Origin of the sequence: Helicobacter sp. MIT 21-1697, assembly GCF_026241255.1 — a bacterium.
Lineage (GTDB): Bacteria > Campylobacterota > Campylobacteria > Campylobacterales > Helicobacteraceae > Helicobacter_C.
Genome location: NZ_JAPHNC010000010.1, coordinates 1 through 57,671, shown reverse-complemented (window position 1 = coordinate 57,671; position 57,671 = coordinate 1). Strand labels below are relative to the sequence as shown.

Below are 57,671 nucleotides of genomic sequence, written 5' to 3'. Positions count from 1 at the left end.
TACTTTACAAATGCCCCAAAATCAATTTTTTCATTTGCACTACTCAATGTCTTTACTCCTCTTATTTGGATTTGCGCAAATAATCAATATCAAAAAACAAATTAGGATAACGCTTTTTAATGTCTTTAGCAAGAGTAGTTGTATTAACCTCTGGCAAATTTCCATCATTTAAGCGCAAAGATTCTAAAGCATTTTTTGCCACTGCCATTGCATCATCAAAGTCAATAGGCATTTGTGAGACAATATCTTTTTCTAATCTCATCACAAGCTTTTCTTCTTGGATATTTTTGATATGTGAGAGGAGCTGAACAAATAATTTTTGAGGAAATACGACATATTCTTCACCCTGCTCATCTTGCAAAAACCACAAATCCTCCTTTGAAAACCCTCCACTTTCCATAGCTAGAAGCATTGTGTTATCCTCAAGTTTGCGCAAAATACCAAGATTCTCGCCTGATTGCCATTTTTCTTGTTCTGATATTTTCATATTTACTCCACACTCATAAGCGGAATCTGATTTATACGCGCAAGATAAAGCATAATACCTTTTTGCGCGTGAAGACGATTCTGGGCTTCTTGGAATACTCTACTTTGTGCGCCCTCAAGCACGGCTTCACTCACCTCTTGTCCTCTATATGCAGGAAGACAATGCAAAAAAATAGCATCTTTTTGCGCATAACTCATCATAGATTCATCTACACAAAAGTGGGCAAAAGCATACTTGCGCTCTTCTTTTTGCTCTTCTTGTCCCATTGATGCCCAAGTATCAGTAACTACGACATTTGCACCACTTACTGCCTCCTGTGCATTATCTGTAAGTGTAATCACGCCTCCGCTTTGGGCGCATATATGCTGTGCTTTTGTGATAATATCTGCCTTTGGCGCATATTGTGCAGGTGAAGCAATATGCAATTCAAAACCAAGAATTGCCGCAAGATTAATCCACGAATGCGCCATATTATTGCCATCGCCAATGTAAGCTACAATAGGCTTTCTACCCTCTTGTCCTCCTTGAGGATAAAGAGGATTGCTATGCTGAAGATAAATACCACATTCCACCATTGTAAGATAATCCGCAATAAGCTGCACAGGGTGAAAATCATCGCTTAAACCATTAATAACAGGCACAGATGAATACTCTGCAAACTCTTCTAATCTACTATGCTCGCCTGTCCTCATCATTATCATATCCACCATTGAGCTAATCACTCGTGCAGTATCTTTGATAGGTTCGCCACGCCCAAGCTGTATGTCCTTATGAGAGAGAAATATGCCCTGTCCGCCTAATTGAAATATCCCACTCTCAAAGCTTACTCGTGTGCGCGTAGAACTTTTTTCAAAAATCATCGCCAAAACTTTACCCTTAAGATAGGGTTTGTTACCAATATGCAAAGATTCATATTTAAGTTCTAGGGCAACATCAATCATTGCTAGAAGTTCATCTCTGTTAAAATCATTCAGAGTGAGAAAATGTTTCATCTGCTTACCTTGTGCGATTTGAGTAAAACCGCGATTATACCCAAAAAATAGCAAAGATTGCTTTAATGCATTATGGATTTTGAGGGATATAATCTTCAACGCCTATAGTGATATTCAGTGTAATATTTTTAAAAAGCACTTTGTTTTTACTTCGTTCATAATAAAATTCTTGTCCGCCGCGCACAAACCATTGCACAAATGCACCATTGTTGCCCACGCGCTTTCCATCGCCATCAAAAATATCTCGTGCGCTTACAATATCACTAAATAAATTAGGGTAACTCACTTCACCAAATAATGCACGTGCTGCTATCCATTTAGAAGTGCATTCTTTGCCCATACATACTTCTTTTTTTGTGATAACAATCTTCCCAACAGGCTTACCAAGCTTATAAAGCTCAATCGTAAGATCCTTATTTGATTTATTATATTTCAATGAAGCAAAATCATAAAACTTTACACGTGGAGTATCAATAAGAAGAATTTTAAACTTTGTGGGTTCTAAAACCGGTGGTTCATTGGGATTAATATCAGGATTTTGCAAACCCTCAAACCACGCACAAGAAGCGAGGAAAAGAGGGAGCAGCACAAGAGAAGTGCCTAAAAGTATTCGCTTAAAAATGCCAAATATCACGCTCATTATGTGCCTTAGCATTTATATATACTAGGCTCGTGCGTTAGAAAGAATCCTGTGCCAGATTCTACCATCAAGCTTTAACTCCATATTGACTTGACACAAGCCATCTTTATACACGGTTTCAAGCACTTCAGCGTTCCGAATAAGAGCTTGCACTTTTGTTTTTATCGTTGAACTTTGGAGCATCATATCACGCACCGTATCCTGTGCATTCACTCTAATACCATACATTTTTTCACCAATTTGACGATACGCATCTACAATCGCTGCTCTTTTTGCCATAGCAAAAGCTTGTGAGGGAGAGAGAGAGTTTTCAGGAGAGACGCCTATCCCAACCGCACTCAAAGTAATTTCATTCTCTGGTGTAAGCATTGGAGAGTTGGGAATATTATTGCTCCCTCCTCTTCCGATGTATTCGTCATCTCTATCAAATTTTGGCTCAAGATTACCTTTGTTGAGACCGGGCACTTCAACCTTTTCTACTACAAGAGTGTTGATTTTAGGATTTTTAGAAAGTAGGTTAGGATTAGTATTATATCCGGGCATTGGTGGATAAGTAGGTGCTTGGATAGGCGAATATGCAGGCTGATTGCTTGCACTTGGCGGGATTAATCCATTATTCGCTCCACCTGATCCATCGCCAACATTAAACAAATCTCCGCATCCACTCAATGCAAACACAGCAAAACTTGCAATGATTGAACCTTTAAGCAAATTACTTTTCATATTCAGTCCTTTGAATTAAATTTTACAGACTAGAAGCAAGTAGTGTTCCATTATTATTTATATGTGATTTGAGCTCAAAGATTCTAACCATTGTTTGAATGCAAGGCGACATCTTTTGGGAAATCCATAAATTCTAGGAAAATGATAACAAATACGATATTTTCCTTTTATGTAGGGCAAAAATGGTGCTAAATCTTGCTTATTAAAGCCTAGCTCTTGCGTGTAGCCTACAAATTGCAAAGATCGCATTAACCTTTTAGCTATATCTAGGCAAGTACGATGATAATACTCCCTCAATACATCATCACTACTCTCCAACAAAGCTTGCTTAAAAAAGTCCAAAGTAATAAAGTAGCTATATGTAATTTTTATCCATTTATCTCTTTGTAATTGCCCACGCATAGTGGAATTGGGAGAAAATACATAATTATATATCTGCTTGTGGCTTATATACAGAGTTTTACATCGTAATACTGCTTGCGTGCAAAAAGCGATGTCCTCATAGATAATGTGCGGGATAAAAGAAAGATTGTTTTCAAATGCCACAGAGGCTTTGCAGACAAACCCTCCTATTGTCGTTATAATACGATACCCTCCAAGTGCTACAATCAAATCTTTTGGAGTATATAAACCTGCAAGATTGAGGGGAAATATTGTGTAATCAAATTTTACACGCGCATAAGTATCAGACTTTCTAGCGGCAATAACACTATACACTAGCACATCAACGCTCTCTTGCCTCAATATATCATAACTATGCGCCAAAGCATCAGATTCTAAATAATCATCAGAATCTAAAAAGACAATATAATGCGCTAGATGAGAATCTTTTAAGCCAAGTGGGGGGGGGGTAGAGTAGAGATAAGTTCTCTTACACATTCTAATCCCCTATTGCGCGCTACTGCTTGCCCTTGATTGTCTTGAGATAAAAGAGTAAAGCGATTATCACTTTTTGCATATTCATTAATGATAGCATTGCTTGAATCCGTGCTACCATCATTGATTAAAATTGCTCTCCATTGCGTATAGCTCTGCGCAAGGAGTGAATCTAGGCATTTTCTTAAGTAATGCTCTACATTAAAAATAGGCACGATGATATAAAACATTATTTCACTTCCCACCTAATACCTCCTCCCACAAGGGCATAATGGCTTGCTTACTCAATCTTTGTGTTACTCTTATCTTTGCTGCCTCACCTAGAGTTTTGCGCTTAGATTCATCACTCATTAATTCTATGAGTTTATCTGCAAAACCTTGTAAATCATTATCTTGCACAAGAAAGCCGGTTTTAGAATCTTCTATAATCTCACTTGGACCTGTTTTAATATCAAAGGCAATAGGGCATAATCCAAAGGAACAAGATTCCAAAAGCACCATAGGAAATCCCTCATAATGACTGCTCATTGCATAAATACTTGCATTGAGGTATTCAGATTCTATATTTTGAGTGAAGGGTTTTAAAAGTATAGAATCTTGTAGATTCTTTTCTTTAATTTTAGATTCTATTTGTGTTTTCATCTCGCCTTCACCCACAATGATAAGCTGCCAAGAATGTAATGGGGGGGGGGGCATAGATGATTGCAGTCTCTTTTGCGCTAAAGCCCAAATATCAATGAGGCGCAAGAAGCCCTTTTGGTCGCCCCTATCCATTCGCCCAACTGATAAGATTCTCTTTTGTGTAGTATCTGTGCTTTTGGTAGGGAGAGCAGGTAAAAAATTAGGAATGACTTTGACATTATTGCGATAGCTCTGCCATAGAGAAAGTTCTTTGGCAGAGAGGATAATGAGGGTGTGAAAAAAATTATTTCGTCTATTATATACGCCAAAATTTAAATGAATAAGCCTTATATATCGCGCCCATTTGTGTTTGATAAAAGGTATATAAGTGCTATCATTTGCAATAATGCTATCAAAGTGTGCGTAAGTGCGATATACCCGCAAGCTAAGCATAAATTTATAGGCATTTTTATAATAAATTTTGGAGAGCTTATTGCGGCACATTTGCTCTCGCAAGGTAGATTCTGAAATATTATGCCAAAAGTGAAGTTTTATATTTTCATCTATGTGATAAGGCAAAGTCTCATTTGTCTGATAAAAACTTAGAATCTCAACATTGTGTCCTTTTTCACTTAAAGCATTAGCAAGATTCACAACAACTCGTTCAGCCCCACCTGTAATGCTTATATCACCGATTGTGAGTAGGATTTTCTTCATATATATACCTATATATACCTATGAACAAGAGCTAAATATAGGGCGAAAAATAAGAAAAAGGTTTTACCAATAGAGCCACCTATTCCATAGAATATGATACCAGCACAAAATAAGCTCAATGTAATTTCTTGATTATAAGTTTTTATAAGATTTATTAAGCGCAAAGTTGCTCCTTTATAGCATATATTTAAGAAGTATAGATTAAGTTCAAAGATAAGAGTAGATTCTAGCATATATGAAATTAAGAGTCTTTTAATATTAATTAATTCTTATCACAAGTATTGATTATCGTGCAAAAGCGGATTATAAATTCGTAAGGTAAAAGAAGTGTTCCCTATCCCTGCATTGACCTACATTCCCACACCTGAAAGATGCAGTATCATCGGCGAAGAGAAGCTTAACTGCCAGGTTCGGAATGGAGCTGGGTGTTGCCTCCTCTCTATAAACACAAGAAAAAGGGAAATAAAGACAAGACAATTTGTCCTTATTTCCATTTTTCTATTATGTTGTTATTGCCAAAGCCTTTAATAGCAATTTATAGAATCTTAAATGCTTGTAAAGATTCTATCCTACAATCACACTTTATTCTTATTGAATCTTTGCTTAAAGCAAAAGTGCTATACACTCAATAAGGCAGTATCTTAAAAGAAAAGCCAAGCGGTCTATTAGTAGTAGTCAGCTAAACACATTACTATGCTTACACATCTACCCTATCAAGCAGCTAGTCTTGCTGCGACCTTCAGGGAAAGTTTATCTTGGAGTTGGCTTCCCGCTTAGATGCTTTCAGCGGTTATCACATCCACGCGTAGCTACCCAGCGATGCTCTTGGCAGAACAACTGGTACACCAGTGGCGTGTCCATCCCGGTCCTCTCGTACTAGGGACAGCTCTCCTCAACTTTCCTACGCCCACGGCAGATAGGGACCGAACTGTCTCACGACGTTCTGAACCCAGCTCGCGTACCGCTTTAAATGGCGAACAGCCATACCCTTGGGACCTGCTCCAGCCCCAGGATGCGATGAGCCGACATCGAGGTGCCAAACCTCCCCGTCGATGTGAGCTCTTGGGGGAGATCAGCCTGTTATCCCCGGGGTACCTTTTATCCTTTGAGCGATGACCCTTCCACACAGAATCACCGGATCACTATGACCGACTTTCGTCTCTGCTTGACTTGTTTGTCTTACAGTCAGGCTGGCTTATGCCATTACACTCTTCTTGCGATTTCCAACCGCAATGAGCCAACCTTTGCAAGCCTCCGTTACTTTTTAGGAGGCGACCGCCCCAGTCAAACTACCCACCAGGCATTGTCCTACTTGAGGATAACTCAAGCTAGTTAGCAGACAGAAACATTAAGGGTGGTATCTCAACGATGGCTCCATCTCCACCAGAGTGAAGACTTCAAAGCCTCCCACCTATCCTGCGCATAATGCTCCCATCGGCAGTGCCAAGCTGTAGTAAAGGTCCACGGGGTCTTTCCGTCTTGCCGCGGGTAGGAGGAATTTTCACCTCCACTACAATTTCACTGAATCCCTGGTTGAGACAGCTCCCATCTCGTTACGCCATTCATGCAGGTCGGTATTTAACCGACAAGGAATTTCGCTACCTTAGGACCGTTATAGTTACGGCCGCCGTTTACTCGGGCTTCAATTCAAAGCTTCGCCTTGCGGCTAACTAATCCTCTTAACCTTCGAGCACCGGGCAGGCGTCACACCTTATACTTCCTCTTACGAGTTTGCAAAGTGCTGTGTTTTTGGTAAACAGTCGGGAGGGACTCTTTGCTGAGACCACATTGCTGTGGCACACCTTATTGCGAACTTACGGTGCTAGTTTGCAGAGTTCCTTAACCAGAGTTCTTTCACGCGCCTTAGAATACTCATCTCATCTACCTGTGTCGGTTTGCGGTACGGGCAACATAAGCTAAACTTAGAGGCTTTTCTTGGCACGACGGCATCAATGGCACTCCAATTAAGCCGAAGCTCGCTTGAAGCTATTGGAGTTTCGAATACAGAGGCGGATTTTCCATTCCTCCAATCTACGCTCTTAAATTAGCATTTCCATCAGCTAACGCCATTTAGCCCTATGCGTCCCCCCATCGCGCACTTATGTTGGTATGGGAATATTAACCCATTTTCCATCGACTACCCCTTTCGGACTTGTCTTAGGACCCGACTAACCCTACGATGACGAGCATCGCGTAGGAAACCTTAGACTTTCGGCGAAGTGGATTCTCACCACTTTTATCGCTACTCATTCCTGCATGCTCACTTCGCATCGCTCCAGCACTCCTTGCCGGTATGCCTTCAACGCTGATACGAACGCTCTTCTACCACTGTGCATCAGCACAATCTACAACTTCGGTGTCTATCTTAGCCCCGTTATATTTTCTGCGCAAAATCACTAGACCAGTGAGCTGTTACGCTTTCTTTAAAGGATGGCTGCTTCTAAGCCAACCTCCTGGTTGTCTAAGTAACTTCACATCATTTTCCACTTAGAATAGAACTTTGGGACCTTAGTTGGTAGTCTGGGTTGTTCCCCTTTTGACGATTGATTTTATCACCCACCGCCTGACTCCCAAGATACGGCAATAGGTATTCGTAGTTTGACAGGGGTTGGTACCGCGGTGAGCAGCCCTAGCCCAATCAGAGCTCTACCCCCTATTACTATCACTTGAGGCTATACCTAAATATATTTCGAAGAGAACCAGCTATCACCAAGTTTGTTTGGCCTTTCACCCCTATCCACAGCTCATCCCAACCCGTTTCAATGGGTACGAGTTCAGTCCTCCACGAGCTATTACACTCGCTTCAACTTGGCCATGGATAGATCACTTGGCTTCGGGTCTGCAGCATCTGACTAAACGCCCTTTCAGACTCGCTTTCGCTACGGCTTCGCGTTTGCTTAACCTTGCCAGATACCACAACTCGCAGGATCATTATGCAAAAGGCAGTCCATCACCCTGATAAATCATAGGGCTCTGAATGATTGTAGGCAGATGGTTTCAGGTTCTATTTCACTCCGCTCACTGCGGTTCTTTTCACCTTTCCCTCACGGTACTTGTTCGCTATCGGTGTGATAGTAGTATTTAGGGTTGGAGAGTGGTCTCCCCTGCTTCAGTCCGGGTTTCACGTGCCCTGACCTACTCTGGATACTGCTACCTATGAATAACCTTCGCATACGGGATTATCACCCTCTGTGATGTATTTTTCCAAATACTTCTGCTCAATTATTCAAGTGGATATTGCAGTCCTCAACCCCAGTAGCAAGCTACTGGTTTGCCCTCTTCCCCGTTCGCTCGCCGCTACTAGGAGAATCTCGTTTGATTTCTTTTCCTCTAGCTACTGAGATGTTTCACTTCGCTAGGTTCGCTCCATTAAAAGGTAATACCTATCTCTAGGTATTGGGTTGCCCCATTCGGAAATCTATGGGTCAAAGCTTCTTGACAGCTCTCCATAGCTTATCGCAGTCTAGTACGTCCTTCATCGCCTCTATCACCCAAGGCATCCACCATCTGCCCTTAAAAGCTTTTACTTCTAAGGATACTGCCTTATTGAATGTATTATATTCAATAAAACAATATATCGCGTAATTGTAGTTAATTACTATTTAGGCTATTAACAATAAATTTTCAAATAACATTTAGACTAAAAGTCTAATGCAAAGATATAAGACTATAAGCCTTGCATTAAACTTTTATTCAGTGGTGGAGAATAGCGGGATCGAACCGCTGACCTCCTGCGTGCAAAGCAGGCGCTCTCCCAGCTGAGCTAATTCCCCTTAAGATGATATTGAATTATAGAATCTATTTTCTATAATTAATTCAATAACTTGATAATTTTAAACGCAATTATTTTTTAATTATTTTGGAAGCTGTTAAAAAGTTTTTGAAAGGAGTTACCTAAAGGTAATAACCGAAAAAACTTTGAAAACTCTTTCAAAAGAATAAAAAAGAATTTCGTTTGGTGGGCTTAGGAGGACTTGAACCTCCGACCTCACCCTTATCAGGGGTGCGCTCTAACCACCTGAGCTATAAGCCCCTAAAGCCTGCTATTTCAAGCGATACTATTTGGAGATCTCTGAAAACTAAGCAAGTCCATTAAGTTTATCTTTTCTATTCATATAAGCTGTGGTTTAAGATAAATAAATATCTTAAACGCATCTCTAGAAAGGAGGTGATCCAACCGCAGGTTCACCTACGGTTACCTTGTTACGACTTCACCCCAGTCGCTGCATCCGCCGTGGGCGGTAACCAATTTAGTATCCCGACTTAAGGCGAATACAACTCCCATGGTGTGACGGGCGGTGAGTACAAGACCCGGGAACGTATTCACCGCAACATTGCTGATTTGCGATTACTAGCGATTCCAGCTTTATGTAGTCGAGTTGCAGACTACAATCCGAACTGAGAGACGTTTTTGAGATTTGCTCCACCTCGCGATATTGCTCCTCTTTGTGCGCCCCATTGTAGCACGTGTGTAGCCCTAGGCGTAAGGGCCATGATGACTTGACGTCGTCCTCACCTTCCTCCTCCTTACGAAGGCAGTCTCCTTAGAGTGCTCAGCCGAACTGCTAGCAACTAAGGACGAGGGTTGCGCTCGTTGCGGGACTTAACCCAACATCTCACGACACGAGCTGACGACAGCCGTGCAGCACCTGTTTTCAAGCTCCCCGAAGGGCACTCCACTATCTCTAGTAGATTCTATCAATGTCAAGCCTAGGTAAGGTTCTTCGCGTATCTTCGAATTAAACCACATGCTCCACCGCTTGTGCGGGTCCCCGTCTATTCCTTTGAGTTTTAATCTTGCGACCGTACTCCCCAGGCGGGATGCTTAATGCGTTAGCTGCATTACTGCCCTGACTAGCAAGGCAACAACTAGCATCCATCGTTTAGGGCGTGGACTACCAGGGTATCTAATCCTGTTTGCTCCCCACGCTTTCGTGCATCAGCGTCAGTAATGTTCCAGCAGGTCGCCTTCGCAATGAGTATTCCTCTTGATCTCTACGGATTTTACCCCTACACCAAGAATTCCACCTACCTCTCCCACACTCCAGAGTAACAGTTTCAAATGCAGTTCTGTAGTTAAGCTACAGGATTTCACATCTGACTTATTACCCCGCCTACGCACTCTTTACGCCCAGTGATTCCGAGTAACGCTTGCACCCTCCGTATTACCGCGGCTGCTGGCACGGAGTTAGCCGGTGCTTATTCGTTAGATACCGTCATAATCTTCTCTAACAAAAGGAGTTTACAATCCTAAAACCTTCATCCTCCACGCGGCGTTGCTGCTTCAGGGTTTCCCCCATTGAGCAATATTCCCTACTGCTGCCTCCCGTAGGAGTCTGGACCGTGTCTCAGTTCCAGTGTGTCCGATCACCCTCTCAGGCCGGATACCCGTCATAGCCTTGGTGAGCCATTACCTCACCAACAAGCTGATAGGACATAGGCTGATCCTTTAGCGAAAAACTTTCCCCCGTAGGGAGTATCCAGTATTAATCACCGTTTCCAGTGGCTATCCCAGACTAAAGGGCACATAACCTATGCATTACTCACCCGTGCGCCACTAATCCACTTCTAGCAAGCTAGAAGATTCATCGTTCGACTTGCATGTATTAGGCACGCCGCCAGCGTTCACTCTGAGCCAGGATCAAACTCTCCATAAAAGTAAGGAGTTTGAGCCAAGATAAAAAATGACCCAAACTCTCCATAAAATGAAATAATGAAAGCCTGTGTCAAAGGAAACCAATGCCACAATCTCCATTAAGAAGTTTGTCCTTATCTCTTAGTGTTATTATCACAAAATCACAAAGACTAGATTGCACAGATTCTATGATTATCATAAAATCTCTGTGTCTCAAAGTCATAAATGAGTTGTATAAAAATGAACTAAGAAACTTAAGTCTGTTTTATATTTTTATATAAGAACATAAAAGCATCACTTAACTTTCTTGCTTAGATGTCAAAGATCATACCAAATACAAATCAATCAAAATAACTTTAAGCTTGATACCTTAAAAGCTAAATTATGATTATATTGATAAAGAACAACCATTTTGTAGAAAATCTTATCGCAGCTTTGTTGAGGCACTACCCTATGGATTTTAGATTCACAAAAAAACTAAAACTAAAACAGAGTGAAAAAACCTACCGAAGACAGAGACTAGAAGCTCAATCAAATGGGAGTGAGATATTACAAAATTAAAGCTTAAAATGGGCTGAAGAATTATAAATTTCTTTATAAGCTGATTTCCAACGTTTATGAAACCAAAACCAATCTTGCGGCTTAGCCCTGATTGCCGCTTCAATGACATTGGCTTGAGCTTGTGTAGCTTGGAGTATATCCGCCGAACTATCCTCGCTTTTTGCGCAATAAATTGGTGGATAGTATCGGACTTCAAAATTTTTATACCCCTCTCCTATGCTAATCATTATAGGCACGATACCCACACCAAAGCGCCGAGAGAGCACTGAAGCAATGGTTGTATGTGTCGCCCTCTTGCCAAAAAATTCCACCCATATACCCTCATCTTCAGAGATATTTTGATCCACCAAAATCCCTGCAAGCGGATTCTCTTTGCTATACAATTTCAACAAATGCTTGAATGCGCCTTTTTTGTCAATGAATTTTGCATTTTGGAGCTCGCGGCGCTCAATTATCATTTGATTGATAGAATCAAAAGCTGTCAATCTCCCTAAAGAAGCCATATTGCACCAAGGATAACGCGGCACTAACACATTTGCTATGGCTTCCCAATACCCATAATGCGCTGAAATCGCCACTGCACCCTTATCGTTGTGCAAAGTATCTAAAAGATAATGTTCATCAATAAAACGAAATCGCTGCGTGTGCTGCTCTAAAGGAATAAATGATACGCGTATCGTCTCTAAAAGCACAAAGGCAAAATTTTCATAGCAAGTTTTAATGATTGCGCGCTTTTGTTCCTCGCTCATCTGTGCGCCATATACAAAATCCAAATTCGCCCTAGCGTCCCTAAAGCGTCTCCTATCACAGATTCTCATTATCAATGCCAATGCTTTAATATGCCCCACAAAAAGCCAATGGGGCATTTTTGCCAAATAATAGCCCATACAATTTGCTATTACTTTTATCACGCCTTGAACAATCTTTGCTCTTAAACTCATTGTATATCCTTAATGTAACGAGTGAGAATGCACATTATTTTGTGCAATAAGCCGCTGCAAAAATCTCCTCTACACAAGCACAAATAGTGCTTGGCTGAATATTTGCAATAGAAAAATCATTTTTTGCATAGGAGGGATTCTCACTTCCACTTAAAAATCGGTTATTTTTTCCTTCAAGTGCAAAACGAGCTGCTGGTGTATTGCCATAAAGCGTTAAAGAATCTTTTTGCATAGCCCACGCCAAATGTGTTATGCCCGTATCTCCTCCAATAAGTAAATCTATTTTTTGTATTAATGCTTTAATCTCTCCTATATGAAGATGTGGAAGCACTATTACATTTTTTTGTGAAGCAAAATGCTCTTTAATCTTTTGTGCCTTGTTTGTGCTATGCCATAGTAAAAACACATTAAAATGTGGATTTGTCTCCAAAAGTTGTTGAATCACTTGAATAAATAAATGCAAGGGGTAAGTTTTAGCCTCCAAAGAGGATTCAAGCACGAGTAAAATATTCTTAGAATCTTTGTCAGTTTGCAATGTTCTAAAAATTTCTAACACACGCTCATTATCTACCTCACTCACACCAAAAGCTTGAGCGCGATTATGATAATACATACGATTTGTTTCATCTATATCTTTAGCCCCTAGTGCAGTGCAAACAAGTTTTAAATTACGCTCTAAGATATGCTGCTCATAAGGAATATGCACTTTATGCGTATAAATAAGACTTGCTAAAGGTTCTTTTATAGAATCCCACGCAAATCCCCAATATTGCTTACTCTTTAGCACACTTCCACATAATGCTGATTTGATTAATCCTTGCATATCAATGAGTATATCATAAGCAGGAAGTGCCTTTAGATTCTTAATGATAGTAGGCAAAGCATTTATACCGCCTTTTTTAAGATTGATTTCAATGAGATGATGAATACAAGGACTATGGCGCAACACTTCACCAAAAGTGCTATCTACAATCCAATCAATCTCCACGCCTTGAGGATAGGTTTCCTCTAAATGTTTTTTTACAAAAGGCAATACACTTGCGCCCACAATCACATCGCCAAGGCTAGAAAGTCGCACGATTGCTATTTTCATTTTCGCACCCACGCTTGAGAATCCTTAACTATACTTTAATAAATTCAATTTGCAATGGCTCTGGCTTATGGAGCTTATTGATATTTTCTTTGGCAAGATACAAATCAGCTATGGTGTAGATTCGTAAAGTTTTGGGCTTCACATATTCATAGCGGATTTGCATATTACCCTCGCTACGACAGAGATTTTCAGCAAGTGCGAGCATAAAACTCAACCACTGCAAACTCAAAAGCTTAGGCATCATATCGCTTATATGCCTAATGCTCTCATCTTGGGGAATCTTCTTGCCACTATATTCTACAAGCAAACAAATACTCATTCGCTCTGTGTGTGAAAATCCATACTCTAGGGCATTAAGCAAAAAATATGAGCCGTGATATTCTGCATTATAAAAATTAAGAATCCGCCCAATGCTTGAAAGATACGAGGCAATATGAAGCAATTTCTTACACTGCTCATCAAGCTTATGCAAGGGAAAAAGTGCATCAAAAATTTTTAAAGATTCTCTGCGCGTCATTTCGGCATATTTTTTATCAAGCATAAATCTATCTTCAATGCAGTTAATAGAGGGATTAATCCCTTTGGGGAAGCTATTTTTATGTCCTCGTAACAAATCACTTAAAAACACGCCCTCTCTCACTCCTACACCGCTTGTAACAATCTCCTTAGCGCCAAAAAATGTCAAAAACATTTGGAGTATCAACGAACCACTGCGAATATTATCAATCCTATCTTGTGGCACACCCATAGAATCTAACTTATCTTCAGAAGCTTGGGAAATTTTCTCAAAAAATTTGATATTTTGCTCCACATTCACTTCATAGCCGTGCACTTCTTGGATAGGATACCTTTTGTATTTCATTATCATTTTAGAAAGTGCGCGTATCGTTCCGCCCACACCAAAAACACGATGATGTCTAAAATGTGAGGGCACATTTGCAAGCTGCGCTTGTATAAATGCTCTTGCTCCCTCAATATTATTTTTTTTATCAAAAAATAATTCTTTAAGGCGAATTGTGCCAATATCAAGCGAAATCAAGTCAATAATTTTGCCATCTTGTATCAAGGCGCACTCTGTGCTTCCTCCTCCTATATCCATTGTGATTCCATCTTTATAGTGAGAGAGATTGGCACACGCTATGCCACCATAAAGTGCCTCCTTTTTGCCATCAATGACTTTAATAGAGACGCCACATTCCTTTTTTGCCCTATCAAGTAACACCTTTGCATTCGGCGCATCACGCAAAGCAGAAGTTGCTACACAAAAAATCTTGCGAGATTTATGCGCTTTAGCAATTTGCACAAACTCTTTGAGCGCATAAATTGCCCTATCCATAGGGATTTGCCCCAAAACACCGCCAGATTCATAACAGCCCTCTGAAATTCTCACTTTGCTTTTGGTTTCATAAATCAAATGAAAAGCAAAGCGCGAAGTGCGGCGATAAATCGCCATTCTCGCAGAGTTTGAACCAATATCAATGACGGTTGTAATTTTTGCCATCACTCTCCCTTTTGGAGCATTTCAAACTTATATTTGAGCTCTTCCATATTCTCTATGTTATCAGGGTCCGGCATAATCGCATCAACAGGACACACACTCAAACAACTTGGTTCATCATAGCTCCCTACACATTCTGTGCATATATCAGGATCAATGCTATAAATAGGGTCGCCCTCTTCAATCGCACCATTAGGACACTCTTCTGCACACGCATCACACGCAATACATTCATTATTAATCATCAAAGCCATACAAAACCCCCGAAAGATAAATTTATGAAATTAAAAAAGCAAACTTTTTATCTAAAGATTCCTTAAAAAATTATTTAACTTAAACATTTTCTGATTGAATCCACATATCCACTCCATATTCATCAGGATAATCTGTGGCAATTACCTGCGTATTTGGCACAAGGCTTAAAAGCTCTACAAAAGCATCTTGTGGGATAAAAAGCATACTTGCTCCACTAAAAATTGCCATTTTGAGCTCATCTTTATTGCGCACCCCAATAAATGGCTCAAAGCTAAGCCGCCTTGCAAAGACAAGCAATTTACTCAAACTCTTAGCCGATAAAGGTTGGGCAGGGATAAGAAGTGTATCTGCCCCAAAAAGAGCAGATTCTAAAATCTGATATTCATCTAAAAAAATATCGCTATGAATAATCGGAAGCCTGCTGTGGCGGCGCAAAAGAGCAATAGATTCCAAAGGCGAGGATAAAGTATGAGAATCTCCCATAACTTCACACAAATCAAGCATATAGGCTTGAAAATGCCCGAGTATCTCCATTTGCTCCTCAAGTGTATAAGCTCTCTGAATGGGCTCAAGCGCGTCAATAGAAAAACTTGTAGATTCTATATATACTCTTTGGGCGATTTTTGGAGGTTTCCCGCTTTCGCGCACAAAGAATGAACGCTCTATACGAGGCATAAAAGGACTATATGCCAATGTCCGCCCCAAGGTATCAAAATCTATGAGTGCTTTACGCGCCTTTAAACTTTGCAAAGCACATTCAATAGCAGTCGCCGAAAAAGCGGAGGATAAAGGCATATAAGCTCCTTAAAGAGAGTTTAAAGTGTGTGTTTCATAATTATACATTTATAAAGTTTGATTTCTTATGAAATAAGCATTAAGTAAATATTTAGCGGGGGGGGGGATAATAATAATCTTAAAATTTTATAGTTGGACTTGAGGCATTATTTTGGATATAAAAAGTTGGAGGGCTTTATGCGCAAGGAAACTAAAGAACGTATTTTGTTAATATTAGCTGTGATTCTCATCTGTACTATGGGCTTTGTTGGGATTTTGATGCAAGATGATTCTATTATTTATATTCTCGCTCCTGTGCCTCTGATAGTAACATTGATAATGTATCTTTATACCAAACAAAAAACTCTGTGTCAAAATTGTGGTAAAAGCTTTGGGCAAAAATTAGTAGAAACAGATACGCGCTCTAAATACACCGTTTCGTGGCAAAAAAAAGATTCTAGTGGGATATTGCACACAGAGGTATTTCAAATCGGAGAGGAAAAAGACTACTTCCTTTGCAAACATTGTGGTTTTATCAGCTTTAAAACAAAGCGATACAAAACAAGAATTGATTAAAAAGCTGAAGATTCTTAAATATTATAAACATTTTACTACAATACACTTTTGTATGCTTTAAATTGATAAAGGGATTCAATGCCTATAAAATGTGCCATTATCGGCTATGGATATTGGGGACGCAATGTCGCAAAAGCAATCGTGCAATGCTCTAATTTTGAGCTTATCACTATCTATGATGAGGAGCATAATGCGCTCAATGAAGCGCACAAATCCTATGACTTTAGCCCATATCCTAGCTATGAGGCAATTCTATCAGATACACAAATCCAAGCAGTTTTTATTATCACACCTCCTCATACACACTTCAGCCTCGCTAAACGCGCTTTAGAATCTGCTAAGCATACCTTTGTAGAAAAACCTCTCACAACTAACTCCGCTCAAGCTCAAATCCTTTATGATGTGGCAGATTCTAAAAATGTGAGACTCTATTGCGACCATATTTTTTTGCATTCTCCTGCGATAAACTATCTTAAAGAACATATTGCAAGTTTTGGGGAGATTGTTTATATCAATGCTCGGCGCATTAATCTCGGACTATTTCAAAGCAATGTTGATGTGATTTGGGATTTAGCAATTCACGATTTGAGCATTATTGATTATCTCGTGGGACTTCATATCAAAGAGGTTTCCACCTTTGCAACGACATATCTCTGCTATCCTAATGATGCTTTGGCAAATATCAATATGAAGCTTGAAAATGGTATTATCATCACGCTTAATCTCTCGTGGCTTAGCCCTATTAAAGTGCGTGAGATGATAATTGGTGGGAGCAAAAAAACAGCAATTTATGATGAAACAAAACACAATAAAATCACACTTTTTAACACAGGCGTGGTGATAAAAGATGAATTTGACAAAACAAGCCTCTATCAAAAAATGGTAGAATACAAATTAAGCAAAGAGATTATACCAAAACTCCCTAAAACTATGGCACTTGATAATTCTATTGCCCATTTTAGTGAATATATCCTCAATCAAGATTGTATAGAAAAATCAAAATGTGATAAAGAGCATATACTGCGTGTTATTAAGGCTATTGAGATGATTCAGGAAGCGCGGATTGCTCCACCACACTAAAACTCATCTGTAAAATTTCTTTATGCGATTTGATATAGGCATTGAGTTCCTCAAGTGTAAGCGTTTTAATCAATTCTAGCTCTTTTTTATGATTATCTAGGGGCAAATCTCTAAAATAATTGACAAATTTTGCACCAAGTCGTTGAGAGAGGCTCTCTTCGCGAAGTGGCTCACTACCAAGCAAAAATGCCTTGGCAGCAGCAAGCTCTTGCTCACTTGCCCCTTGTGCAATAAAGTCATTCACCACCTCTTTCACCACCTCTATTGCCTTATCTTTATTTTCAAGCTTTGTTTGTAAATATCCACTTGCATAATCCACTGCCCCACCAACACTTATTTTCATATATGCGGAATACGCAAGTCCTCTTTTCACGCGCACTTCTTCCATCATACGCGAACCAAAGCCCGAACCACCAAGTATGAAGCTCATCACACGCGCCATATAATTTTGATGAGAATCTTTAACATCAAAAGGTGAGCCAAAATATATAAAAGCTTGTTGTGTAGGTTTTTGCACATTTATAGAATCTGCATTGTGCGAGGCTTTAAAGTGTAGCTTTTCCTTACTCTCCCCCACAGGCAATACACCAAGAGCGGAGGCGAGCTTTGTCTTTAATTGCTCCTCTTGCATATCACCCCCTGCAATGATAATAAGCCGCTTTAACACAAGATTGCGTTTTAAAAACACCTCCACATCTTCAAGCGTGATAGATTCTATACTCTGCTTATCTCCAAGTAATGGCACTGCCATAGGTGTGTCTTTAAAAAGCATTGTATTGAGATTCCTCTGTGCTACATTATCAAAATCATCTTCTTGGCTGACAAGTCTGCTAAGAATCAGAGATTTCACTTTCTCAAATGCGGTAAGCGTAAGATTTGGGTCATAAAGAAGCTCTTGCAAAAGTGAAAAACTCTCATCTTCAAACTCTTTGAGATAAGAGAGTTCAAAGCTTAAAGTTTGCAATCCTACGCTTGCATATAAACCTATGGCTTTTTGTTCTAGTTTTCGCGCAAAATCCACACTTCCAAGCGTTTTTGTGCCTTCATTGAGCATTTTAGCACTTAAAGCACCAAGTCCGGCTTTTTGTGCATCAGCTCTGCCACCGATAAATACTAACTGCACATCACCCACAGGCAGATTCTTGCTTTGCTCAAATATCAGCGGCACACTTACGCCATTTATTTCCACTGCACTCACCCTTGCCTCTTGCGCATTCATACTACCTCCTAAACACATACATATTATAAAAATAATGTTCCATTTTTTCATCAAAATCGCTCCAAAATCTCATACGCTGTGTTGCGTTTGGCTGGAGATTCACCAATATCCCTAATAAGCTCAATCATCTCTTGAGCATTCATAGAATTACACACACCCGCAGAGGAAACCACATTCTCCTCCATCATTGTGCTGCCTAAATCATTTGCGCCAAAAAGCAAAGCAAGCTGCCCAATATATGAGCCTTGCGTTACCCAAGAGCTTTGGATATTGACAAAATTATCAAGATAGATTCTACTACACGCTAAAAGGCGCAGATACCTATTTGATGAGGCTTTATGAATATGTGGAAATTCTTTTTGCAAAGGCGTATTATCAGGCTGAAAACTCCACATAATAAACGCTCTAAATCCACCAAACTCATCTTGAAGTTGCCTTAGGCAATCCCAATGCGCTACAATATCCTCATCATTCTCCACGCTACCAAACATCATTGTAGCTGTGGTTTTCATACCTATACGATGGGCTTCTCTATGCACTTCAAGCCATTCTTGTGTATCAAGCTTTTTTGGCGCTATTTTATCGCGCACCCTATCACTTAAGATTTCAGCACCCGCTCCGGGAATAGAAGACAATCCTGCTTTTTGGAGTCGCAAAAGCACCTCTGGGATAGAGATTTTAGAGACCTTAGCAATATAATTTATCTCAATAGCAGAAAATCCGTGAATAGTAATCATAGGATATTTTTGCGCGATATGACTCACAAGCTCTTCATACCACTCAATTTTAAGCTTTGGATGTACGCCGCCTTGAAAGAGAATCTGTGTGCCACCAATGGCTAAAAGCTCATCAATTTTTTTATCAATCTCTTCAAAACTTAAAATATATACGCCCTCCTCGCCTAATCTACGCTTAAACGCACAAAACTTGCAATCTACCCAACAAATATTCGTATAGTTAATGTTCCTATCCACAACAAAGGTTGTAGTCTTGCTCGGGTGGAGAATAGACTTAATTTCACTTGCCCTCGCCCCTAACTCGCGCAAAGATGCATTGCGCATTAAATCCAAAATTTCTGCATTACTCACGCGTTTTATAGTATTTACATCTTTAGAATCTTTGAGGGAATGCTCTACTACATCTGTCATCACTGCTCCTTTTGTGCAAAATTAGAATCTCGTGCCCATAGTAAATTCAAATGATGATGTTCTATCACCGGGTTGAGGATTAATGGGTTGAGGGAATACAATTACAATGGGTCCAAAAGGACTTATCCATTCTACTGCTGCGCCCCACGAAGCACGTGTCGTTTCATTCAAACTCTGTGTGCCTATCATACCATAATCAGCAAAAAAAGCTAAACGCATTTGGGCTTTTTCCAAAATACCATAGCTTAACTCCACAGAATGCGTCATCATATAATTTCCACCAATACGAATTTGCCCGGTGGCATCTCTAGGTGTGAGTGAGCTGACTTGGTATCCTCTCACACTTGAAATACCGCCCATATAAAACTTTGAAGTAATGGGCACATAACCATTGTCTATAATTGCTCCTGCTTGGGTTTTATATCGTGCAATCAAATCAATTCCCATAAGCGATTTAAGATGATAATAAAGTGCCATTTTGCCATATAATTTCGTATATTCCTCATCTCCACCAAGTCCTGCATATTCCACATACGCCGAAATTATTGCCCCATTTTTAGGGAAATAATAATCATCAGTGTTGTCAAAGTAAAGACTTGGGCTAATAGCAGATTTGAGCGGTCTATCAACTTTAAGATATGGCTTATAAAGCTCTGCATAATCTGCATTGTAAAAATCACGAATCCTTGTCGTAGAAAGCGTATATCCAAGCGAAGCACGCAAAGTATTTGTGAGCAATCGCCCACCTGTAATTGATGCTCCTGTGGTTTGCTCCCTATAATCCCAATTCCAATACAAAGAATGAAATACACTAAAAGAAGTGCTGTATTTAGAATCAAGCACACGAGGATTGCTTAGGGTGAGATTAACAAGTTGTCGGCGATAGCTCCAATCTGCATACAACTGCCCACTCTGCCCTGTTCCAAAGAGATTTCGCTCCCTTATGGAAGCATTCACCATTAATTTATCATAACTTCCATAGCCTAATCCAAACATAAGCTCACCTGTGCGCGCTTCCTCAACGCTCACAAGCAAATCTACAGAATCCTCACTCACCCTGCGTTCATCAATTTTAACCTTACCAAAATAGCCTAATCTTTTGAGTGCATTTTCAGATTCTTTTAAATCTGAAAGACTATAAGTATCGCCGGGTGCTAGAAGAATCTCACGTCGTATGATTCTATCTGCCGTGCGAGAATTGCCAGAAATGAGCACATCATTAATTTTTACCTTTTGTCCTATCTGTATCAAATAAAGCACCTTTACTTCAGCATTCTGTGGGTCTTTATCCAAATCCGGATTTACACGCGCAAAAGCATAGCCTAAATCTGCAATCTTTTGTCGGATACTCTCCACATCTGCGCGCACTTCTTCAATATTAAAATACGCGCCCTTTTTAACTTTAAGAACTTTGCGCAATTGCTTTTCTTCAATCACAGGCACGTGTAAAATAATCTTAATCTCTGATACTTTATAACGTTCCCCCTCTTTGATTTTATAATATAAATTTGCACTATAATCATTAAAATTTGCATCTAAAAAAGCTTGAGAGACATTTGCATCTAAAAACCCTTTGCGCATATAGGCATCTTGGATTCTTGGACTATCATATTCTAAGTCTGCAAGCTTAAGTTTCCCATCATTGCGTCCCCAAAGCCACCCCATAAACTGCTTTGCCCTATTCGCACTTAGTTCTTCAACCTCACTTACCTTGAGTTTCTCTCTACCATCATATTGTGCTTTTTTAATAATAATATTTTCACCTTGATTTACATTAAAGGTAATCGCATATGCTTTATCATCGCCTATTTGCTTTATGTCTGCCTCTACCACCGTGCCATAATAGCCTTGATATTCTAAAATTGTGCGTATAACAAGTTTAGCACGATTGAGCTTAGTCTCATCATAGCTATCACCCTTTTTTATGCCAATTTGCGAATACAATGTCTCTTTTTCCTGTTCGCTTCCATAACCTTTTATTTCAACACTCGCAATCTTGGGCTTTTGTTTAAAGTGAAAAGTAAGGATTCCACCATTAAAATCTGCGTAAATATCCTCAAAATATCCTTGTGAATAAAGTGAGACTATTGCTTTATCTACTTTTGCGACATTTAAGCTTTCGCCTACTTTGATACCTACGATTTCATCAGCCAACACATTTGAAATTGAACTCAAACCTTCATATTTAATTGCACTAATATCCTTAGCATACATAACATTGCAAAACAAAAGAATACAAGCGCAACAAATTTTTTTCATTTAAGTCCCATTGCTAAAAATAAAATTGTGATTATATTGAAATTTCCTAACAAGCCCATAGAATCACAGGAATTTCTGCAATGTATTTGCTTGTGCCATAAATAATTCTAAACCTTCCCAATCTTCACGCTCAAGGAGTTCTTTTGCTTCATTAAACTTCGCTTGAAAATGCGCCATTGCTTCTAGGACATTGTCTTTATTTTGTTTAAATACATCTTTCCACATCAATGGAGAACTCTTTGAGATTCTGCTCATTGAACGAAACCCACCGCCAACTAATGCAAGAATGGTTTGAGGGTCTTCTTGAGCGAGTGTAGCATTTGCTAAAGCATAGCTAAGAATATGAGGCATATGCGAAATAAGTGCTATATGCTTATCGTGCGAATGAGCGTCCATTTTGAGAATCTTCATACCAATGCTAATAAAAATATCTTTTGCTATTTCAGCTTGATATGCCCCACTTTGCTCTAAATCAGTAAGGATTACAATGTTGTTTTTATACAACTCCCCAAAAGCAGCCTTTGGTCCAAAAAACTCTGTCCCACACATAGGGTGCGCGCCCACAAAGTGATGCCTTAGCCACGAGGGAATATGGGAGAGAATCTGCACTTTTGCCCCACCAACATCAATGATTGTAGTATTCTCATTTATATCTTTAGGCTTAATACTTGAGACAAGCTCCACTATCCCATCAACGGGCACACTTAAAAATATCACATCACATCGCCAAATCTCATTGAGTGCCACACATTCATCAACTAACCCTAAATTGAGTGCTTGTTGGGAATGTAGGGCATTTTTATCATATCCTAAGATTCTATTAATATGCTTATCTTGTATATGCTCCACTTCTTTAAGGGCTAACCCCATAGAACCGCCCATTAGCCCTAATCCAATAATGCCTATATTCATCATTTCCCCTTTTTCAATACTTCATTCCTTGTGCTCCACACTTTAGCTATGCTCGCAATAAATACACTTGCACTCTCACTTTTTAAGATAAGTGTATCATTTAAAGTTATAATTTTTGCAAATCTTTGCCTTTCTTTTTGACTAAAGCCTCCTTCAGCCCCAACCATTACTCGCACAAGATACTCCTCTTTGTTCCTTTGGAGGTGATTTTCACAAGGTGTAAAGTTACATATATCTGTGCCACCAAAATCAAAAGCATAAAAATCCGTATATGCCTCACAGATACTATCAAAGTCTTTATACAGCTCAAGTTTCATCAAATCACTTCTCCCACATTGTTGGCAAGATTGAATCAGAATCTTCTCCATACGCGGTAGAGAAAGCTTAAAATGCCCTTGTGAAAACGCCGCATAAAAAAAGCTAATACGCGATACACCCAGCTCATTGAGCATAGGAAGCGTTTTTTCAATAATCTTTGGTTCAATAATTGCCCATAATAAATGCAAATGACTTTTTATATCACTCGGTACTTTTTTGCTTGATTGTAAGCGCAGAGTGAGTGTCCTTTTGCCCACTTCACTTAATTCATACACATACAGATTCTCATCATTCAGATTGCGCAATGCGAGATTCTCTCCAAGTTGAGTGCGCCGCACTTTTATCAGATAATTTACATTTTCATCATTCACGCTTACAATGGGATTCCCAGCATCTTTATGATATAAAAACTGCATTTATGCCAGCCAAAAAAGCAGAATAAAAAAGAATAAATCCATTATATAGAGTATTTTGCAAAACTTCACATAGCCCTTCATCGCTTCAAGGTTTGTCCGCCGCGCAACTTTAAGAATCTTCACCCGATAAATCTCACCTATCAAAACAAAAATGCAAAAAGTCATCATCGCAATAATGTTAAGTGAAAGCTCAAGATTCCCAAATATCCAAATATTTATACCACTCAAAACACTTACAGAAAGTAAGAAAAAAATAATAGGAGCGATAAACCAAATCTTTTTATTCATAGCCACAAGGTTTTTAGAGCCAAAAAATAATACTAAAAGATTCAATACAAAAGGAAGTGCGAAAAAACCAGCAAAAATCTTATGATAAAGCACTAAATCCATAAAAGTATCGTGTAAGGCAAGAGAATCAAATTCCTGCATATTTCCTCCTTGTAATTAACTTTAATTAACTTTTGTAGTTTATTATCACTTAAAATCTTTAACCTCACTATTAAAAAAGGATTTTCCATCAAATCGCAGGCTGTTGTTTTACTCAATATGGGCTCACCAAATAGCCTTTTTGAGGTAGAAAGTTTTTTAAAAAATATGTTTAATGACCCTTTGATTTTGGGGATAAAAAATGCCTTTATGCGCAAAATGCTGGCAAGTTTCATTACACATAATCGCGTTGAAGAAGCTAAAAAAAATTATCAAGCCATTGGTGGTAAATCCCCTCTTATTACTCATACTTTGAATCTCACAAATAAACTCAATGAGCTTGATTGCAAACGATTTTATACCTATGCTATGCGCTATACACCACCCTTTGCGTATCAGGTATTAGAGGATATAAAAAGACAAGGTATAGAATCTGTGGTGCTTTTTAGCCTTTATCCACAATTTTCTTATTCTACTATTCACTCTTCACTCATTGATGCCAAAGCAGCACTACAAAAACTTTCCTTTATGCCCGCCCTTTATGAAATCTCCTCTTATCACGCTCACCCTGATTACATAGGTTGCATTATAGAGCGTATTAAAGCATCTTTAGGTACAGATAATCCTAATGAATTTGTGCTTTTACTTTCCGCTCATAGCCTTCCCCAATCACGCGTAGATGGGGGCGACCCTTATCAACAGCAATGTGAGCAAAATAAAGAAGCATTACAGAAAGCACTTGAGAGCGAGGGCATTACTTTTAAAAAAATTGCCCTTTGCTATCAATCCAAAGTGGGGCGTATGAAATGGATTGGACCAAGCACAAAAGATACTATTGCGAAGTATAAAAAACATAAAATGATTATTTTTCCTCTCTCTTTCACACTTGATAATTCCGAAACAGAATATGAATTAAAAATACTTTATGCCTCACTTGCAAAAGAGCTAAATGTCCCACAATATCGTGTTTGTAGCTGCTTTAATGATAGTGAAAGATTCGCAAAAAGCATTATTAATATCCTTGAAGAGCATCTTCACAGCCTCAAATAAGGAGTAAAACAAGATGAATAAAATATGGACAATAACCGCGATTATTTGCGCAATGATGATACATTGTGGCTGCAATGATGACAATGAGGTCAAAATCTCTCAAGGCACAGCCTTAAAACAAGAGCATATTGAGCAAGCCGAAAATCTTGATAAACAAAGTTATGCGGGTTTAGAAAATATATTTTTAGATACCAAAGCCATTCAAGGGCAAGAGGGCAAAATCACATTGCTTATTTTTGGCAAAAATAACTGCATTTATTGTGATAAAATCAAAGATGATATTAAAAACAACGATTCTCTTAAAGACACGCTTAAGGCGAATTTTCTGCCTTATTATATTAATATTAGTTATACAAAAAATCACACATTACAATTTCAAAATACGCATTCACACAATAGAGAATCTGCCTCTATCCCCACTTCAACTCTTGTGGAAACCTATGTCAAATCTCCTATGCGTCCCACACCCACGCTTGTATTTCTTACGCCCGCAGGAGAGCGCATTTATGAATTGCCCGGCTATCTCCCAAGTGAGCAGATTCTGATTCTTTTAAAATATATGCAAAGCCAAAAATGGCAGGGCAAAAGTTTGCAAGATATTTCGCTTGAAATCAATGAAAGTCTCTCGCATAATTTCTAAACTTTAATAAGGAGTAAAAATGGCGCAAATAATCAAAACGCTTTTTTGTTCAATGAAAATGGTTCTTTTATTGATAGGAATATATGCCACAGCGTGTGCAATTGCAACATTTATTGAAAAATTTGATGGCACACTTGCAGCTCGTTTATGGGTATATGATGCGTTTTGGTTTGAAATCTTGCATTTATGGCTTGCTTTGTGTCTCATTGGCTGCTTCATCACCTCAAAAGCGTGGCAAAGAAAAAAATATGCCTCATTGCTTTTGCATAGCTCCTTTATTGTCATCATCATCGGAGCTGGGATTACCCGCTATTATGGATTTGAGGGCTTGATGAATTTGCGTGAGGGACAAAGCGTGAATTTTATTTCTACAAATACACATTATATTTTTATTCAAATCAAAAGCCCACAAGGTGATACGCAATATGTGCGGATTCCCACTTATATTGATAAAAACATTAATCATACTATTCTTCAACATTTAACATTTTTTGACAAACCTTTCACACTTAAGACAGGGGAGCTTTTAGAATCTCAAATGTCCAATGTCCTTGTGCTTGATGTAAATATTGATTTTTTGGGCAAAAACACTCAAACAAAAGTCGTGCGTGAAGGCAATGAAGCACCCACAAAAGAAAGTATTACTATGCTTGATATTGAAGGTTATAAGGTATTTCTCGCGTGGGGTGTGGATAATATTGCTCTTCCCTTTAGTATTAAACTTAAAAAGTTTGAGCTTGAACGTTATCCGGGCTCAAACTCTCCCGCTTCGTATGCTTCAGAAGTGGAACTCATTGATGAACCAAATCCACCTATGCCTTTTAGAATCTTTATGAACAATGTGCTTGATTATGGTGGGTATCGCTTTTTCCAATCCTCTTACCACCCTGATGAAAAAGGCTCAATTCTCTCTGTCAATAATGACCCGGGCAAAATACCCACATATATAGGCTATGCGATGCTTATACTTGGTGTGATTTGGCTACTTTTTGATAAAAATGGACGATTTGCCACACTTGGGAGATTCTTAAAAACACAAAAATTTCTCTCTTTACTGCTTTGTGCTGGGCTTAGCCTTGCTTTACTCTCGCCTCAATCTACTTATGCGACATCTATGCAAGAGGATTTCGCACTTTCACCTGAAGATAAATCTTTGCCTTTGCCTCAACATATTCCCTCTATGATAAAAGCACTCCAAAATTCTACAAGCCTCACAAATGATTTTGATAGAATCCTCGTCCAAGACTTTGGCGGTCGTATAAAGCCTATGCACACTCTTGCAAATGAATATATCCATAAACTCACCCAAAAAAGAACTTTTCAAGGATTAACCCCCTCGCAAGTTTTCTTGGGTATGCTTTTTTATCCACAAGAATGGCAAAGCATTAAAATGATAGCAACTAAAAGCCCAAAATTGCGCGAGATTCTGGGATTGGATAAAGATGAAAAATATATTGCCTATATTGATGTTTTCACTCCTCAAAGGCAGTATGTGCTTCAAAACTATGTTGAGGCTGCCAACCTTAAAAATCCATCATCACGTGATGCTTTTGAAAAAGATGTCATAAGCGTAGATGAACGCATCAATTATGCCTTTCTCATCTACACTGGGCAAGTGCTTAGAATATTCCCTGATAAAAAAGCAAATAATAATCAATGGCTCTACCCGCTTGAAGCCATTAGCAGTGCGGTAGCCCAAAGCGATATGCAAAAAGCAAGGGAACTTATGAGTATTTATAAAACATTCGCTCAAGGTATGCAGCAAGGGGTAGATACAAATAATTGGCAACAAGCCATACAAGCAGCACAAGATATTCGCTCATTCCAGCAAAAAAATGGTGCTTCGTTACTTATTTCTCCAGCAAAGGTAGATTCTGAAATTTGGCTCAATGTTTATAATCCATTCTATCAGCTTACTTATCCCTACATTCTCATAAGTATTGTGCTTTTTATCATTGTGCTTGTGGGGATTCTCAAAAATATCCCTACACGTCCATTTATCCACAAAGTATTTTATATTCTTCTACTTGGGCTTTTTATCCTACATACTTGTGCCTTAGGACTACGATGGTATGTAAGCGAACACGCTCCTTGGAGCAATGCGTACGAATCTATGCTTTATATTGCGTGGGCGGCGATTCTCTCTGGCGTGGTGTTTTTTAGACGCTCTAATCTTGCTTTATGTGCTTCAAGCTTTTTGGCTGGTATCACGCTCTTTGTAGCTCATCTTGGCGATATGGACCCACAAATAGGTAATCTTGTTCCTGTGCTTAAATCATATTGGCTTAATATTCACGTCTCTGTTATCACTGCAAGCTATGGATTCTTGGGCTTATGTTTTATGCTTGGGCTTATCACGCTTATTATGTTTGTGCTCCGAAGCGAAAAAAGAGTGCAAGTAGAACATTCAATCCTTGCCCTATCAGCACTCAATGAGATGAGTATGATTTTAGGCTTATTCTTACTCAGTGTTGGGAACTTCCTTGGAGGCATTTGGGCAAATGAATCTTGGGGTAGATATTGGGGCTGGGATTCTAAAGAAACTTGGGCACTTATTAGTATTGGCGTGTATGCCATTATTTTACACTTGCGTTTTATTGTGGGCAAAAATTTTCCTTTTATCTTTGCAAGTGCTTCTGTAATAGGCTTCTTTTCAGTGCTAATGACTTATTTTGGAGTAAATTATTATCTCACAGGTATGCACAGCTATGCTGCCGGAGAAGCAGCTCCTATGCCTTTGTGGGTAAAAATTATGATAGCAGGCATTATACTTTTGATTTTTATTGCAAGCAGAAAAAGAGTGCTTGATATGCCTCGTTTATAATATTTTTTTATAATCTCAACCAAAATATATTACCAAACCTCAAGGGGAAACCTAATGAAAAAAATTATCTTATGGATATTAGGCATTATTCTTGCATTAATAGTGATTATTTTATGTGTGCTTTTCACACCACCGGGCAATGCCCTGCTTAAACCCATTATGCAAGGACAAATTGATAAATACGCACCCATTAAGCTTAATTTAGATACTTTCTCACTTGGATTCTCAAGTGTAGATGTGCAAATTAATCATAATGATGCTATTCACATAACACTTAATGGTGATTTTTCACTTTTTTCTCAAACACTTGATCTTGCATTTAAGGTTGATGCAAAAGACATTTCTGTGTTTGGAGAAATGGCAGATACACCCCTGCAAGGCTCATTTGTTATTAATACTACTGCAAAAGGTTCATTGAATAACCTTGAAATCAACACTACAAGTGATATTGCAAAATCCTTTACAGATATTCGTGTGCTTTTGCAAGATTACGCACCTACTTCAATCCTTGCCCACATTAAAGATGCACAAATTAAAGAATTTCTTGCTATGGCAGGAATGAAGCCCTATGCAAATGGCTCACTTAATCTTGAGGCTGATATTAAAGGTGATGCAGATATGAATTTCAATGGGAATGCTCTGCTTAGCATTGCTCAAGGATTAGTTGATAGTGCGCTTATTAAAAAAGATTTTGAAGTTGAAGTGCCAAAAACGACTTTTCTCATTACGTTCAATGCCCTCTTTGATATGGGCAAACTCAATCACGATTTTAATTTCAATGCAAATATTGGCAATATCCACTCAAAAGGGCAAACATCAATGAAAGATTTAAGCACAGATAGCACTTATGATGTGCAACTCGGTGATTTATCCGCTTTTACACCATTGGCAGGTATGCCTATACGCGGCAGCTTTAATACTAAAGGCACAATTAAAGGTGATATGAATCTCCTCAACATTGATGGAAATTCCGATATTGCAAGTTCAAATACTCTTTATAAAGCCACCCTCAAAGATTTATCGCCAGAATCTGCACAAGCCCAGATCAAAAATCTTCGTCTTGACACGCTTTTATGGATGATTCATATGCCACGTTATGCTACAATGAATCTCAATGTTGATTCTCTTGTCAATGATTTAGACAAAGGTATTTCTACCAAAACAACGCTTACACTTTCTGGCACAACAAATAATGCGGTAATGAAACAAGAAATGGATATGAATATGCCAAACACAAACTTCACGCTTAAATCTAATGTAGATATTGACAAAGGCGTGGGAGAGGCAAACTCCACCTTAGATTCTGATATTGCCCAAGTCAAACTTGCAAAAACACAGATTAATCTCAATGAATTTGATTTCCAAGTGCCTTATGAGGCTATTATACCCAATCTCAAAAAACTTAAATTTCTCACAGGCATAGAGCTCGTTGGAGACTTTAAAGCAAAAGGTATAGCCAAACTCAAAGATACGCTTTATGCAGACTTTAGTACACAATCACTTGGTGGCAGCATTGATGCAAAACTTGATAATAATAAACTCACAGCCTCACTCAAGGATATTAATACACTCAAGCTTCTTACTATGGCTCAAATTAAGCCTGTGTTTAGCTCTAGTATGAACGGAAATCTCAACTATGATACACTTATACAAAAAGGCACACTTAAAGCAGTCATAAGCAATGGAAAGCTTATGCCAAACCAAATTACTGAACTTACAGAAAAATACCTCAAAACAGACATTACTAAAGAGGCATATGAAGATGCGGGATTGGAAGCTAAGATTGATAAAGATATTATCACTGCAGATATTGCACTAAAAAGCAATAATACAGCTATTTCTGCAAAAGGAGCGAGTATCAATACAGATAAGGGCACTATTAATGCAGATTTTAAATTTCAAATTAAGGATAAATATATTTACCTTAAGGCACGTAATAGTCTTGAATCGCCCACAATTAGCATTGATGCAAATGAGTTGATTAAAGCTGAAGCAGGCAAAGCGATTACCAAAGGTGCGCAAAAGGCTATTGATAAATATATTAAAGATGATAAAGTCAAAGAAGGTGCGCAAAAACTCCTTAATAATCTTTTTAAATAATTAATGCTAAATGAAAAAGCACGAATGTATTATCAAAAAGGCTGTGATTTAGGAAGCGAAAACGAGGGCTATAAAGAATCGTGCTATAATCTAGGACTCCTCTTTGATAATGGTTTGGGCGGAGACAAAGATGAGGCTATGGCTCTTTTATTGTGGGAAAATTCTTGCGAAAAAGGTTTAGGTATAGCTTGTCATAACATTGCTGCTTCCTATAAACAAGGGATTTATTACAATAAAGACATACAAAAAGCGAGAGAATATTATCAAAGGGCTTGTGAATTGGGGTATAGCCAATCCTGCTTTGTTTTAATGAATCCATATTTTGGCGAAGATGGTTGATACTCTCTTATATCAATTCACAAACCTTTTTTTGCCTTTTTAGAAACTTGGGCTATAAGAATATACATAAAGATGCCAAGTATAACTAACACAAAAGGCATAACATACGAATGTGCGTCAATTTTTTCAAGCAAAGCAATAACCCCACTGCTTGCATAATATCCACATAAACCCACGATTATCGCCCATAACACGCAAGAAAAAGCATTGATTATAAAAAAATGCTTTAAATTAAAGCCACTAAACCCAATGGCAAGAGGCACAAGAGTTTTAATGCCATAGAGATATTTACTAAAGATAATAAGCCATAAGCCATAACGTTTAAGCCAAATTTGTGAGAGTGCAATTTTGCGCCTATGTTTATGGAGTGTGGCAAGAAGCTCTTTTTTTTGATAACGTGCAAGAAAGCTAAGCAAAAAACTACCTGATATATTGCCCATACAAGCGCTAAGAATTGCTAGGCATAAATCCATTTTCCCAAGCGCACTCATTACGCCCGCAGTGATAAGCCCCAAATATCCTCCACCAAATGAATATATAAACAATAAAATATAACCCCATTGTTCAAGCGAATGTATTGTATCTTGCATATTTATTCCTTGATTAAATTAAAATGTAAAGTTTAACATAATTATGATAATAAATATCAAATAATTATGTGAGTGTCTATTTCATTTCACGCTGTGCAAAGCTTTATCATAAAGATGGTAGATTTTATCACAAGATTGGGCTATATCTTGGTCGTGAGTAGCAAGAATAAGCGCGGCTTTATGGGTGCGGACATACTCAAACATAATATTCATAACCTGAATAGCAGTTTGTCTATCAAGATTACCTGTTGGCTCATCGGCAAAAATAATCTTTGGCTTTTTGGTCAGCACACGAGCAATAGAAAGTCGCTGCTGCTGCCCACCACTAAGCTGTCCTATGGGCTGATGGATAACTTTTGCAATACCAAAAGATTCTAAAAGCCCCTTATCAATAGGCTGTTTTGAAAGAATTGAAGCCACTTTAAGATTTTCTATACCACTAAAGCCACGAAAAAGATAATGCGCTTGAAACACAATACCCAATTGCAACCGCCGCAAAGCAAGCTGCTCTTTAGCACTTAGAGCATAAATATCATCAATACCAAGCAATGAAACCTGTCCCTTTTTGGGAGGAAGCAGTGTGGAGAGATTATTTAAAATCGTAGATTTACCACTACCACTTACCCCCAATATAGCAATACTTTCGCCCTCATTAACCGATAGGCTAAGATTCTCATAAAGTAGGGTTTCAAAATGATGTGCGAGATTATGCGCATAGAGCAAGGGATTCATAACTATCCTTTTTTATAACACTGCGGATATTTTAGCATAAATTTAATACTGCTTTTTGTGTTTAGGGTGTGAGTAAGTATTATTTTGTTTAACATTTCCTTTTTTATTTTGATAGAATTATGTCTGTTAAAGATTCTGCTTTCAGAATCTTTACTATTTATGACTGACAAAAGGAGTAATATGAAAAAGTTTGTATTTATGTGCGCAATAAGCGTATTGTGTAGCACATCACTTATGGCAGAGCCTTATATAGTTGATGCGGGGCATTCATCAGTAGGTTTTAGCGTAAAACACTTATCCATCAGTAATGTTAAGGGGAGTCTTGATAAATTCAGTGGCACACTTGATATTGAGGGTAAAAATATCAAAGCTTTGGAGGGTGAAGCACAAATAGTTTCAATCAACACAAATGACAAAGCGCGTGATAAACACCTCAATGCGCCTGATTTCTTTGATTCTAAAAAGTTTCCTAAAGCTACTTTATCGCTCATTAAACATAATGGCAAAAAGCTGGAAGCAAACCTTACAATCAGAGATATTACAAAAAAAGTAGTTTTTGATGTTGTGCTTAATGGTCCTGTGAAAAATCCTAGAAGCGGCAAGGATACAGTTGCTCTTAGCCTTGATGGCAAGATTAATAGAAAAGATTTTGGTATCGGCGTTGATACAGCAAATGCAATGGTAGGCGACAATGTTGATATAAAAATTGAAATTGAGGCTCAAACAAAATAACCCTCACTTAGATTCTCTTATTCACTTCAGGTAGGAGAATCTATGCTATCCTCACTCTATAAATTTTAATGCACTAAGATGTTTTACAAAACAAAAGAATCTTGTTTGTTTCCTTACCCTCTTGCGAAACCAAAGCATAAGAGTAATTCTGCGTTATTGTTATAATATTATCTATGGGACTACTTAAGTCGCAAATGACTTTAAAGCTTTGAGGGTTTGTTTTAAGCACATTGCTTACCTCTATAGCAGGTTGAGGGCAAGAAAGCCCCCTTATGTCTATTGTTATCATTCTTTATTCCTTTAGTTTTTCACCTTAGAAAAAATCCCTAAAATAATGATAAACACTAAACCTAACACAACAGCCACAGGTGCATTTGCTCCAATACCAGCAGGAGAAGAGGCGAGGGAAAAGTTATGAGCAAGTGCCGCCCCAACTATTGCGCCCATAATAAATACAGCAGCATCACCATCTCCTTCTCCACTTAAAACCAGCTGCCTACCGGGACAGCCTCCAGCTAAAGTCATTGCGCTTCCTGCTAAGAGCATACCTAGGAAATTCCACACAACATCATTATGAGCAATAGGCTGCCCTGTGAATCCTAAATGAAAATATCCAAGAAAAACATTCATTATGAAAGCAAATAAGACTAAAGCTATAATACCCTGCAAAAGAGAGGTATCCTTCAAAAAAACTACATTGCTTATGCCTGAAATTGAACAAAACTTGCTCTTTTGGAACAATACTCCAACGATAAGCCCAGCACATAAAGAGATGATAATCGGAGCGTGAGCAAATCCAACACCAGAAGTTGAAAACAAAAGCAAAGGTTTTTCTACCTGAATACTATATATCAAAAGAGCTAAGCAAACAAACATAAAAGTGGGGAAAATAAAAGCATTTATTTTGCTTGAAGAAGTGGCTCTACCTAGGCTAAAGCCTCGCTTTAAAAAGAAAATCCCAACAAAAACCCCCACAATTAACCCTGCAATTCCTGCTAATGCACTCAAATCTCCAGCAGAGATTCTAAGCAATGCTCTCCAAGGACAGCCTAAAAAAACTAAAGCACCAATCATTGTAAAAATGCCTAAGAAAAATCTCGTTATGGGAGAACTCCCAGCACGAGGGTTAAAAGTCTTAAATAATAATGCACTAATGAGAGAACCAAACACTACCGCAATAATTTCCGGGCGCATATATTGCGCAACCTCTACGCTATGCAAACCCAAAGAACCTGAAATATCGCGAGTAAAACACGCAGCACACATACCCATATTTGCAGGATTCCCAAAATAAACAAGCAATGGAGCAATAATACCAAATACACTCCCTGCCAAAATAGGTAAAAATGCAACTTTTTTCATCAAAAACCCTTATGCCAATGTAATACAGCTGAACCTCAGCCCTTAGGATTATATTGTGTAGTAAAGAAGAATCTCCCTCTTTTCTTAAACTTTCAAAGAGGGAGCTAAATTAAAGAAGATTAATGCACTTCACTCCAAACGCGACGTTTCCAAAGATATGCAAGCACACTCATCACACCAAAGAAAATCATAATATACACACCTAAGCTTTCACGCTCTTCCTTTTTAGAATCCCCAATAGATTCTATATAAGCAACAACGCGCTCTTGTGCGTCTTGTCTTAATCCTACACGTGGCATAGAAAGCCCCACAGGCATAACACCAAGCTCTTTAGCAAGATTGCTATAATCTCGCTCATCTTGCCATTCGCTTCTTTTGTCATTTGGTGGAAGTGAGCCCTCTTTGTTAATGATAGCATCTTGAATAGCCTTATAAGACACCTTTTGAGGGTCATTAATAAAATACTCCAAATAATGCGCACCCTTACTGCGAATCATTGTTGAAAGATCAGGTGCAGCAGAACCAAGATAAACACTCAAACTCTCCGGCGAAGTTACAGCTTTGGTATTATCATATTTCATCGTATGGCAACGAGAACAAGCATTAAGGAAAACTGCCTTGTTTGTCAAACTTTCTTCAAGTTTGGCAATTTCATTTTGTTTTTGCCCCTCAGAAAAACTTGACTTTTCAATATTCTCTTTTTTAGCAACAAATTCTTCAGATTCCAAAACTTGCTTTTTGAGCGCAATAGAACCGATTGATTTGAGATAAGCAACCATATCAGCAACTTCTTGCTTGCTATCTTCTGCTCCAAAATACTGCGTCATAGGAAAATCACCATCTGGGAATTTATGAGCCAAATGCAAAGTATTTGCTGGGTCTAAAATGAGATTTGCTAAAAATTTCTCATTATAAATTGCTCCAGCAGTAGATAAATCAGGCGTAAAGATAGTCGCTTCTTTACCATCTCGTACATATACTGCCATCTCGCCTCCTGCAATACCAACATCTTTGAGTGTATGGCAAGCAGTGCAGTTTTCTTCTATAAGTGTTTTACCGCGTTGTGCATTGCCTTTAGACACATCAATATCCTCTAAATCTTTAAACTCAAAATCAGCCTTCGCAACTTCAGGGTGGAAAGTCGCGTGAGCAAGAGGCTCTACACCCCAATACAGCACACCTACAATTACCACGATAATGGCTAGAATCTTTATTTCTCTCATTTTAGTGTGCTCCTTTCTTATTTTCAAAGAATGTTACAAGTGGCAATGCAATAAATACAAGGAACAAGAATCCAATAGATGCCACAAAGCCTATAAAGTTATTTGCCCCTTCTGGTGGCAACTTACCAAAGATAGTAAGCACTATCATATCTATCACAAGCAGACAGAACCACAAGAGATACCCCGGACGTCTATGTGCTGGAGCGACAACAGAGCTTCTATCAAGCCAAGGTAAAAATAAAAATGCTACTTGTGCGATACCAAAAGCAGCCAAACCAAGGTCAGCACTAAAGAAAAAGCCTCTTAATACTTCATAACTCCATAGAAAATACCATTCGGGATAAATATGTGCGGGTGTTTTCATATTATTTGCTGGATCAAAATTGATAGGGTCCATTGCAAAATCAAAATGGAAACACACAAGATAGAAAAAGCCTATCATAAACAGACACACAACAAAAATATCCTTAGAGAGGAATACAGGCCAAAATGGTATGACTTTAGATTCTTTCTTTTTGCCCTCTTCATATTTTTTTGCTTCAGCTTCATAATCAATATGCTCTCCATCTTCATTATTCACGTGAGGCATTCTTAAAGTATAAAAATGCAATGCAATTACACCAAGAATCACAATTGGCAAAAGACATACGTGAAGCATAAAGAATCGTGTCAAAGTAGAATCTGCTACAACAAAATTTCCTCGCACCCATTCAACGACATCAGGTCCAATCACAGGAATACCCCCAAAAAGGTTTGTGATAACTGCAGCAGCCCAATAACTCATTTGTCCCCAAGGAAGCATATATCCACTAAATGCTTCTGCAGAGAAAAGAACAAAAATAAGCATACCGCCAATCCATACCATCTCACGTCCTCTTTTGAATGAACCATAATAAATAGCTACAAACATATGGATATAGATAATAAGGAATATCATACTCGCAGCTACTGCGTGGATATGCCGCCATAACCAACCAAATGCCACTTCACTCATAATTGTGTGATTAACACTATCAAAAGCCAAATTTACATCTGGCTTATAATACATCAAAAGAAAAAATCCAGACACCACAAGCAATGAGAATAGTGTGAGCAATACTACACCCATAGCCCATAGGAAGTTGATGTTTTTTGGAATCCAATACTTTGTCATCATCACTTCCAATAATTTCTTGATAGCAAGGCGTTGATCTAACCAATCCACCAAGCCTTCAGCTTTTTTCACTTCCATATCTTCTCCTTATGCCTTTTTTGCTTCAAGCAAAGCTTTATATTCTTGCCCTTCTTCACCCAACACCATTTTAGTCCCATCAATTTTAAAAGGTGGAATATCCATAGGACGCGGTGGTGGAGTGCCAGCTTCATTAACACCTGAAGCGTCAAAACGCCCTCCGTGGCACGCACAAGCAAATTCTTGAGTAGCCCGATTAAAACTAGGAATACAACCCAAATGGGTGCAGATTTGAATCCCCACCGTATATACTGCACCATTAACTTCAAAATCTCGTCCTTGTGTTTTTTGACTGCCAGCAGTTTTTTTGAGGATATATACAGGTTTGCCCCTCCATTCCACTGTTTGAAGCACTCCTTCTTGTAAAGCACTCAAATCAAATGTCGTAAAACCAGCCGAGACAACGCTAGGTAATGGGTCCCAAGAGCGTTTCATTGCATATAGAGATGCCACAGCACCCACAGCAGCAACACCACCTAGAGCCATTCCTAGAAAATCGCGTCTTTTTGTGTCTTGCATCTTTTCTCCTTTCACTAATTTGAAGTATAAAAACTTAGTATCGTATGCAAAAAAGGCTTAAATGTTGTTTATTCTTGTTAAATTTTTTGTTTATTTTTAGAGTATATTATAATTACGATACGAGATGATAAAAAATTAAGGCGTAAATAAATGGAACATTTTGTGAATCCTTGCATACATTTTATTCAAAAACAACTTCAAGAAAGAGGTTTTAAGAAAGTAGTGTTGGGCTTAAGTGGCGGTATAGATTCTGCAGTAGTAGCTACTTTGGCTACTTTAGCCTTAGGGAGTGAAAATGTGCGTGTGCTTCTTATGCCCTCTCTTAGCTCTAACGAGGAGCATTTTAATGATGCTCTTAATCTTGCTCACAGCCTTGAGCTTAAAAGCAAAATTATTCAACTTGCTCCATTTCAACAACATTTTGCAAAGCAAGAGGCTATGGATTTCAGCGGAAGCGGAAAAGATATGGAAAATATTGATATAAATCAAAAAATACGTATGGGTAATTTTTGTGCAAGAATCCGTATGGCTTTGCTTTATGACTGCGCGAATGTGGATAATGCCCTTGTATTAGGGACAAGCAATAAAAGTGAGATTCTATTAGGCTATGGCACAATATTTGGAGATTTAGCTTATGCTATAAACCCTATTGGCGGACTTTATAAAACACAAATTTTTGCGCTTGCGCTTGCGCTTAATGTGCCTCAAAAGATTATTGCCAAAAAACCAAGCGCAGATTTATTTGCCAATCAAAGCGATGAAGCCGATTTAGGATATGATTATACACACATTGACGCATTTTTGAGGGCATTTGAAAAGCTAGGTGGTATTCAAGCTACGCAGCATAAAGAGCGAGAGCATATAAAACATAAACTCAAAAACGCAGGATTTGAACACAATATGATAGAATCTCTAAGTGCTCGTGTGTGGAACAATGCCTTTAAACGCACCAAGCCAACTATACTAGAATTAGAACACGAAGCTTAAGGAGCATATATGCGATGGATTGATGCGTATTTTTATCAGCCAAATTTCACCCAAAAGCTTGTAAGTTTCACGCTTTTGCCTTTATCATTACTTTATGGAATCGGCTCTTTTGTGCGGCGAAAATGTGCGAGATTCTATGATTTTGGTATTCCCATTGTGAGTGTAGGAAATCTCATTGCTGGTGGCAGTGGCAAAACACCTTTTATCATTGAGGTAGCGAAAATGTATGAACGCGCAGCAATCATATCAAGGGGGTATAAACGCACATCAAAAGGACTTGTTCTTGTGAGCGAATGGGGCAATATCCAAGTCTCACAAGAAGAAGCTGGAGATGAGCCTTATCTCATCGCGAGAGAGCTTAACAATGCAAGTGTGATTGTGTGCAAAAATAGAATCCAAGCCATAGAAAAAGCAAAGCAAATGGGTGCAAAAGTCATATTTTTAGATGATGGTTTTCGCTTTAACTTCGCCAAGCTTAATATTGTGCTTGAGCCTTTGCTTAAACCTTATTTTACTTTAACTTTGCCAAGTGGAATTTATCGTGAGCTACCAAATGCCCTTAAAGAAGCGGATTTGATTGTGCGCGAAGGAATAGACTATACGCGAGAGGTGCACATAGAATCTCCAAGCGAGCGTATGCTGCTACTCACAGCCATTGCCAACCCTTCAAGGCTTGATGCGTTTTTACCCTCTGTGGTAGGGAAAATCACACTGAATGATCACGCGCAATTTGATAAAGACGCTTTACAAAAGGCAATGCAAGAATATAATGCCACAAGCTTGCTCGTAACAAGCAAAGATGAAGTGAAGCTGCTTCAAAGCGGTTTAAAATTAAGTGTAATGAGGCTAGAGCTTAAAATAGATTCTCAAGTCCTTAAGCATATTAAGGGATATATAGAAAAATTTAAGTAATATTTGGCTTACAATACAAAGTCGCTATACCACAACAAAGGAGAGAAGATGAAACTACAAAAAGGGGATAAAGCACCGCAATTTGTGCTTAAAAACGCTGATGAAATAGAAATTTCTTTACAAGATTTGCTCATAAAACGCGTGGTAGTATATTTTTATCCCAAAGATAATACACCCGGTTGCACGATTGAAGCACAAGATTTTAGTGCCCTATTAGAAAAATTTGAAGCACAAGATACCATCATAGTGGGCATAAGTCCTGATAGTCCAAAATGTCATCAAAATTTTATTCAAAAAAAATCGCTTAAAGTGTTGCTTTTAAGTGATAGTGATAAAAGTGTTGCAAAAGCTTATGGTGCGTATGGCACAAAAATGATGTATGGCAAAGAAGTGCAGGGTATTATTCGTAGCACCTTTATTATCGAACGCGATGGCACTATTAAAGAAAGTTTTTATAATGTTCGCGCAAAAGGACACGCCCAAAAAGTTCTTGAAAGCCTCAAATAGGATTCTGCATTAAAATTTTTTCTTATTCACATCATCAAAAATCTTGCGTGCGATAGTATCTACTGAATCGCTGATATTTTGAGAATGATTTGCCGCTTCCACATTTTGCGAATTTGCATTTTCTAGCTGTGAAACAGCTTCATTAATTTGTCCAATACCTAATGTTTGCTCTTTAATAGATTCAGTCATTTCATTCACGCCCTGAACAAGGACATTAATATTTGCTTCAATTTCAGAAAGCGATTTCCCTGTGCGTTCAGCTAACTTTCGCACTTCATCTGCGACAACAGCAAATCCTCTGCCGTGTTCTCCTGCTCTTGCTGCTTCAATAGCGGCATTAAGTGCAAGGAGGTTTGTTTGGTCTGCTATATCCCTAATAACGCCTACAATATTGCGAATATCGTTAGCTTGATTGCTTACATCATTCGCACGCCCAGAGATACTCTCCATAGAAGCATTCATTTCTTCCAGCGCTTGGGCTGTTTTTCCTAATGCTTGGGCTTGTTTATGCGAACCTTCAGTGAGATTATCAACAGCTTGTTTTAAGTCTTTTGCACTCACTTCTAATTCTTCAGCAAATTCTGAAGAAGTATGGAGCATCTCTTTAATGTTTGAACCCAAAGTATTTGCCGCAGTCTCTACCTCTCCGTGTGCATTATCCACTTGTGTTGTAAAGTCTAAATTAATATAGGATTTAAATACGCGATGAATCTCATTCATATCCTGTCCAATTTTACTTTGCAAAGTATCTAGCATTTGGTTAAGCACACTTTTAAGTTCCACAAGTTGGGGATTATGTGGATTCTCCATAATTCTCGCTGTAAAATCACCGCTTCCTATATGATTTGCTACCTCAATAAATTGTGCTACTGCCTCCTTATCGGTTTCTAATCCTTTTTCTGTTTTTTGTATGTTTTCATTAATGGCAATGCGCATATTGCCAAGCTCATCTTTTGCTTGAGGCTTAGTTAAGCTTGGAGGCGTTGATTTCTCGTAATTGAGATATTGTAAAAAATCAAAGAGTAAATCAGAAAGGCTTTTAATGCGCGCAAGCAAAGAGAGTTTAATCGTCATAAAAGAAACAATAAGAATGACAGAAGCTAAAACGATAATCCCTAAAGTAATAATGAGTTCAACTTTTTCAATGGCTGAAGTAAAATCTTTCATCAAAGCTTCAATCACAATATATAAATCAAGCTCAGCATTATAATCCACATAACCCTGATAATCTTTTCCATTAAGAGAGTAAGAAATTTCCATTTTAGGCTTTAATGTTTTTAAATGCGATGCATCACTTGGCTTACCTTCTCCACCGAGAATAAATTTATCCCAAGTTTTATCAAAGATAATAATTTTGCCTCTCTCTCCTATATGAATACCCCCTAATTTTTGTGCAATTAAGTTATAACATTCTTCTAAATCATAGGCAACAAATAGAATACCTACAACTTGATTATTCTCATCTAAGATTGCTTTATAAATAGACATATAATCTTTGCCCACAAGATGCACTTTTCCACGAAATATACTTGGATTAGGTTTTGTCATTTCAGCAAAAGCTGGGTGAGAGCTACCAAGTGGTGTGCCCACTATTCTATTGCCCGATGCATCTTTGAGAGAGGTTGCTACGCGTATGAAATCATCACCGCTTTTGACAAATATAGTCGCTACACCACTGACCAATTTTGAAAACTTATCTACCAACTCTGTATTACCCACAAGATTCACACCATTATAATATAAGGTTGGCACAGATTTATCGCCAAACTTCATATTATCGCCGATTCTATAACTATTTTTCCTCAAAGCCCCATACAAGGCTGCTAAATCATTTTCAAAAAACTTTAATGAATTTTCACTTTCACTAATGATTTGTTGAGAGGTAACTTGAAAATTACCTTCTACAATAGAAGCTGCTTGATTGATTTGTAGTTTAGCTTGAGCTTGAGTAGTGTTGCCCATTGTCCATTGAACAAAAAATAAAATAGGAATGGAAACAATCAAAACAATAATAGCTTGAATACATAAGAACTTTGTGCCTATGGATAATTTGTTCCACATTAAACATATCCTTGCTTATTTAATTTGAACGAAATATTAGAATAATATAGATAAAAAAATATTTAAATTTATTAATAAATTTTTTTATTTTATAATATTTATAATATTTTTGTTTTTGAAATTTCCTTGTAAGTCTCAAAAACATCGCCCACTTTAATATCATTATAGTTTTCAAGCATAATCCCGCATTCATACCCCTTAGAAACTTCTTTGACATCATCTTTAAATCTTTTAAGCGAAACAATAGCACCTGTATGCACCACCACACCATCACGAATAAGTCGCACCTTAATGCCTTTTTGAATACTTCCATCAACCACCATACACCCAGCAATCGTGCCAACCTTAGGAATATTAAATGTCTCACGCACTTCAGCCTGTCCTGTATTCTCTTCTTCAACAATGGGCGACATAAGACCGCCGAGCAAAGCTTTAATATCATCAAGCAATGTATAAATAATAGAATAGGTTTTAATTTCTACGCCAAGCTCTTTAGCCTTTGCCTTTACATTCCCAGTAGGGCGGACATTAAAACCTAAAATCAAGCTATTTGTGCTTGTGGCACAAAGTGCAATATCACTCTCACTAATACCCCCCACACCAAAACCAATAATATTCACACGCACCTCATCATTGCTTAGCTTTTCCAAACTTACCTTGATTGCTTCAAGGCTACCTTGCGTGTCGGCTTTAACAATCAAAGGTAAAGTCTTAAGATTGCCTTGAGCCACCATTTCTCCAAGTTCATCAAAAGTAACTTTCGTAGATTTACTCAATTCCTTTTGTCGCAAATATGAGGCGCGTTTTTGCGCGTATTCTCTTGCAATAGCATCATTTTCCACGCTTTGAAAAATAGCTCCCGCACTAGGCACTTCAGAAAGTCCTGTAACCACTGCCACGCCAGAGGGTGAAAGCTGCGAGATATTTTGTCCTCTGTCATCAAGCAAGGCACGCACACGTCCAAAAGCTGTATCAGCCACTACTGAATCTCCAACATTAAGCACTCCATTTTGCACAATAATGGTCGCTACTGGTCCTCGTCCTTTTTCCAAACTCGCCTCAAGCACAATCGCCTTTGCTCTACCTTGATGAGGAGCTTTAAGCTCCAATACTTCAGCTTGGATTAAAATCGTTTCAAGCAGATTCTCTATGCCATCGCCACTTTTGGCAGAAATAGGTATAAACTCGTATTCCCCGCCCCATTCATTAGGTGTAAATCCAATCTCAGCGCATTCAGCTTTAAGCTTATCGGGATTGGCATTTTCTTTGTCCATTTTATTCATTGCAATGATAATTTGCACATTTGCAGCTTTAGCGTGGTTAAGAGCTTCAATAGTCTGCTGCTTGACACCATCATCTGCGGCGATGACGATAATTGCAATATCAGTTACCTGCGCCCCTCTACTACGCATTTGTGTGAAAGCTTCGTGTCCGGGTGTGTCAATAAAGCTGATTTTTTTGCCATTTTTTTCTACCATATATGCGCCAATATGCTGCGTAATCCCTCCTGCCTCACCACTTGCTATACGCGAGTTGCGAATATAATCGAGCAATGAAGTTTTGCCGTGATCAACGTGCCCCATAATCGTAACCACAGGCGGACGCTCAAGCAATGGAATATCTATGTCGGGAGCAGATTCTATAATATTTTGCTCGGGAGCATCTTGGATAGAAATTTCAAGCTCAAATTCATCAGCTAAAATTTCAATCGCATCGCGGTCTAAAAAATCATTTTTTGTCGCCATTACACCAAGATTAAAAAGCACCTTTATAACATCTTTTAGCTCGGCTTTAATGAGTTCAGCAAATTCATATACACGGATTTCTTCAGGAATAGAAATGGGACCTTTTACCTTATCAACATTTTTTGGTGCTTTGACTGGCTTACGGCGTTTGCCTCCACGCTTGATACTTCCCTCATTCATCCAAGGATTTTTACGATGAATATGTACACGTTCGGCAATAGCTTGACGAATCTGATTCTCTTCCTCTTCATCTCGCACTTCGCGCTCATTTAAATCAAAAAGCATAATTTCATCTTGCTCATCATCATAATCAGAATGAAAAGAAATGTCCCTATCATCTAAAATATGTATTTTTTGCTCTGTGTGTTTGTGGGCAACTTTAGGTTTTGGTTTATCTTTTTTGTGTTTTTTATACTCTTCATCAGCAGTATCAGCGAGAAGCTCTTTATAGCTTGGGGCGTGCCTTTTATTCTCATCTTTTTTAGATACCACACTTGGCTGCTCTTGGAGGGCATCATTTTTACGCACGATACGCAGTCCGACTTTTGGTTTTGTTTCAAGAGGTGCAGTCATATCATTTGTTTCTGTTTTTTTCCCAAGGCGTTTGTTTTGAGATGCTTGAATTTGGGGTAGAGCACTATCTTGTTCTACTTCATTTTGCGCATCTTTATTTTTTTGCTTTTGCGTGGTTTTTTTAGCAGTCTTTGAAGATTTAGTAGCTTTCTTTGTTTCCTTTTCTTTGCTCTCTTTTTCCTTTGTAGCACTTTGCGAAGACTTTGTAGTTGATTTTTTAGGTGCTTTAGCTGCCTTTTTATCTTTGGCTTTGTTTGTAGGCACATAAGAATTTACACCCGTATTGATATATTCAAAAAGTGCAGCAGCCTCCTCTTGTGTCAGAGAGCTTGAAGGTGTTTTTACACTTAATCCCATTTCCTTAGCTTTCTCATAAGCAAATTTTGCCTCTTTGCCAAATTCTTTGGCAAAATCTGATAATCTTATTTTTTCCATAGATTCCATATCTCCTTTAAAGTTGAAACGTGATGTTCGCTTGGCTTTAATTTATTCATTTTGATGATAGTTTGAAGCGTCTTAGGTTGCTCTAGGCATTCCTCGCATACATAAAAACTCCTCCCTCTTCCACTAAAGCGACACAAAGAGTAGCCATTACTTTGCAATCTTAAAAGCTCCTTTTGACAAAATCTCTTACGACATTTAACACACATACGCATTTGTTTGGGTTGTTTCATAGTATTATACCTAAAGTTTCTATGATTCTATCAGGGTTGCCCCGATATTATCAAATTCAAGTTCAAGCACACGAAATTTTGGAAAATGCTTTTGCAAAATGCGTGATAAATTCCCACTATCATCGCTATAACAAATATTTAAAAATGATGAGCCGCTCCCAGAGAGTGCGCTTAAAAGCGCTCCATTTTCAAAAGCAATCTTTTGCACATTAAAAAGCGCAGGAATATTTTTCATACGCAATTCTTGATGGAATCTATCCTGACTAGCAACACGCAACAAATCCCATTTGTGTGTAATAAAGGCTGCACTCAACATACAAGCGTGCGAAAGATTAAATACCGCATCTTGAGTGCTATATTTTTTAGGAAGTGCGCGGCGTGAAAATTTTGTTGAAATAGCTGCATTGGGAATCACTACTACGGCTTTAATATCTGTGGGCAAAAGCGTTTGGATATTGACAACTTGCTCTTTTGTTTCAAGTGAGGTATCAAGCATACTCACATTAAACCCTCCATAAAGTGCAGGCGTAATATTATCTGGGTGATTCTCATATGAAAGCGCAAGCTGGAGAATCTCCGATTTATTGATTGGCTTTTGCATAATATGATACGCACTTACAATCGCACCAATAATTACCGCAGAACTTGAACCAAGCCCACGCGATATAGGTATGGCATTATGAAAGCCAAACTTAAAGGTCTGCATAGGGTAATTATGCAGAGTAAGAATCTCATTAAAAATCTTAATAAAAACATTATCTACACGAAGCTTAGGGCGATCTTTTCCCTCTCCAGAAATATGAATACTGCTTAACTTTGAAGGGGTAATACTAAAAGTATTATGTAATTTAAGTGCTAAACCCAAAGTATCAAAACCGGGTCCAAGATTGGCGCTTGTAGCAGGGACAGAAATAACCACAATTACTCCATAGTATAAAGTCAAAGCTTTATTATAATGTGTTTTTAATTGATTTTTCTTTAGTTTTTTGAGAATCTTTACAGAAGTAGAGCGGTGATTCTTTTTATGAAAGCTAAACGGGAGGGAGAATATAAAGGGGTTGGGTATGTGTATGAAATCGTGCTGTATCAAGTGTTTTTGGGAGGAAGAAAGAAGTATTTTTGGACATTATATTATGAGCAAGAGAAATATTCCCCTCGCAATCACAATAAAAACAAGTCGTGCCAAATGCTTTAATATAGCAATCGCTTGTAAAATAAAAGCTTGAAGTAGCAAAAAGCTTTATATCATACACCATCGCAAGGGTATGCAGAAAAATATGCGTGAGTTTGAGTGCGGTAAAACTTCCGGGTCCATTAGCATAATAAATGGATTCTATTTTCATATCACGATACATTGGATTTTGTTTGGGTGTGGGAAGCAAAGATTCAAAAATACGAGGAAGTGCGACAAGGGGCAATTCATCGCTTATGATTTCCTCAATTAATGTTTGATTTTCATAGAGCCCACATTTTATAGGCAAACCTACGCTCACAAGAGCAATACTTATATACCGCATACACTTTATAAGCTAATGTTGTTCGTGCAAAAAAGCATAATCAAGATTTGCTTCCTCAACCTTATCGTCAAGACTTATAACCTCATAAGCTTTTTCATCACTTAAAATCTGTTTTGTAAGGAGATGGTTAAGCTTATGGCTTCCCGCAAAAGATATATAACTACCGAGTAAAGGCATACCAAGTAACGCCATATCACCAATGGCATCAAGGATTTTATGACGCACAAATTCCTCTTTGTATCGCAAACCTTCTTTGTTAAGGATACTGCTTTCATCAAGCACAATACAATTACTCAAATCTCCACCCTTTGCTAAACCTTTAGAGCGCAAATAATTTACCTCGTGCAAAAAGCCAAAAGTTCTTGCCCGCGCAATTTCTTCTTTATAAGCTTTAGTGCTAAAAGTAAATTTATAATGTTGCTGACGAATGACAGGGTGATTAAAATCAATCTTAAAATCAAAAATTGTCCTCTCACTTGGCTCAACGCGCACAAATTTCTTTTCATCTACAATCTCAATGGATTTTTTTATTACAATGGCTTTTTTGGGTGCATTTTGTGTAATAATGCCAGCTTCTTCAAGCAACATACAATATCCTATCGCACTTCCGTCCATAATAGGCACTTCCTCGTTATCAAGCGAGATTCTAATATTATCAATGCCATAAGCGTGAATAGCAGAAAGTAAATGCTCAATAGTAGAAACCTTTGCTTCACCTTTGGCAATCACAGTTGCCATAGTTGTATCAATGACATTTTCTGGTTTAAGCTCAACACTTACACCCAAATCAGAACGATAAAACACTATGCCGCTATCCACCTCCAAAGGTTCAAGCTCCATTTTTACAGGCACACCTTTATGTAGCCCAATCCCTACAAGCTCAACTTTATTTTTAATGGTTTTTTGCTTCATACTAAATCCTTTATACTTACATCATCGTCTTTTTTAAAAATTATTTTGAATAATGCACTGCTTTGGTTAATTTTGCGTAAAAAAGTTTCATCAAGAAGTGCATCTTGAAACAATATTGTAGGAGCGAGAATCTTAGTGCAGATAATATAATCACCTTGAGATTCTATGCTGCCACTACATTCACTTAACAAAAGCAAATTTCCTTCCGCAATAATCCGAGCACCACTATTGACTTGAGATTGCACCACAATATCGCCATTATGATAGATTTCCTCACCACTGCGGACAACCTTATTAATAAAAAGTGCAGAAGAAGATGCAACCTGCACATTGCAAAGATGAGATTGGCTAGATTGAGAAAGCGTAAGAGAATCTTGATGTGTTACATAAATATGCGCCATATCACTTAAATTGGCAAAACTTAAATTATGCTCCTGTAAAAATGTTTGAAGCTTTGGCTCAATCTCATCTCTAAAACCAAGTGTATGACGTTGCAAAAGAGGGAGATGCTTTGTAATAAAATCAATATACTCTTGTGTGCTTCCTCCTGCTTCAAATTCAAATAATCGTAAAGTGCGTTGCCGAGTTTTAATCATAGTGTATCGCTTCTAATGCATTGAATGTTTTTCCTGATAATACGCTCGTGCTTTAATCAAAACATTGATAATATTATCATCAACCCACTTTTGGTCTAGCCATTCACTTAAGCGCACAAAATGCCCTTGCACTAAAATACCAAAATGCAAATGGTCTCCAAATGCCCAACCTGTTGCGCCCGTATTGCCAAGACGTTGTCCTACATTTACCTCATCGCTCACATTAACGTGGCTATCTGATAGATGTGAGTAAAGCGATGAAACGCCAAACCCGTGATAAATTAAAAGCGTATCACCATAAAGCCCAAGACGATTTTTAAGCGACACAACACCCTTATTGCTCGCAATGATGGGAGCATTTTTGACGCTTGCCACATCAATGCCCAAATGTGTGGCTTCACTGATTTTGGTTTTATTGAGATAATAAGTGCGATAATCTCCAAAACTTCCTACAAGTTTTGAACCATTAAGTGGCACAAATGCGCGGAAAGATTCATCAATATAGCCATCATCTGAAACCAAATCATTACAGGCTTTTAAAATTCTATTTTCATCTTCGTTGCGTATGGTTTCATTAAAAAACACGAATCTCTCAACATCATCATTAAAGTCCCGATGAAGTTTTTTATCAATGCGTCCAAGAAGTTCATTTAATTTGCCATTGAGGAAGTTTTCTTCTATTCTGATGTTAGAATGATAATAAGCAACATTAATATTCCGCCTAAGCGTGATATTTTGTTTGGTAGTATTGCCTGCTTTGTCTGTGGCAACAATTTGAGGATTAAAAAATTTATTTTTTAGAGGCCACGCAATAATTCCTATATAAATATCATCATCAAGATATTTAAAGAGCTTAAATTCATCAATGCCATTATGAATATGCACATCTTGTAATGCCATATCTTTAATTTCAAATGCTACAATCGCACTTCCTCCACGAGCAATCTGATATGATGATGCAATAGGTATAACACTGGGAGGAGTCGTATCTACTACGAGATTGAGTTCAACTTTGGCAGTATTGCCGCTAAAAAAATGTGAATTACTCCAATCTGTTACTGCAATCTTGTATTGAAGAGCTGCTCCATTTTTAAGTAAAGTAGAAGGTTTTGGCAATGAAATTTTAATAGATTTTGGTTTATTTAAAATGATTTCTTTTTCATCACTCAAAACCTCTCCATCAAATATCACTTGCACCCGATAATCCCTAATACCACTTTCATCATCAAATTTTACCCACATCTCATCTTGAAGATTCCAATGTGTGGGAAGAGCTTTCCCTTGCATATTCAGACGTGGCTCTTGTGTCTCAAAGATGAAAGAAGTAAAAGCCATAATCCCTACAATAATAAGTGTCATAATACCTAGACTTGTCAATATCAACCGCTTATTACCCATACTCGTGCCTTTGGATTACAAAGAATAAAGGTTTTATTATAGCATAAAATCTTAGATTTGACGCTCTTTGGCTACTTTCTCTCCTGCAATTTCAAGAATCTTACTCATTTTTTTCTTGCCTTCACGCTCCTCAAGATATGCAACCTCGCTTAACACCTGTCCTACCGCTGCAAAAAGGTCGTGAGGAATAACTTGATTTAAATCCAACTGCCGATAAAGTTCGCGTGCAAGAGGTGGATTCTCAATGATTTTAATATCATATTCTCTTGCTATACTTTTAATGCGTATGGCAAGCTCATCAATGCCTTTTGCTACCAATATTGGAGGCATACCTTTTTCAATCTCTTTCTCACTATAACGCAACGCCACAGCATAATGCGTAGGGTTAGTGATAACAACGGAAGCAGAAGGGATTTCTTGCATCATACGATTATTTGCGATTTTTTGTTGCATTTGACGAATCTTAGCCTTCACTTCAGGACTTTGCTCATATTGTTTGTATTCATCTTTGACTTCTTTAATGCTCATTTTGAGACTTTTGATGTATTGATAACGTTTAATCAAATAATCACTTACTGCCATAATAAAAAACAAAATTAATAGCACTCCAATAAGGATAAGTGCCTTTTGCCTAAACCACATAATCTGCCCATACAATCCGCTCATTGAAACGCTTGGTAATTCATCAAAAAAACTCACAAATACAGCAAACCCAACAATAAAGGCTACAAAAACCTTTAAGGTAATCATAAAACCATCTAGAATCTTTTTAAGTGAAATAACATTTTTAATGCCTGTTATAGGGTTAATTTTAGATATTTTAGGCTTAATCGCTTTAGGTGAAAGAAGCAATCCAAATTGTGCGACATTTGCAATAACCCCCGTAATCATCAGCACAAGAAAAAGCGGTGCAAGCATAAAAAACACTTCAAGCCCAATACTTAGCATTAGATTGCCCAACAAACGCCTATCCACATCAAGCAGCATAAGCTGATTGATATGATGGTAGATTCTCTGCGTGCCTTCTACCCAAAAAGGCAGAAGTAAAAACATCAATCCCAAACCTATAAGCAAAATAAAAAAACCAGCAAATTCTGGGCTTTTGCTGACATTACCTTCTTCTCTAGCTCTTTGAATCTTATGTGCCGATGGGGCTTGGGTTTTTTCTTCATCAGCTGCCATAGCTATTCCATATCCTCATAGACTTTTAAAGCCTCACGATAGTCGTCCATTGTGTTGATGTTAAGACATTCCTCTTCTGTTGCAGCAATGCTTTGATAGGGGTGAGATTCTATAATGCGATGCAGGGCATAATTTTTAGCCTTATATGCCCATATAAGCGTATCAAGCATAGATTTATGCCATTTGGAAATAAGATAATGTGCCTTATGGGCACTCTGTGCATAGACAATAGGAGCATTCGCAAGGGCAATATTATGCAAAGTTGCGCAAGTGATAAAAGGTGTATCCACACTTAAAAACATAATCTCTTGCGTATCTAATTTTTTAAAGGCATTAATCATTCCTACCATAGGGGCATAGATAGAACTAGATTCTATCAAAAACGGAGCTTCAAACTGAAATTTATCCCGCGTTTTTGCGCTGATATAAAGAGATTCAAACAAGACACTCAAACGCATAAATACCCATTGACTAAGCGTATGCTGTCCAAATGCAATTTGCGTCTTATCTGTGCCCAAACGCGAACTTTTGCCACCAGCAAGTATCACACACGGAATAGCAATCTTTTGCATAAAAACCTTTCATTTTTAGTAAGCATTGTATCTTATTTTGTATAATCCTAATTTCTTTAAATATAAATTTACATTTTGGAAGAGCAATGTTAGTAGATTCTTTTTCTCGCACGATTGATTATATACGCGTATCTGTTACCAAGCAATGCAATTTCCGCTGCCAATATTGTATGCCTGATACACCAGAAGATTTTGTAGATGAGAGTGCATTGCCTCTGCCTAAAATGCTTGAATTTATCAAGCTTGCCATTGATAATGGTATAAAAAAAATCCGTATTACAGGCGGAGAGCCTCTTTTGAGGGCAGATTTAAGCGCATTTATCGCTCAAATTTACGAATACGCACCTCATATTGAGCTTACACTCACAAGTAATGCCTTTTTGCTTGAAAAATACGCTAAAGATTTAAAAGATGCAGGGCTTTCACGCATTAATATCTCTTTGGATTCTCTTAAAAGTGAGCGTATAAAGCTTATTTCTAAGCGCGATGCTCTGCCACAAATCCTAAGAGGCATTCATAAAGCCGCTCATCTTGGATTAGGCATTAAGCTCAATATGGTGCCAATTCAAGGTATAAATGATGATGAAATCATTGATATGCTTGAATTTGCCGCCACCCATGGCTTTGGCATTCGTTTTATTGAATTTATGGAAAATATCCACGCAAAAGAGGGCTTAAAAGGTTTGCGAAGTGCAGAGATTCTAAACATTATTAACACTAAGTATCCTACTACCTTAGAAAAAAAAGAATGTTTCGGTCCAGCAAAGCTGTATTCAATTATCTTAAAGGATAATGACTCACCCTCTTTGCCAAAACAGCTTACCTTCGGTATTATCTCTCCACACGAAGATGATTTTTGTGCAAGCTGCAATCGTATCCGTCTCACAAGTGATGGCGTGATTTGCCCTTGCTTGTATTACCAAGAAAGCGTGAATCTTAAAGATGCCATTATGCAAAATGATAAAGAAAAAATGCAAAAACTTTTAGAACTCTCTGTGCGCAATAAACCCGAAAAGAATCAATGGGAGCAGGAAATGGAGCAACAAAAGCATTCTACGCGTGCATTTTATTACACAGGTGGGTAATTCTTTGGCGCACAAACAATAGAAAATATGTAAGAATGTGTAAATGAGATTCTAAGATTTTATGCTATACAATCACTTTTTTAAAGTTTTAAGGAGAAAAAATGGATTTATTACAAAAGGCTTTGGCACAAGATGAGGATTTAAGCCCAAAAGAGCTAAGCAGATTGTATGAATATGATATTTTCACACTTGGTGAAGCAGCATATAATCTCCGCAAAGAGCGGTATGATAAAAAAGTATTTTTTAACAACAATCGCCATATTAACCCAAGCAATATTTGTGCAGATGTATGTAAATTTTGCGCATTTTCTGCCTCACGCAAAAATCCCAATCCTTATTCTATGAACATTGATGAGATTCTCGCTCAAGCACATAATGCCTATGAAAACGGCGCAAAAGAGCTTCATATCGTTTCTAGTCATAATCCAAACTATACTTATGAATGGTATTTTGAACTTTTCAAAGAAGTCAAAAAGGCTCTGCCACAAGTGCATTTAAAAGCTCTCACTGCCGCAGAAGTAGATTATTTAGATAGAATCTCAAACAAAGGCTACAAGAGAGTGCTTGAAGATATGGCAAAGGCTGGAGTAGATTCTATGCCCGGAGGTGGTGCTGAAATCTTTGATGAGCAGGTGCGTGCTTTTATCTGCAAAGGCAAGGTAAGCTCACAAAGATGGCTTGAGATTCACACATATTGGCATACTCTAGGTAAAATGAGTAATGCAACAATGCTTTTTGGACACATAGAACAAAGAGAACATAGAATTGATCATATGCTGCGATTACGCGCTGCTCAAAGTGAAAACGCCAAAGTAGCGCAAAAACAGGGTGGATTCAATGCCTTTATCCCCCTTCTTTATCAACGCGAAAATAATTTTCTCAATGTCAAAGCATTTCCAAGCGGACAAGAGATTCTAAAAACAATTGCTATTGCGAGAATCTTGCTTCATAATATCCCACATATAAAGGCATATTGGGCAACTTTGGGGCTTAATCTTGCTATTGTTGCACAAGAATTTGGTGCTGATGATATGGACGGAACAATTCAATTAGAAAGCATTCAATCTGCCGCAGGAGCAAAAAGCAAAAGCGGATTAAACAAAGAGGAGCTTATCTCACAAATTAAAGACGCTGGATTTCGTGCGATTGAGCGAGATTCCCTTTACAATGAACTTGCAGAGTGTTAAAAAGTGCGATGTTCCCATTGTCAGCTTGAATATGATGATTCACAATTAAGCACACGCTATAATGAGCAAGGAGAGGAGCTACATTTTTGTTGCAATGGCTGCGAAAGTGTATATTTTTTGCTCCAAGATTGCTCACTCACAAGTTTTTATGATAAACTCACAAGTCCCCTTGCTCCCCCAACACTTGATACTCACAATGATTTGAAGCGATTTGACACAGACGCATTTATGCAAAAATATGTCCATACCATTACAAAAGACGATGCGGAACTCTGCGAAGTACATTTAATTATAAGCGGGATTCATTGTGCAGCGTGTATTTGGCTTAATGAAAAGATCCTTTTAGCGCAAGAGGGGATTATAAGTGCTTCCATTAATTATACGAACAACAAAGCAAGCATTGTTTGGGATAGAAACAAACTCCCCTTAAGTGCTATTGTCGCACTTATTCAATCTATTGGCTATGATGCGTATGTATATGATAGCCGAATCCAAGAAAGCGCAGATAAAAAACAAATGAAAGAATATTATATACGCGTGATTGTTGCACTTTTTTGCACAATGAATATTATGTGGGTAGCCATTGCACAATATAGCGGGTATTTTCTTGGTATCACCAAGGAAGCAAAAGATATACTCAATCTCGCCTCATTTATCCTGTGCACTCCTGCACTTTTTTACTCTGGCTGGGTGTTTTTTCGCTCAAGCTATTATGGATTAAAAAATGGTTTTGTGGGTATGGATTTGCTCGTTGCTGTTGGCTCTACGCTAACTTATATTTATTCTCTATATGCTGCTCTCACGCGCAGTGGCGAGACTTATTTTGAATCTGTGAGCATGATTATTACCTTTGTACTTATTGGCAAATTTTTGGAAGTCCGAGCACGCAAAAATGCTGGAGATAGCCTTGATAAACTTAGTCATCTCTTGCCCACAAGTATAGAACTCTGTGATAAACAAAATCCACATCTCACACATCAAGTTGCCCCCGAAGAAGTCCAAATAGGCGATATGATTCTCGTAAGGGCGGGTGAAAAAATCGCTATTGATGGTATTTTGCTCAGTCAAAGAGCAATTTTTGACACAAAAGCAATCAGCGGCGAATCTTTGCCCATAGAATCTAAAAAAGGTGATGAGATTCTCTCTGGTTATGTCAATCTGAATCATCAAATTTTTTACCAAGCGACTAAAATATTCTCACAAAGCCTTATGAGCCATATTATCGCACTTGTAAGTTCCTCGCTTAATCACAGACCACACATACAAAATCTTGCTAATAGCCTTTCGCAGTATTTTTCACGCATCATTTTAAGCATTGCCCTGCTTTGTTTTTTAGGCTGGTACTTTGTAGGAAATGTAGGAGCTGAAAAATCACTTATGATAGCTATCTCTGTGATTATTATCGCCTGTCCTTGCGCGTTGGCTTTGGCTACGCCTATTGCTTCTGTGGTTGGCATTGGCGAATCTTATCATTACAATATCCTTTTCAAACAAGCGCGATTCCTTGAAAGCCTTGCAAAAGCAAATATTGTAGTTTTTGATAAGACAGGCACACTCACTCAAGGTGCGCCTAGAGTGCAAAAATGTCATATAGGTGGCAGTTATGACAAAGATTTGTTGCTTGCTTTTGTGCGTTTAAGTAAGCACCCTGTGGCAGAAGGCATTGTACATTTTTTGCAATCTCAAAATGACATAAATCAATCAGACAATACTTGCAATGCTCCTGTTTTAGAGCAATTTGAGCAATTTGATGCACAAGGTATAAGCGCGTATATGGGAGATTGCAAACTTGTAGGAGGAAATTTAGCATTTTTACGCGCACAAGGCTTTGCTATTCCTAAGCTTTCGCTTGGTGGAGGTATGATATTTGGCTTTGGTATGCAGCAAAAGGATACCCAAAATCAAAGTGAGATTTGTGAAATCTTTGAACTCTATGATGAACCAAAGCCCTATGCTAAAACTCTAATAGAATCTTTACATCAGCGTGGCATTGCCACAGCCTTGTTAAGCGGCGATAGGATAGAGAGTGTGGAGCAAATCAGCTCACTCATAGCAATTCAAGAATCTCATCATAGCCTATCACCCTTACAAAAGGCAGATTGGATAGAATCTTATAGGCAAAAGCACCCACAAAATGTGCTTGTAATGGTGGGCGATGGGATTAATGACGCACCTGCTTTAAGCAAAAGTGATATTGCTATTTCTATGGGAGCTGGGAGTGATATTGCAATCTTAAGTAGCGATGTTGTAATTCTTGACGATAAGCTTACTACCCTGCACAATGCCTTTGAAATTGCGCACCGAACTTATAGCAGCATTAAACAAAACATTATTTTAAGCATTGGTTATAATGCTTTGAGTGTGCCGTTGGCAGTGGCTGGACTTGTGATACCGCTCTTTGCAGCTCTTTCTATGAGTTTTAGCTCTCTTATTGTGGTGCTTAACTCTATGCGATTAAAACACTTTAAAGGCATAACATTAGAATCTAAAAAAGTTAAAAATGGGTAGATTCTAAAGCAGACAAACAAAATCTCATAAGAATATACATTATTTTAGTTATTCTTGTAAAATTTTAGCGTAATATAAGAATGTTTCATTTTATTTTTAAGGAGGAATTGATGAAAAAACATATCGTTTTTTTTGAAGCAGTAGGAGGCAGCGATAAGGGTAAAGATGGGCATAGAAAAGACACTGTGCCAATGATGGATTATCTGAAAAAACTTGGCTGGAACGCAGAAGTTGTTTTTTTTACAGATGAGATTTTGCGCGATGAGGCAAAAAAGAATGAAATCTATGAGTATGTCAAAAAATCTGCTGATGCGTATGTTTCACGCGTAAATCCGGGCAATCTCAAAGAAGAAAAACTCTACTTTGATGTATTGCGCAAACTTTGTGCTGATGGTGTCATTGGTATGCCACACCCTGATGCGATGATTGGCTATGGTGCAAAAGATGCTTTAACTAAGCTTCGCAATACAGAGCTTGTGCCCACAGATACTTTAGCATACTATGACCCAAGTGAGGCAGCGAGGATTGGCGTAAAATGGGAAGCTGGCGGTGAGCACGACTTCAAAAAGAACTTTCCCAAAACTCTTGCAAAGGGAGAGAGAGTGCTTAAACAAAATCGTGGCTCAACAGGTGAGGGCATTTGGCGTGTGCAAATCAAAGACCCAAGCAAATATAAAGGTGTAAGTGAATTGCCATTAGATGCAGAGATTCGCTGCACAGAAGCAGTAGATAATCACGTTGAAGAGCGCAAACTCGGTGAGTTTATGGATTTTTGTGAAAAATACCTTAAAGGTGATAATGGTATGCTCGTGGATATGACTTTCTTGCCTCGTATCAAAGAGGGTGAAATCCGAATCCTTATGCTTTATAAAGACCCCATTTATGTTGTGCATAAAAAACCTGCTGAAGGCGCGGACGCATTCTCTGCAACACTCTTTAGCGGTGCAAAATATCGCTATGACAAGCCAGAACAATGGAGCACCTTGGTGGATTACTTCCTTTCAAATCTCCCAGAGATTAAAACTAAACTTGGCAACTATGATTTGCCGCTCATTTGGACAGCAGACTTTATCCTTGATACAGATGCAAATGGTAAGGATAAATATGTTTTGGGTGAAATCAACTGCTCTTGTGTGGGCTTTACTTCTCCAGCAGAATTTTTGGACAAAACTGCGCGTAGAGTAGCAAACACAATTATCAACATTGTAGAAGATGCACAATCTTAATTCTACACCTACCTCATCAAACTAGATTCTATATATATAGAATCTAGTTTGGCTTATTCATTATCTTTGGCTTCGCACTTTTTTGTTATCCCCAAGATTCTCTCTTATGCTTGAGTGTTGAGCAGTAATCCTTTACTCATTATCAAACTATCCAAACTATATGTAACTTCGGGCATTCGCGTTTCGTGCATTTTCAAACTATCCAGCTTATAAGTTTCCTCATCTTTTCTTGGATTACTTTGAGGCACGACCGGCGTTGTTGGTATGATTTGTGGTATTGGCTGATTAAAACTTATTGGCATTCCCATATTTGCTCCCTTTTCCCCTATCCAATCTACTACTTGAATCTTTTTAGGCACAATTATAACAAGTTTTACTTAATAATTCGTCCAAGAAAAGGAGCTTTTGTTCGTATCAAGCTTATTTAAAACTTGCTTGTTTTTGTGCAGTTAAACTAAAGTCAAACACATAAAAATATATTTATATCAAAGCCTTTTTTAAAATCGCTTGTTTTTGGGAT

At 38.2% G+C, this 57,671-nt stretch carries 53 protein-coding genes, 2 tRNA genes, 3 rRNA genes and 1 pseudogene (1 of these 59 running past the window's edge); 16 read left to right on the top strand and 43 right to left on the bottom strand.

Going from position 1 to position 57,671, the window contains the following annotated elements; translation table 11 throughout:
* The 13 genes from hemN to OQH61_RS08505 all read right to left on the bottom strand — a co-directional run.
* Positions 1 to 47: the beginning of an oxygen-independent coproporphyrinogen III oxidase gene (hemN, locus tag OQH61_RS08565; protein ID WP_266027010.1), read on the bottom strand. 1,342 nt of this gene lie to the left of the window's left edge; the window shows 47 of its 1,389 coding nt (coding positions 1-47); it begins with the start codon at positions 45 to 47; the stop codon falls past the left edge of the window.
* Positions 48 to 61: 14 nt separating this feature from the next.
* On the bottom strand, positions 62 to 487 hold the full coding sequence (locus tag OQH61_RS08560; protein WP_266027009.1) for a DUF2603 domain-containing protein: 426 nt from the start codon (positions 485 to 487) through the stop codon (positions 62 to 64).
* A gap of 2 nt (positions 488 to 489) precedes the next feature.
* Positions 490 to 1,479, bottom strand: a complete 990-nt coding sequence (argF, locus tag OQH61_RS08555) for an ornithine carbamoyltransferase (protein ID WP_266027008.1) — start codon at positions 1,477 to 1,479, stop codon at positions 490 to 492.
* Between the two features lie 70 nt (positions 1,480 to 1,549).
* Positions 1,550 to 2,119, bottom strand: a complete 570-nt coding sequence (locus OQH61_RS08550) for a hypothetical protein (RefSeq protein WP_266027007.1) — start codon at positions 2,117 to 2,119, stop codon at positions 1,550 to 1,552.
* Between the two features lie 24 nt (positions 2,120 to 2,143).
* The gene (locus tag OQH61_RS08545) at positions 2,144 to 2,842 is read right to left on the bottom strand and encodes an LPP20 family lipoprotein (RefSeq protein ID WP_266027006.1); all 699 of its coding nucleotides are present in this window, start codon (positions 2,840 to 2,842) and stop codon (positions 2,144 to 2,146) included.
* Positions 2,843 to 2,899: 57 nt separating this feature from the next.
* Positions 2,900 to 3,721: a hypothetical protein gene (locus OQH61_RS08540; protein ID WP_266027005.1), complete on the bottom strand. Its 822-nt coding sequence runs from the start codon at positions 3,719 to 3,721 to the stop codon at positions 2,900 to 2,902.
* Positions 3,673 to 3,963: a glycosyltransferase gene (locus OQH61_RS08535; protein WP_266027004.1), complete on the bottom strand. Its 291-nt coding sequence runs from the start codon at positions 3,961 to 3,963 to the stop codon at positions 3,673 to 3,675. Before OQH61_RS08535 ends, OQH61_RS08540 begins: the two co-directional genes overlap by 49 nt.
* Positions 3,953 to 5,056 carry a glycosyltransferase family 4 protein gene (locus OQH61_RS08530; RefSeq protein ID WP_266027003.1) on the bottom strand — a complete coding sequence of 368 codons (1,104 nt, stop codon included), beginning with the start codon at positions 5,054 to 5,056 and terminating at the stop codon, positions 3,953 to 3,955. The genes OQH61_RS08535 and OQH61_RS08530 overlap by 11 nt, the downstream gene beginning before the upstream one ends.
* A gap of 337 nt (positions 5,057 to 5,393) precedes the next feature.
* Positions 5,394 to 5,509, bottom strand: a 5S ribosomal RNA gene (gene rrf, locus OQH61_RS08525).
* A gap of 191 nt (positions 5,510 to 5,700) precedes the next feature.
* Positions 5,701 to 8,583 (bottom strand): 23S ribosomal RNA (locus OQH61_RS08520).
* A gap of 170 nt (positions 8,584 to 8,753) precedes the next feature.
* Positions 8,754 to 8,829 (bottom strand) — tRNA-Ala (locus OQH61_RS08515).
* Positions 8,830 to 9,012: 183 nt separating this feature from the next.
* Positions 9,013 to 9,089 (bottom strand) — tRNA-Ile (locus OQH61_RS08510).
* A gap of 128 nt (positions 9,090 to 9,217) precedes the next feature.
* Positions 9,218 to 10,713: ribosomal RNA gene (locus tag OQH61_RS08505) — 16S ribosomal RNA — on the bottom strand.
* Together the 16S, 23S and 5S rRNA genes with 2 tRNA genes alongside form the textbook arrangement of a ribosomal RNA operon.
* 82 nt (positions 10,714 to 10,795) lie before the next feature.
* Between OQH61_RS08505 and OQH61_RS08500 the strand changes: the two genes are divergently transcribed.
* On the top strand, positions 10,796 to 10,972 hold the full coding sequence (locus OQH61_RS08500) for a hypothetical protein (protein WP_266027002.1): 177 nt from the start codon (positions 10,796 to 10,798) through the stop codon (positions 10,970 to 10,972).
* A 276-nt stretch (positions 10,973 to 11,248) separates the two neighbouring features.
* Here the strand turns inward: OQH61_RS08500 and OQH61_RS08495 are convergent, their stop codons facing one another.
* From OQH61_RS08495 to OQH61_RS08475, 5 genes are all read right to left on the bottom strand, one after another.
* On the bottom strand, positions 11,249 to 12,193 hold the full coding sequence (locus tag OQH61_RS08495) for a lipid A biosynthesis lauroyl acyltransferase (RefSeq protein WP_266027001.1): 945 nt from the start codon (positions 12,191 to 12,193) through the stop codon (positions 11,249 to 11,251).
* A gap of 34 nt (positions 12,194 to 12,227) precedes the next feature.
* Positions 12,228 to 13,286, bottom strand: a complete 1,059-nt coding sequence (gene waaC, locus OQH61_RS08490) for a lipopolysaccharide heptosyltransferase I (RefSeq protein WP_266027000.1) — start codon at positions 13,284 to 13,286, stop codon at positions 12,228 to 12,230.
* A gap of 28 nt (positions 13,287 to 13,314) precedes the next feature.
* Complete coding sequence (locus OQH61_RS08485) at positions 13,315 to 14,787, bottom strand: Ppx/GppA phosphatase family protein (protein WP_266026999.1); 1,473 nt, start codon at positions 14,785 to 14,787, stop codon at positions 13,315 to 13,317.
* A complete protein-coding gene (locus OQH61_RS08480) occupies positions 14,787 to 15,038 on the bottom strand; it encodes a YfhL family 4Fe-4S dicluster ferredoxin (RefSeq protein WP_266026998.1) in 252 nt (83 codons plus the stop codon). The genes OQH61_RS08485 and OQH61_RS08480 overlap by 1 nt, the downstream gene beginning before the upstream one ends.
* A gap of 79 nt (positions 15,039 to 15,117) precedes the next feature.
* On the bottom strand, positions 15,118 to 15,834 hold the full coding sequence (locus OQH61_RS08475) for an indole-3-glycerol phosphate synthase (RefSeq protein ID WP_266026997.1): 717 nt from the start codon (positions 15,832 to 15,834) through the stop codon (positions 15,118 to 15,120).
* Between the two features lie 177 nt (positions 15,835 to 16,011).
* On the opposite strand from OQH61_RS08475, the gene OQH61_RS08470 reads away from it, so the two are divergent.
* Together OQH61_RS08470 and OQH61_RS08465 are read left to right on the top strand one after the other, a co-directional pair.
* Positions 16,012 to 16,389 carry a hypothetical protein gene (locus OQH61_RS08470; protein ID WP_266026996.1) on the top strand — a complete coding sequence of 126 codons (378 nt, stop codon included), beginning with the start codon at positions 16,012 to 16,014 and terminating at the stop codon, positions 16,387 to 16,389.
* A gap of 78 nt (positions 16,390 to 16,467) precedes the next feature.
* Positions 16,468 to 17,469, top strand: a complete 1,002-nt coding sequence (locus OQH61_RS08465; protein ID WP_266026995.1) for a Gfo/Idh/MocA family protein — start codon at positions 16,468 to 16,470, stop codon at positions 17,467 to 17,469.
* On the opposite strand, the gene OQH61_RS08460 is transcribed toward OQH61_RS08465, so the two are convergent.
* The 6 genes from OQH61_RS08460 to OQH61_RS08435 form a co-directional block, all read right to left on the bottom strand.
* A complete protein-coding gene (locus OQH61_RS08460; RefSeq protein WP_266026994.1) occupies positions 17,426 to 18,688 on the bottom strand; it encodes a M16 family metallopeptidase in 1,263 nt (420 codons plus the stop codon). The two genes, OQH61_RS08465 and OQH61_RS08460, sit on opposite strands and share 44 nt — an antisense overlap.
* A 50-nt stretch (positions 18,689 to 18,738) precedes the next feature.
* Positions 18,739 to 19,836 carry a dehypoxanthine futalosine cyclase gene (locus OQH61_RS08455; RefSeq protein ID WP_266026993.1) on the bottom strand — a complete coding sequence of 366 codons (1,098 nt, stop codon included), beginning with the start codon at positions 19,834 to 19,836 and terminating at the stop codon, positions 18,739 to 18,741.
* A gap of 21 nt (positions 19,837 to 19,857) precedes the next feature.
* Positions 19,858 to 22,095, bottom strand: a complete 2,238-nt coding sequence (gene bamA / locus OQH61_RS08450) for an outer membrane protein assembly factor BamA (RefSeq protein WP_266026992.1) — start codon at positions 22,093 to 22,095, stop codon at positions 19,858 to 19,860.
* A gap of 63 nt (positions 22,096 to 22,158) precedes the next feature.
* Positions 22,159 to 23,007, bottom strand: coding sequence for a prephenate dehydrogenase (locus OQH61_RS08445; RefSeq protein ID WP_266026991.1), 849 nt, complete (start codon positions 23,005 to 23,007; stop codon positions 22,159 to 22,161).
* Positions 23,007 to 23,741, bottom strand: a complete 735-nt coding sequence (locus OQH61_RS08440) for a 16S rRNA (uracil(1498)-N(3))-methyltransferase (protein ID WP_266026990.1) — start codon at positions 23,739 to 23,741, stop codon at positions 23,007 to 23,009. The genes OQH61_RS08445 and OQH61_RS08440 overlap by 1 nt, the downstream gene beginning before the upstream one ends.
* Entirely contained in the window at positions 23,742 to 24,170 is a 429-nt protein-coding gene (locus OQH61_RS08435) for a hypothetical protein (protein WP_266026989.1), read from the bottom strand.
* An 87-nt stretch (positions 24,171 to 24,257) separates the two neighbouring features.
* On the opposite strand from OQH61_RS08435, the gene hemH reads away from it, so the two are divergent.
* Genes hemH through OQH61_RS08410 form a run of 5 tightly spaced genes read left to right on the top strand, consistent with a single transcriptional unit; the run spans position 24,258 to position 31,120 of the window.
* Entirely contained in the window at positions 24,258 to 25,217 is a 960-nt protein-coding gene (hemH, locus tag OQH61_RS08430; RefSeq protein ID WP_266027014.1) for a ferrochelatase, read from the top strand.
* Between the two features lie 13 nt (positions 25,218 to 25,230).
* On the top strand, positions 25,231 to 25,857 hold the full coding sequence (locus OQH61_RS08425) for a SoxW family protein (protein ID WP_266026988.1): 627 nt from the start codon (positions 25,231 to 25,233) through the stop codon (positions 25,855 to 25,857).
* A gap of 19 nt (positions 25,858 to 25,876) precedes the next feature.
* Entirely contained in the window at positions 25,877 to 28,681 is a 2,805-nt protein-coding gene (ccsA, locus tag OQH61_RS08420) for a cytochrome c biogenesis protein CcsA (protein ID WP_266026987.1), read from the top strand.
* Between the two features lie 54 nt (positions 28,682 to 28,735).
* Entirely contained in the window at positions 28,736 to 30,781 is a 2,046-nt protein-coding gene (locus OQH61_RS08415; protein WP_266026986.1) for a hypothetical protein, read from the top strand.
* Between the two features lie 24 nt (positions 30,782 to 30,805).
* Complete coding sequence (locus OQH61_RS08410; protein WP_266026985.1) at positions 30,806 to 31,120, top strand: tetratricopeptide repeat protein; 315 nt, start codon at positions 30,806 to 30,808, stop codon at positions 31,118 to 31,120.
* A gap of 17 nt (positions 31,121 to 31,137) precedes the next feature.
* Here the strand turns inward: OQH61_RS08410 and OQH61_RS08405 are convergent, their stop codons facing one another.
* Together OQH61_RS08405 and OQH61_RS08400 are read right to left on the bottom strand one after the other, a co-directional pair.
* Entirely contained in the window at positions 31,138 to 31,710 is a 573-nt protein-coding gene (locus OQH61_RS08405; RefSeq protein WP_266026984.1) for a DedA family protein, read from the bottom strand.
* 81 nt (positions 31,711 to 31,791) lie between these two features.
* On the bottom strand, positions 31,792 to 32,442 hold the full coding sequence (locus OQH61_RS08400) for an ABC transporter ATP-binding protein (RefSeq protein WP_266026983.1): 651 nt from the start codon (positions 32,440 to 32,442) through the stop codon (positions 31,792 to 31,794).
* 180 nt (positions 32,443 to 32,622) lie between these two features.
* Here OQH61_RS08400 and OQH61_RS08395 point away from each other — a divergent pair, with 180 nt between their 5' ends.
* Positions 32,623 to 33,174: a YceI family protein gene (locus OQH61_RS08395; protein ID WP_266026982.1), complete on the top strand. Its 552-nt coding sequence runs from the start codon at positions 32,623 to 32,625 to the stop codon at positions 33,172 to 33,174.
* Positions 33,175 to 33,247: 73 nt separating this feature from the next.
* Here OQH61_RS08395 and OQH61_RS08390 read toward each other — a convergent pair whose 3' ends face one another.
* The 5 genes from OQH61_RS08390 to petA all read right to left on the bottom strand — a co-directional run bounded on the left by OQH61_RS08390 (position 33,248) and on the right by petA (position 37,509).
* On the bottom strand, positions 33,248 to 33,463 hold the full coding sequence (locus OQH61_RS08390; RefSeq protein WP_266026981.1) for a sulfurtransferase TusA family protein: 216 nt from the start codon (positions 33,461 to 33,463) through the stop codon (positions 33,248 to 33,250).
* A gap of 11 nt (positions 33,464 to 33,474) precedes the next feature.
* Positions 33,475 to 34,536, bottom strand: coding sequence for a YedE family putative selenium transporter (gene yedE / locus OQH61_RS08385; protein WP_266026980.1), 1,062 nt, complete (start codon positions 34,534 to 34,536; stop codon positions 33,475 to 33,477).
* 119 nt (positions 34,537 to 34,655) lie between these two features.
* Complete coding sequence (locus OQH61_RS08380) at positions 34,656 to 35,759, bottom strand: c-type cytochrome (protein WP_266026979.1); 1,104 nt, start codon at positions 35,757 to 35,759, stop codon at positions 34,656 to 34,658.
* A 1-nt stretch (position 35,760) separates the two neighbouring features.
* Entirely contained in the window at positions 35,761 to 36,990 is a 1,230-nt protein-coding gene (locus OQH61_RS08375) for a cytochrome b (protein ID WP_266026978.1), read from the bottom strand.
* 9 nt (positions 36,991 to 36,999) lie between these two features.
* Positions 37,000 to 37,509, bottom strand: a complete 510-nt coding sequence (petA, locus tag OQH61_RS08370) for a ubiquinol-cytochrome c reductase iron-sulfur subunit (protein WP_266026977.1) — start codon at positions 37,507 to 37,509, stop codon at positions 37,000 to 37,002.
* Positions 37,510 to 37,659: 150 nt separating this feature from the next.
* Here petA and OQH61_RS08365 point away from each other — a divergent pair, with 150 nt between their 5' ends.
* Genes OQH61_RS08365 through bcp form a run of 3 tightly spaced genes read left to right on the top strand, consistent with a single transcriptional unit; the run spans position 37,660 to position 39,915 of the window.
* Positions 37,660 to 38,496, top strand: a complete 837-nt coding sequence (locus OQH61_RS08365; protein ID WP_266026976.1) for an NAD+ synthase — start codon at positions 37,660 to 37,662, stop codon at positions 38,494 to 38,496.
* A 9-nt stretch (positions 38,497 to 38,505) separates the two neighbouring features.
* Positions 38,506 to 39,408: a tetraacyldisaccharide 4'-kinase gene (locus tag OQH61_RS08360; RefSeq protein ID WP_266026975.1), complete on the top strand. Its 903-nt coding sequence runs from the start codon at positions 38,506 to 38,508 to the stop codon at positions 39,406 to 39,408.
* Positions 39,409 to 39,456: 48 nt separating this feature from the next.
* Entirely contained in the window at positions 39,457 to 39,915 is a 459-nt protein-coding gene (gene bcp / locus OQH61_RS08355; RefSeq protein WP_266026974.1) for a thioredoxin-dependent thiol peroxidase, read from the top strand.
* 9 nt (positions 39,916 to 39,924) lie between these two features.
* Here the strand turns inward: bcp and OQH61_RS09595 are convergent, their stop codons facing one another.
* From OQH61_RS09595 to mobA, 11 genes and pseudogenes are all read right to left on the bottom strand, one after another.
* Positions 39,925 to 40,365, bottom strand: a complete 441-nt coding sequence (locus OQH61_RS09595; RefSeq protein WP_416232497.1) for a methyl-accepting chemotaxis protein — start codon at positions 40,363 to 40,365, stop codon at positions 39,925 to 39,927.
* Positions 40,366 to 41,058: 693 nt separating this feature from the next.
* Positions 41,059 to 41,877, bottom strand: a pseudogene (locus OQH61_RS09590) (Cache 3/Cache 2 fusion domain-containing protein); the annotation flags it as partial.
* 197 nt (positions 41,878 to 42,074) lie between these two features.
* The gene (gene infB, locus OQH61_RS08345; RefSeq protein WP_266026972.1) at positions 42,075 to 44,729 is read right to left on the bottom strand and encodes a translation initiation factor IF-2; all 2,655 of its coding nucleotides are present in this window, start codon (positions 44,727 to 44,729) and stop codon (positions 42,075 to 42,077) included.
* Positions 44,717 to 44,968 carry a DUF448 domain-containing protein gene (locus OQH61_RS08340; RefSeq protein WP_266026971.1) on the bottom strand — a complete coding sequence of 84 codons (252 nt, stop codon included), beginning with the start codon at positions 44,966 to 44,968 and terminating at the stop codon, positions 44,717 to 44,719. Before OQH61_RS08340 ends, infB begins: the two co-directional genes overlap by 13 nt.
* A gap of 19 nt (positions 44,969 to 44,987) precedes the next feature.
* A complete protein-coding gene (gene thrB / locus OQH61_RS08335; protein WP_266026970.1) occupies positions 44,988 to 45,887 on the bottom strand; it encodes a homoserine kinase in 900 nt (299 codons plus the stop codon).
* A 112-nt stretch (positions 45,888 to 45,999) separates the two neighbouring features.
* Positions 46,000 to 46,485, bottom strand: coding sequence for a hypothetical protein (locus OQH61_RS08330; protein ID WP_266026969.1), 486 nt, complete (start codon positions 46,483 to 46,485; stop codon positions 46,000 to 46,002).
* A gap of 12 nt (positions 46,486 to 46,497) precedes the next feature.
* Complete coding sequence (gene lpxC / locus OQH61_RS08325) at positions 46,498 to 47,397, bottom strand: UDP-3-O-acyl-N-acetylglucosamine deacetylase (RefSeq protein WP_266026968.1); 900 nt, start codon at positions 47,395 to 47,397, stop codon at positions 46,498 to 46,500.
* Positions 47,394 to 47,993 (bottom strand): septum site-determining protein MinC, encoded by a 600-nt coding sequence (minC, locus tag OQH61_RS08320; protein WP_266026967.1) that lies wholly within the window; start codon positions 47,991 to 47,993, stop codon positions 47,394 to 47,396. Before minC ends, lpxC begins: the two co-directional genes overlap by 4 nt.
* Positions 47,994 to 48,005: 12 nt before the next feature.
* On the bottom strand, positions 48,006 to 49,391 hold the full coding sequence (locus OQH61_RS08315; RefSeq protein WP_266026966.1) for a M23 family metallopeptidase: 1,386 nt from the start codon (positions 49,389 to 49,391) through the stop codon (positions 48,006 to 48,008).
* A gap of 51 nt (positions 49,392 to 49,442) precedes the next feature.
* Positions 49,443 to 50,573 carry a flagellar biosynthesis protein FlhB gene (gene flhB / locus OQH61_RS08310; protein ID WP_266026965.1) on the bottom strand — a complete coding sequence of 377 codons (1,131 nt, stop codon included), beginning with the start codon at positions 50,571 to 50,573 and terminating at the stop codon, positions 49,443 to 49,445.
* A 2-nt stretch (positions 50,574 to 50,575) separates the two neighbouring features.
* Entirely contained in the window at positions 50,576 to 51,145 is a 570-nt protein-coding gene (gene mobA / locus OQH61_RS08305) for a molybdenum cofactor guanylyltransferase MobA (protein ID WP_266026964.1), read from the bottom strand.
* An 86-nt stretch (positions 51,146 to 51,231) separates the two neighbouring features.
* On the opposite strand from mobA, the gene moaA reads away from it, so the two are divergent.
* The 4 genes from moaA (at position 51,232) to OQH61_RS08285 (ending at position 57,151) form a co-directional block, all read left to right on the top strand.
* On the top strand, positions 51,232 to 52,230 hold the full coding sequence (gene moaA / locus OQH61_RS08300) for a GTP 3',8-cyclase MoaA (RefSeq protein WP_266026963.1): 999 nt from the start codon (positions 51,232 to 51,234) through the stop codon (positions 52,228 to 52,230).
* A gap of 101 nt (positions 52,231 to 52,331) precedes the next feature.
* A complete protein-coding gene (gene mqnE, locus OQH61_RS08295; RefSeq protein ID WP_266026962.1) occupies positions 52,332 to 53,417 on the top strand; it encodes an aminofutalosine synthase MqnE in 1,086 nt (361 codons plus the stop codon).
* A gap of 3 nt (positions 53,418 to 53,420) precedes the next feature.
* Positions 53,421 to 55,925, top strand: coding sequence for a heavy metal translocating P-type ATPase (locus OQH61_RS08290; RefSeq protein WP_266026961.1), 2,505 nt, complete (start codon positions 53,421 to 53,423; stop codon positions 55,923 to 55,925).
* A gap of 110 nt (positions 55,926 to 56,035) precedes the next feature.
* Positions 56,036 to 57,151, top strand: coding sequence for a Cj0069 family protein (locus tag OQH61_RS08285; RefSeq protein ID WP_266026960.1), 1,116 nt, complete (start codon positions 56,036 to 56,038; stop codon positions 57,149 to 57,151).
* 104 nt (positions 57,152 to 57,255) lie between these two features.
* Here OQH61_RS08285 and OQH61_RS08280 read toward each other — a convergent pair whose 3' ends face one another.
* Positions 57,256 to 57,459: a hypothetical protein gene (locus tag OQH61_RS08280; protein ID WP_266026959.1), complete on the bottom strand. Its 204-nt coding sequence runs from the start codon at positions 57,457 to 57,459 to the stop codon at positions 57,256 to 57,258.
* Positions 57,460 to 57,671 lie beyond the last annotated feature (212 nt).

Bases quoted from the DNA above. Each gene is read 5' to 3' on its own strand.
- OQH61_RS08560 (WP_266027009.1), bottom strand. From the start codon at position 487: ATGAAAATATCAGAACAAGAAAAATGGCAATCAGGCGAGAATCTTGGT.
- argF (WP_266027008.1), bottom strand. From the start codon at position 1,479: ATGAAACATTTTCTCACTCTGAATGATTTTAACAGAGATGAACTTCTA.
- OQH61_RS08550 (WP_266027007.1), bottom strand. From the start codon at position 2,119: ATGAGCGTGATATTTGGCATTTTTAAGCGAATACTTTTAGGCACTTCT.
- OQH61_RS08545 (WP_266027006.1), bottom strand. From the start codon at position 2,842: ATGAAAAGTAATTTGCTTAAAGGTTCAATCATTGCAAGTTTTGCTGTG.
- OQH61_RS08540 (WP_266027005.1), bottom strand. From the start codon at position 3,721: ATGTGTAAGAGAACTTATCTCTACTCTACCCCCCCCCCACTTGGCTTA.
- OQH61_RS08530 (WP_266027003.1), bottom strand. From the start codon at position 5,056: ATGAAGAAAATCCTACTCACAATCGGTGATATAAGCATTACAGGTGGG.
- OQH61_RS08500 (WP_266027002.1), top strand. From the start codon at position 10,796: ATGCCACAATCTCCATTAAGAAGTTTGTCCTTATCTCTTAGTGTTATT.
- OQH61_RS08495 (WP_266027001.1), bottom strand. From the start codon at position 12,193: ATGAGTTTAAGAGCAAAGATTGTTCAAGGCGTGATAAAAGTAATAGCA.
- waaC (WP_266027000.1), bottom strand. From the start codon at position 13,286: ATGAAAATAGCAATCGTGCGACTTTCTAGCCTTGGCGATGTGATTGTG.
- OQH61_RS08485 (WP_266026999.1), bottom strand. From the start codon at position 14,787: ATGGCAAAAATTACAACCGTCATTGATATTGGTTCAAACTCTGCGAGA.
- OQH61_RS08480 (WP_266026998.1), bottom strand. From the start codon at position 15,038: ATGGCTTTGATGATTAATAATGAATGTATTGCGTGTGATGCGTGTGCA.
- OQH61_RS08475 (WP_266026997.1), bottom strand. From the start codon at position 15,834: ATGCCTTTATCCTCCGCTTTTTCGGCGACTGCTATTGAATGTGCTTTG.
- OQH61_RS08470 (WP_266026996.1), top strand. From the start codon at position 16,012: ATGCGCAAGGAAACTAAAGAACGTATTTTGTTAATATTAGCTGTGATT.
- OQH61_RS08465 (WP_266026995.1), top strand. From the start codon at position 16,468: ATGCCTATAAAATGTGCCATTATCGGCTATGGATATTGGGGACGCAAT.
- OQH61_RS08460 (WP_266026994.1), bottom strand. From the start codon at position 18,688: ATGAATGCGCAAGAGGCAAGGGTGAGTGCAGTGGAAATAAATGGCGTA.
- OQH61_RS08455 (WP_266026993.1), bottom strand. From the start codon at position 19,836: ATGACAGATGTAGTAGAGCATTCCCTCAAAGATTCTAAAGATGTAAAT.
- bamA (WP_266026992.1), bottom strand. From the start codon at position 22,095: ATGAAAAAAATTTGTTGCGCTTGTATTCTTTTGTTTTGCAATGTTATG.
- OQH61_RS08445 (WP_266026991.1), bottom strand. From the start codon at position 23,007: ATGAATATAGGCATTATTGGATTAGGGCTAATGGGCGGTTCTATGGGG.
- OQH61_RS08440 (WP_266026990.1), bottom strand. From the start codon at position 23,741: ATGCAGTTTTTATATCATAAAGATGCTGGGAATCCCATTGTAAGCGTG.
- OQH61_RS08435 (WP_266026989.1), bottom strand. From the start codon at position 24,170: ATGCAGGAATTTGATTCTCTTGCCTTACACGATACTTTTATGGATTTA.
- OQH61_RS08425 (WP_266026988.1), top strand. From the start codon at position 25,231: ATGAATAAAATATGGACAATAACCGCGATTATTTGCGCAATGATGATA.
- ccsA (WP_266026987.1), top strand. From the start codon at position 25,877: ATGGCGCAAATAATCAAAACGCTTTTTTGTTCAATGAAAATGGTTCTT.
- OQH61_RS08415 (WP_266026986.1), top strand. From the start codon at position 28,736: ATGAAAAAAATTATCTTATGGATATTAGGCATTATTCTTGCATTAATA.
- OQH61_RS08410 (WP_266026985.1), top strand. From the start codon at position 30,806: ATGTATTATCAAAAAGGCTGTGATTTAGGAAGCGAAAACGAGGGCTAT.
- OQH61_RS08405 (WP_266026984.1), bottom strand. From the start codon at position 31,710: ATGCAAGATACAATACATTCGCTTGAACAATGGGGTTATATTTTATTG.
- OQH61_RS08400 (WP_266026983.1), bottom strand. From the start codon at position 32,442: ATGAATCCCTTGCTCTATGCGCATAATCTCGCACATCATTTTGAAACC.
- OQH61_RS08395 (WP_266026982.1), top strand. From the start codon at position 32,623: ATGAAAAAGTTTGTATTTATGTGCGCAATAAGCGTATTGTGTAGCACA.
- OQH61_RS08390 (WP_266026981.1), bottom strand. From the start codon at position 33,463: ATGATAACAATAGACATAAGGGGGCTTTCTTGCCCTCAACCTGCTATA.
- yedE (WP_266026980.1), bottom strand. From the start codon at position 34,536: ATGAAAAAAGTTGCATTTTTACCTATTTTGGCAGGGAGTGTATTTGGT.
- OQH61_RS08380 (WP_266026979.1), bottom strand. From the start codon at position 35,759: ATGAGAGAAATAAAGATTCTAGCCATTATCGTGGTAATTGTAGGTGTG.
- OQH61_RS08375 (WP_266026978.1), bottom strand. From the start codon at position 36,990: ATGGAAGTGAAAAAAGCTGAAGGCTTGGTGGATTGGTTAGATCAACGC.
- petA (WP_266026977.1), bottom strand. From the start codon at position 37,509: ATGCAAGACACAAAAAGACGCGATTTTCTAGGAATGGCTCTAGGTGGT.
- OQH61_RS08365 (WP_266026976.1), top strand. From the start codon at position 37,660: ATGGAACATTTTGTGAATCCTTGCATACATTTTATTCAAAAACAACTT.
- OQH61_RS08360 (WP_266026975.1), top strand. From the start codon at position 38,506: ATGCGATGGATTGATGCGTATTTTTATCAGCCAAATTTCACCCAAAAG.
- bcp (WP_266026974.1), top strand. From the start codon at position 39,457: ATGAAACTACAAAAAGGGGATAAAGCACCGCAATTTGTGCTTAAAAAC.
- OQH61_RS09595 (WP_416232497.1), bottom strand. From the start codon at position 40,365: ATGGAGAGTATCTCTGGGCGTGCGAATGATGTAAGCAATCAAGCTAAC.
- infB (WP_266026972.1), bottom strand. From the start codon at position 44,729: ATGGAAAAAATAAGATTATCAGATTTTGCCAAAGAATTTGGCAAAGAG.
- OQH61_RS08340 (WP_266026971.1), bottom strand. From the start codon at position 44,968: ATGAAACAACCCAAACAAATGCGTATGTGTGTTAAATGTCGTAAGAGA.
- OQH61_RS08330 (WP_266026969.1), bottom strand. From the start codon at position 46,485: ATGCGGTATATAAGTATTGCTCTTGTGAGCGTAGGTTTGCCTATAAAA.
- lpxC (WP_266026968.1), bottom strand. From the start codon at position 47,397: ATGAAGCAAAAAACCATTAAAAATAAAGTTGAGCTTGTAGGGATTGGG.
- minC (WP_266026967.1), bottom strand. From the start codon at position 47,993: ATGATTAAAACTCGGCAACGCACTTTACGATTATTTGAATTTGAAGCA.
- OQH61_RS08315 (WP_266026966.1), bottom strand. From the start codon at position 49,391: ATGGGTAATAAGCGGTTGATATTGACAAGTCTAGGTATTATGACACTT.
- flhB (WP_266026965.1), bottom strand. From the start codon at position 50,573: ATGGCAGCTGATGAAGAAAAAACCCAAGCCCCATCGGCACATAAGATT.
- mobA (WP_266026964.1), bottom strand. From the start codon at position 51,145: ATGCAAAAGATTGCTATTCCGTGTGTGATACTTGCTGGTGGCAAAAGT.
- moaA (WP_266026963.1), top strand. From the start codon at position 51,232: ATGTTAGTAGATTCTTTTTCTCGCACGATTGATTATATACGCGTATCT.
- mqnE (WP_266026962.1), top strand. From the start codon at position 52,332: ATGGATTTATTACAAAAGGCTTTGGCACAAGATGAGGATTTAAGCCCA.
- OQH61_RS08285 (WP_266026960.1), top strand. From the start codon at position 56,036: ATGAAAAAACATATCGTTTTTTTTGAAGCAGTAGGAGGCAGCGATAAG.
- OQH61_RS08280 (WP_266026959.1), bottom strand. From the start codon at position 57,459: ATGGGAATGCCAATAAGTTTTAATCAGCCAATACCACAAATCATACCA.